Here is a 57,671-nt window from a genome sequence, read left to right as displayed (position 1 = left end):
ATCGGCTTTAACGTAGCCAAGGTAAAAGAAGTGCTGGGCGAAGATGCACCAGTGGATTCATGGGAATTGATTTTCAACCCAGCCAATGCTGAGAAGCTGGCCAAGTGCGGTATCGCCGTGCTGGATTCACCGGATGAAATCCTGCCGCCCGCGCTGAACTATCTGGGTCTGAACCCTAACAGCACTGACCCTGCCGACTATGAAAAAGCCGGTGAAGTGCTGCTGAAAATTCGTCCTTACCTCAAGTATTTCCACTCTTCACGTTACATCTCTGATCTCGCCAACGGCGAAATCTGCGCCGCCATCGGTTGGTCTGGCGACGTACTGCAGGCTCAGGCCCGCGCCGAAGAAGCCGGTAACGGCCAGCAAGTGGATTACCGCATCCCCAAAGAAGGTGCCCCTCTGTGGTTTGACATGATGGCTATCCCAGCCGATGCCGCCAACCCAGACAATGCACTGACCTTTATTAATTACCTGATGCGCCCAGAGGTCATTGCTTCCATCAGTAACTATGTGGCTTACGCCAACGCCAACGATGGTTCTAACCCTCTGTTGGACGAGGAAGTTGCCAAAAACCCCGCTGTGTACCCTTCTGAAGAAACACTCGCCAAGCTCTATCTGGGTGAAGTGCGTCCTATGAAGACTCAGCGCGCCATGACCCGTATCTGGACCAAGATCAAGTCTGGTCAGTGATCCTGTACTTGGGGCAGCGGATGGCTGCCCCACCTTTGACTCTTAGATTGCACAAGTAAACCGAATTCCAGCAGGCCGGAGGCTTGTTCTGGCGCAGTTTGGAATGGAGAAGTATTTATGGCTATGACCTCGGGCGTCACCAATAAACCAACGACAAAGACGCAAGACGAAGTACTGCTCAAAATTGAGCGGGTAAGCAAACTGTTTGATGATGTTCGCGCGGTGGACGATGTGTCCCTGACCATCAACAAAGGGGAAATCTTCGCATTGCTTGGGGGCTCTGGCTCCGGAAAATCTACCCTGCTACGGATGCTTGCGGGGTTTGAGAGGCCAACGGAAGGTCGTATTTATCTCGACGGTCAGGACATTACCGATCTGCCGCCCTACGAGCGTCCGATCAATATGATGTTCCAGTCATACGCGCTTTTCCCTCATATGACAGTGGAGCAAAACATCGCCTTTGGTCTGAAGCAGGATAAGATGTCAAAGGCTGAAATTTCCCAGCGGGTGCAGGAAATGCTCAAGCTAGTGCACATGGAGCAGTATGCCAAGCGTAAGCCCCATCAGCTTTCCGGTGGTCAGCGCCAGCGTGTGGCTTTGGCCCGCTCGCTTGCCAAGCGCCCCAAACTGCTGCTGCTCGATGAGCCCATGGGCGCACTGGATAAAAAACTACGTACCCAGATGCAGCTCGAAGTGGTGGAAATTCTTGAGCGTGTGGGCGTGACCTGTGTGATGGTGACCCACGATCAGGAAGAAGCCATGACCATGGCTGGTCGTATCGCCATCATGAGTGACGGCTGGATTGCCCAGGTGGGCAGCCCCATGGACATCTACGAGAGCCCCAACAGCCGCATGATTGCCGAGTTCATCGGTACAGTGAACCTGTTTGATTGTGAAATCGTTGAAGACGAGGCCGACCATGCCATTCTCAAGTCGCCAACCTTGCCGCAGCCGTTCCTGATTGGCCACGGTGTAACCACCAGTCTGGAAGACAAGCACGTATGGCTGGCAGTGCGCCCCGAAAAGACGCTGATCACCCGCGAGCAGCCCGAAGGTGAGTACAACTGGGCCAAGGGCAAGGTACACGATATCGCTTACCTCGGTGGCCTGTCGGTGTATTACATCAAACTGGAAGATGACAAAATCATCCAGTGCTCCATGACCAACACCGAGCGCCGCGCGGACCACCCAACCTGGGGCGATGACATTTACATCAGCTGGGAGGCCACCAGTGGCGTGGTATTGAGATCATGAGCAAACGAAAGAAAGGTTTTCGCTTTGCCATCCGTGGCAGGCACTTTACCCTGGGCTTTCCCTTCCTGTGGTTGACCCTGTTCTTTGCACTGCCCTTTGCGATTGTGCTCAAGATCAGTTTCTCCACCGCGGCGATTGCCATTCCGCCCTATGAGCCCACGTTCACCTATGCGGATCAGCTGCTGAATGTGGCGCTGAACCTCGGCAACTACCTGTTGCTTCTGGACGATGCGCTCTATTACACCGCGTATCTGGGGTCGCTTAAGATAGCTGTGGTGTCCACCCTCGGCTGTTTGCTGCTCGGTTATCCCATGGCGTATGCCATTGCCCGTGCACCGGTGAAGATGCAAACGGTGCTGCTGCTGCTGATTATGCTGCCGTCCTGGACCTCGTTCCTTATCCGTGTGTACGCCTGGATGGGACTGCTCGCCGACACCGGCCTTATCAACAATGTGCTGTTGTGGCTGGGTGCTATCGATGAGCCGCTGAAGATATTGAACACCAATATCGCCGTTTATATCGGTATTGTGTACGCCTATCTGCCCTTTATGGTGCTGCCACTCTACGCCAACCTGGTGAAGATGGACATGAGCCTGCTGGAGGCTGCGGCCGACCTGGGTTCACGCAGTATCAACACCTTCTGGAATATCACCTTGCCGCTGTCGAAGGGTGGTGTGATTGCCGGCTCCATGTTGGTGTTTATTCCGTCTGTGGGTGAGTTCGTTATCCCTGAGCTGCTGGGCGGCCCGGACTCGCTGATGATTGGTAAGGTATTGTGGCAGGAGTTCTTCAACAACCGTGACTGGCCGGTCGCCTCGGCGCTGGCGATAGTGATGCTGGGACTTTTGATTATCCCCATTACCCTGTTCCATCATTATCAGGCCCGTGATTTGGAGAAAGAGGCATGAAAAAGCTGAGTTTTTCTACCGTGATGTTGTGGTTGGGGCTCATCTTCCTCTATGCCCCCATGTTTATCCTGATTTTCTACTCCTTCAACGCGTCCAAGTTGGTGACCGTATGGGGCGGATTCTCGGCCAAATGGTATGTGGAGCTGTTCAAGGATCAGCAAATCCTCGATGCAGTCTGGACCAGTTTGGAAATTGCCTTCCTGTCGGCCTCCATGGCTGTCGTACTGGGCACCATGGCGGCGTTCGTGATGACACGTTTCCGTCGCAGCTGGGCCAAGCTGTCGTTGTCGAACATGATAACGGCACCGCTGGTAATGCCCGAGGTGATCACTGGTCTGTCGCTGCTGCTGCTGTTTGTTCACATGGCCGACCTGATTGGCTGGCCTGCCGAGCGCGGCAGACTCACCATTTGGCTGGCGCACTCTACCTTCTGTGCGGCCTACGTGGCCGTGGTGGTGTCGTCCCGTCTGCGTGAACTGGACATGTCGATTGAGGAAGCCGCTATGGACCTGGGGGCAACGCCACTCAAGACCTTCTTCCTGATCACTGTGCCCATGATTGCGCCGGCACTGACCGCAGGATGGCTGTTGTCATTCAGCCTGTCACTGGATGATTTGGTGATAGCGAGCTTTGCGTCGGGCCCGGGTGCTACGACGCTGCCGATGGTGGTGTTCTCCTCGGTGCGTTTGGGGGTATCTCCGAAGATTAACGCCCTGGCGACACTTATCATTCTCGCGGTGTCTCTGATTGCCTTCCTGTCCTGGTATTTCGCCCGCAGGGCTGAAAAGCGCGCAAAGGCTGCGATGGAACAGTGACGCATTGCCATTAATAAAACGGTCGCTCAGGCGGCCGTTTTTGTTTGTTTGATATTTTCAACAAAAATTCAAAATTATCCTTCACTGGCCCTAGAGTTTCCCTTGGTGAACGTGTAGGATGAACTGGTTGTTTAAAATAATGAACATAAGAAAGAAGGAAGCATCATGTCTGCTACACCTCATACCGAGTCCTACTATGCCGCTTCCGCCAATGACACCCGCATTCGTCCTCGTCTTGAGGAGCATCTTGAAACCGACGTGTGTGTTATAGGCGCAGGCTACACGGGTCTGTCCTCGGCATTGCATTTGCTTGAAAGTGGTTTCAAGGTCGTGGTTCTGGAGGCCGCCCGAATTGGTTGGGGCGCCTCGGGTCGCAATGGCGGCCAAATCGTTAACAGCTATAGCCGAGACATTGATGTCATTGAAAAAACTGTTGGCAAGGAAAAGGGCAAGCTGTTCGGTGAGATGGCATTTGAAGGCGGTCGCATCATTCGCGAGCGCATTGCAAAATACAATATTGACTGCGATCTGAAAAACGGTGGCGTGTTTGCCGCACTGAACCAAAAACAAATGGGTCACCTCAAGGCGCAAAAGGCGCTGTGGGAAGCTCACGGCCACACTGAGCAGCTGGAGATCCTCGACGAAGCCGGTATTCGTAATGTGGTAAATACTGAGCGCTATGTCGGCGGTATGCTGGACAAGAGCGGTGGTCACATTCATCCGCTGAACCTGGCCCTCGGCGAAGCCCGCGCGGTGGAAAGCCTCGGCGGGAAAATCTTTGAAGACTCGGCCGTATTGGATGTGGTGGAAGGTGAGCCTGCCATCGTTAAAACCGAGTTCGGTCAGGTGAAAGCCCGCTTTGTGGTGGTGGCCGGTAACGCTTATCTTGGCAAACTGATGCCTGAGCTGATGGCCAAATCCATGCCTTGCGGCACCCAGGTGATCACCACCGAACCCCTGAGCGATGAGATGGCAAAAAGCTTGCTGCCCCAGGATTACTGCGTTGAAGACTGTAACTACCTGCTGGACTATTTCCGTCTCTCCGGTGACAAGCGCCTGATTTACGGTGGCGGTGTGGTGTACGGCGCCCGCGACCCGGACAACATCAAGTCCATCATTCTGCCGAAGATGCTGCAAACCTTCCCGCAGCTGAAAGACGTGCGTATCGACTACACCTGGACAGGTAACTTCCTGCTGACGCTGTCGCGTCTGCCTCAGGTCGGCCGCATCGGCAAGAACATTTATTACTCCCAGGGCTGCAGTGGCCATGGTGTGACCTACACCCACTTGGCCGGCAAGCTGATTGCCGAAGTGCTGAACGGTCAGGCGACCCGTTTCGACGCCTTTGCCGCGCTGCCCCATTATCCGTTCCCCGGCGGCCACGCGCTGCGGGTACCTTTCAGCGCCCTGGGCGCCTGGTACTACACGGTTCGCGATAAGCTGGGTATCTAACAGCATTAACGGCGCAAGCGCCCAGTAACAAGTATCAAGGAGTCAGCTGTGCAGCTCAAACGTCCTTCACTTTTGAAAACCCAGTGTTATCTCAATGGCGAGTGGCGCGATGCCCTGTCGGGCGAGACGGTGACCATTGCCAATCCGGCTACCAACGAGGCCATTGCCTCTGTGCCCGTGATGGGCCGTGATGAAACCCGCGAGGCCATCGCTGCCGCCGAAGCTGCGTTGCCGGCCTGGCGCGCGCTCACTGCCAAAGAGCGCGGTGCCAAATTGCGCCGCTGGTATGAACTGATGCTGGAAAACGCCGACGATCTGGCGTTGATGATGACCACGGAGCAGGGCAAGCCGCTGGCCGAAGCCAAGGGCGAGGTGGTGTATGCCGCGTCCTTTATCGAGTGGTTTGCCGAAGAGGCCAAGCGCCTTTACGGCGACACCATCCCGGGTCATCAGGGCGACAAGCGCATCATGGTGATAAAGCAGGGCGTGGGTGTTACGGCAGCCATTACCCCCTGGAACTTCCCGGCAGCGATGATCACCCGTAAGGCTGGCCCTGCGCTGGCTGCGGGTTGCACCATGATAGTTAAACCTGCGCCGCAGACGCCGTTCACGGCATTGGCGCTGGCCGAGCTTGCGCAGGAAGCGGGTATTCCCCCAGGGGTATTCAGTGTGGTTACCGGCGATGCGGTGGCCATTGGTAACGAGCTTTGCGAAAACCCAGTGGTGCGCAAGCTGTCGTTCACCGGTTCAACCGGTGTCGGCATCAAGCTGATGCAGCAGTGCGCGCCAACCTTGAAGAAAGTCTCGTTGGAGCTTGGCGGCAACGCGCCCTTTATCGTGTTTAACGATGCGGATCTGGATGCAGCCGTTGAAGGCGCCATGATTTCCAAATACCGCAACGCCGGTCAAACCTGCGTTTGTGCCAACCGTCTCTATGTGCAGGACGGTGTGTACGATGCCTTTGCCGAGAAGCTCGCCGCTGCCGTGGCCAAGCTCAAAGTGGGCAATGGCGCCGAGCCCGGTGTGACCACAGGCCCGCTTATCAACGCAGCTGCACTTGAGAAAGTGCAGGGCCATTTGCAGGATGCGCTGGATAAGGGCGCGACCCTGATTGCCGGCGGCAAGCCGCTGGGTGGCAACTTTATGGAGCCTGCGATTGTGACTAACGTGAATGCCAGCATGAAGGTGGCCCGCGAGGAAACCTTCGGCCCACTGGCACCGCTGTTCCGTTTCAGTGATGTAGACGATGTGATTCGTCAGGCCAATGACACCGAGTTTGGACTTGCAGCCTACTTCTATGGCCGCGACATCTCCCTTATCTGGAAGGTGGCCGAGGCGCTGGAATACGGCATGGTGGGCGTGAACACCGGGCTTATTTCCACCGAAGTGGCCCCCTTTGGCGGCATGAAATCATCGGGTCTGGGCCGCGAAGGCTCCAAGTACGGCATCGATGAGTATGTAGAAATCAAATATATCTGTCTGTCGGTGTGACCGGCGAAACAGGAGTACCCTATGAGCTTGACCAATGATTCATTGATGGTTCGTCGCCGCGCTGCTGTAGCCGGTGGCGTTGGCCAAATCCACCCTGTGTTTACCGAGCGCGCCGAAAACGCCACCGTGTGGGACGTGGAAGGCCGTGAGTATATCGACTTCGCCGGCGGCATTGCAGTGCTGAACACAGGCCACCTGCATCCCAAAGTGAAGGCCGCCGTGGCCGAGCAGCTGGAGAAGTTTTCTCACACCTGTTTTATGGTGCTGGGCTATGAAAGCTACGTGTCCGTGTGTGAAAAGCTGAACCAGCTGGTGCCGGGTGACTTCGCCAAGAAGTCGGCCCTGTTCACCAGTGGCTCTGAAGCCGTGGAAAACGCCATTAAGGTGGCCCGCGCCTACACCAAGCGTGCCGGTGTGATTGCCTTTACCTCTGGCTACCATGGCCGCACCATGGCGGCGCTGGCGCTGACCGGCAAAGTGGCGCCCTACAGCAAGGGCATGGGCCTGATGCAGGCCAACGTATTTCGCGCCGAATATCCATGTGAACTGCACGGGGTGAGCGAAGATGACGCCATGGCGTCTATTGAGCGTATTTTCAAGAACGACGCCGAGCCAAGCGACATTGCCGCTATTATCCTCGAGCCAGTGCAGGGCGAGGGCGGTTTCTACGCCGCGACCCCATGCTTTATGAAGCGTCTGCGTGAGCTGTGCGATCGCGAAGGCATTATGCTGATTGCCGATGAAGTGCAAACCGGCGCTGGCCGTACCGGCACCTTTTTTGCCATGGAGCAAATGGGTGTTGCGGCGGACATCACCACCTTCGCCAAGTCGATTGCCGGTGGCTTCCCGCTCTCTGGTATTACCGGCCGTGCCGACGTGATGGATGCCATTGGCCCTGGTGGCCTTGGTGGCACCTATGGCGGTAGTCCGCTTGCCTGCGCCGCAGCGCTTGCCGTGATTGAAGTCTTTGAAGAGGAAAAACTGCTGGAGCGCTCCAATGCCATCGGCCAGACCATCAAGTCTGCCATCGGTGAGCTGGCCGGCCGTTATCCGCAAATCGCCGAGGTACGTGGTCTGGGTTCCATGATTGCCATTGAGCTGATGGAAAACGGCAAGCCTGCCCCTGAGTATTGCCCACAGGTGCTCACCGAGGCCCGTAACCGCGGCCTTATCCTGTTGTCATGCGGCACTTACGGCAACGTGCTCAGGATTTTGGTCCCCATCACGGCGCCGGATGAGCAAATCCAGCGAGGCCTGGAGATAATGGCCGAGTGTTTCGAGGCCGTACTCGGCAAATAACCCTTAAAAAAAGGCGGCCCATGAAGGGCCGCCTTTTTATTGAAAAATGCACGGACGCAGATAGAGACTATACTCAGTCATACGTTAGTCTACCTATGTGTTTTCAGGATCTTGCGGAGAGTGCATGAAACATCTTCCCCTGCGACAAAAGCTACTTTGGATGACCTCGGCGCTGTTTCTGGCCACTGTGGCCACCATGTCGATAACCCTTTGGATCACCCTCAACAACAAAACCGATGAACTCTTTGTCGAAGTCGATAAAGCACTCAATGATGAGATACGCACCAAACTGACCGCCAGCGCCGGCCGCTACGGTGAAAAGGTGGCGGCCTTTATCAATGAAGCCTACCGTATTCCTTATTCTTTCAGTGCCATGATGGAAAACGATGCGCTGGTCGGCCGGATGAATCGTGAAACGGTTCAGGATGCCGTCGGCGCGGTGCTGCAGAAAAATCGCCAGATTTCCTCTATGTATGCGCAGTTCGAACCCAATGGTTTCGATGGCCGTGACAGCGAATTTACGGCGTCAGGTTTGATGCACTCGGTTGAGGGGGTGGGGACGCTCGAAGTCTATTTTTATCGTAACGATGATGGCAGCCAGACCCAGCAGCAGGTGGATGATGCCGGTGAAAAATACGCGGACACCCTCAATGAGTTTGGTCTGCGGGAAGCCGAGTGGTATCTGTGCGCCAAAGACACCCAAAAGCCCTGCCTGATGGAGCCTTATCTCTACGAAATCTCCCCCGGTAACAACATGTTGATGACCTCCCTGACTGTGCCTATTGTTCGCTCTGGCGCTTTTCGTGGCGTGGTCGGGGTGGATTTGAACCTGCCCGTGTTTCAAAAGATGATTGAGGAACTGTCGGCAAGTCTCTATCAGGGGCAGGCCAAGGTAACCTTGCTGTCGACCAAGGGGCTGATAGTGGCCGCTAGCCACTATGATAAAAAAGCCAGGCCCCTCGGGGAGGTTATGGACAAATCCCTCGCCAACCAAATTCTGGGTCTGGGCAAAGGGGATGGTTATCTGCTCAACGACAACAGCATGATAGTGGCCTATCCCATTACTATTCCGCTCTCCGGCAGTCAGTGGCTGCTTGCCATCGAAGTGCCAAGACATATCGCCTTGGCCAGTGCCGATCAGGTCGAGGGCAGTATGGAGGCCATGGCCGCCAGCCTTGGCCGCTTTGTTTTGCTGCTGGGTATTGGTGTTGCTGCGGTGGCTGTGATTCTTATTGCTCTCTTTATCCGCAGCGTGGTGGCACCCATCCAGCAAATTCAGCAGCGGGTCAGTCAACTGGCCAGTGCCGAGGGGGATTTAACCCAAAGCCTGAAAGTGGATGAGCACGCAGAGCTGATTGCCCTGGGCAATGGTTTTAATGCCTTTATCGGTAAACTTCACGGGCTAATCAGTGAACTGAAAAAGGTCGCCACAGAATCCCGCACCGAAAGCCAGGCAACGGCCCGGATTGCGGAGGAAACCAAACAGAGTGTTAATCGGCAATACAGTGAAATTGAGAGTGTGGTAACCGCCGTTAATGAGATGAGTCATACCGCCCATGAAGTGGCCAAGGCATCTGAGCAAACGGCAACCGAGTCGGCAGCCATGGCCTCGCAGGTTAAGCTGAGTCAGGACAGTCTGACGCAGGCGGTTTCTCTTGTGAGCACCATGTCCAAGGAGTCGCTGCAAGCCAAGATTGCGGTGGGCAAGGTGGCAGAGAGCAGTACCAATATCAGCAAAATATTGGAAGTGATCAGTGCCATTGCCGCCCAGACCAACCTGCTGGCGCTCAACGCCGCCATCGAAGCGGCCCGCGCCGGTGAGCAGGGCCGGGGGTTTGCTGTGGTGGCCGATGAAGTGCGTTCACTTGCTTCCAAAACCCAGGCCTCCACCGACGATATCAGTCGGCTTATCGATGCGCTGGAGCAGGAGGTGAAGGGGGCATCCGGAATTATCGACAAAGGGGTAGGACTTGCTGAGCAGGCGGTGGCGCAAACCGAGCAGGCCTTTGAGGCACTGTCGGTGATGGTGGCGCGCATTAACGAAATCTCCAATCAGGTGACCCAAATTGCCACGGCTGCTGAAGAGCAAAGCGCAGTTACAGAAGAAGTAAGCCGCAACATCACGGGGATCTCAGACTCGGCGGCAGAGCTGATGGAGCTGGCCGGTAAGGCCCGGGAGAGCAGCGAGAGTCTTGCCAAGCTGGTTGGCAGGCAGGAGAGTCAGTTGGCTAAACTGCGCACCTGAGGATATTAAACCAAATAAAAAGGCTGCTCTTGGCAGCCTTTTTATTTGTTGGGGTTAAATACTGTCCAGTGGCACCAGGCTGACATCGGTCAGTGGGGTCGCGCAGCACGCCAGTATGACGCCCTGTGCACGCTCGGCATCAGAGAGGGCCTCAGCCTTGGGTTGGTGCACTTCGCCTGCGGTAAGCTTACATTTACAGCTGCCGCAAATACCCGCACGGCACGACCACAGCAGCTTGATGCCCTGAGCTTCTGCCTGGGTCAGCAGGCTTTGTTGGTTATCGCCCACAAAGTCTTTATCGCCAATCCGGATCTTGAGCTGCTCAGGTGGCCTGGCTTCGACGCTGGTCAATCCCCCGAAACTTTCACAGTGAATTTGCTCAGTCGGCATGCCGGCTTGTGTCAGCATTCCTTCCACTGTTTGCATGAAGCCGCTGGGACCACAGATAAAGGCATCGCGTTTGGTCAGTGAAGGCACTGCGGCCAACTGCGAGGCGCTGACACGGCCCGTATTGCCTTGCCAGTCGTCGCCCGGATTTGTCAGATAAAGCTCCAGGGTCATACCTGCGGCGACGAAATCCTCAAGGCTTTCCGGGCAGGGGATATCGTCTTTGCTGCGGCATTGATGAATAAAGTGAATATGGGTAAGTGGCAAAGCAACACCTTTGAGCTTGCCAAGCGCCAGTGCGGTTCTGACCATCGCCAGCATGGGGGTGACGCCTGAGCCTGCACTGATAAGCAGTAAGGGGTTGCCGGTTTTGGGGATAAATCGGCCTTCGGGGCGGCTGCAAAGCACAGTATCACCTATCGCCAACTTGTCGTGCAGCCAGTTGGAAATCAGGCCGCCCCCGGTGCGTTTGACGCCAATATGGTAGTTCCCCTCCGCCGGTGCATGGGTCAGGCTGTAACGGCGGATATGGCGGGTGCCGTCGATATCAAAGGCAAACACCAGATGCTGGCCTGGCAAGAAGGTCGGCAGCGGTTTGCCATCGGCAGCCTCAAAAGTGAAGCCCGTAAAGTCTTTGGCGATGGGCTCTTTGGCAGCCAGGCGCAGACTGCGTTTGGCCGGTGCCCGGTTGGGGTAGTGCTCACCCACCTGCTCCTCAAGAATCTCTACATTGTCGCCTTCGCGAATGATGCCTTCATTGAGGGCAATCAGGTTCTGGCCAAAATTGACATCACCTTGATGGGTTTTACGAAACCTGCTCAGGGTGGCGAGAGGCTCCCCCTGAGGGTGGAATTTATCGGTACCGGGAATAATGGTGGTCATCACACAACGACTGCAGGGTTTGGCCAGTAGAAACTCCACTTCACCGATACGAATACGCTTCCAGCCGTCCTCTGCAAAGGCAGCAGTGTCTGATACCTCCAGATTGGTGCGAAACTGACTCATCTGGCTGATTGTATCGGCGCGCAGATTCAGGTCGGTTAACGAGGCCTCGCTGATGAGTAGCAGCGGATAGCCATCGGCAAAGCTGACACGGGTGTCGAGTTTTTCACGGAAGCGATTGGAGGTTTCGCCAAGCCAGATAAGCCGGGCGGGTTCGCCCAGCAGGGTGGAAATCCAGGTATCGGCCAGCGCGTGGATTGACAGTGCTTCAAAACCGTCCTTCCAGACCTGGGTTTTCACCGGGGCTTTTTCAAACTCGCTGACATCAAGGGCCAGGTCTGGCTGGCCGGGATAGGAGAGCCGCAGGCGTCCGGCGTGAAACTCTTCGTCCTGGCCCAAAGGCGTTATCAGTTGCAGTACGGGATGTGTGCGGGCCGTAATGAAATCGCCGCTGGGTTTTATCACCATAAAGCGTCGGTCTCCCGCCAGTCCCTCCGGGCAAACCCTTGCCTGCTTGAGTGACTGCGCGCCCATGGATTTAACCGGATAGATATGAATTGCGCTGAGTCTCGCCATTTGCCGTCTCCCTGTCGCTGGCAAATAGCGACACTATAACCATGTGGTTACATCTGAAGCCAGTACCCAAGTGCTTTTCATGCTTCTCAATGTCCGGCGCTGTGGTAAAGTAATTGCGCTTGTCGATAGCAGGCTAATGAATCATAAGGACAAATTCGCACTCTGTGCGGTAATTTGGGTGTTGTCACCCGGCTTTAAGGAGAAACCATGGAATACTACATTGGCGCCTGGAAAAAATACGCAGACTTCACAGGTCGTGCCCGTCGCAAAGAGTTTTGGATGTTCTTTCTGTTCAACCTGATTGTCAGTATCGGGATGAACCTGGTGGACATGGCCCTTGGCAGCATGCTGGTAGGCACCCTCTACTCATTGGCCGTATTTTTGCCTTCACTTGCCATCGGTGCCCGTCGTTTGCACGATACCGGCCGCAGCGGCTGGTGGCAGCTTATCGCGCTCATCCCCATCATAGGTATCATCATTCTCATTGTGTTCTACTGTCAGGACAGTCAGGACGAGAATGACTACGGTGAAAACCCAAAGGCCTTTGCCTGATAGTCTGTGGGGAGGTTTTCCTCCCCATATCTCAAAGCCGTTTCAGGACGTTACGGCAGGATATTTCACGGAAGCTGATTATGACCCGCTATTTACTCCTTCTTATTGGGCTTGTGCCCGCCACGGGTGTGCTTGCGCAAACTCAGGAACTTTCACTCTTTGGTACGCCTTTCTCGTTTGAATTACCTTCGGGATGGAAATTGGCCGCCAGTGAAAACAGGGCGGATATGGTGAGTGCCGAATTTGTACCTGCCCAGGAAAATCTCAACCAATGGGGTGGGCTCATTTGTGTTCAAAGCTTTAAATTGAGTGATGATTCCCCCGCTGCCGAAGCCTTTCTCGATGGCCTCGCCAGACAATATCAGGGCAGCTGCGAGGGCGACGTCTCCTACGAAAAGTTGGGTGAAGTTGATACCGATGGCTATCCCGGCTTTCACGCCATCCTGGGGTGTAGCCGTATGCCCAATCAGCACGCATCGATGGAAGAGTCGCGCCCATTTTTTTCAAAGCCGGAAGCTGAGGTGGGGTATTACCGGGTTGTAAGCCGCCCCGGGCAACTGGTGCTCATGCATAAATCCACGCGCGGCGATGTGTATGCAGGGCAGAATATTCCGCTTACCCCTGCCAATCACGGTGAATTTATTGCCTCTGTTTTGCCGCTGCGCCTCGACTGACCGGCCACTTGTGCGAAACAAAGGCATTAGACTTTTATACGTTTAGACGTCTATAATGCGCGGCCGTCCATGAGTGACGGCCTCTTTATTGTCAGCCTTTTGGGTGCCCGCATCGGCGGGAGAATCGGGAAGTCGGTGTAAATCCGACACTGCCCCCGCAACGGTAATGATGCCTGGCATCTAAGTCCGGAGACCGGCCCAAATCAGGTATTGTCGTGGATTTCGGTGGGCAGATCCGCAACAGCGACAGCTTTTGGCATGTCGATGACCCATGCCCCGTTTCCCTTGATGGAGTGTAAGGAAAATGGGTACCAAACCTTCTTTGATTTCATTGGCGCTGGCCACAAGCCTGCTGTCATCTTTCGCCTCAGCGCAATCACCTGTGGATGAACATCTGGTGGTCATTGGCCGTCAGGCTGATACCCCCCTCAATATCGCCGCCAATGTGGCTGTGATTACTGCCGATGACATAGCGCTCAGCGGTGCCAAAGATCTTGCCGGATTGCTGCGTGGCCAGAGTGCCATCCAGATAAGCGACAGCGGCACCGGGCCCGTCTTCGCCATGCGCGGTTTTGGTGCTGGCCAGGCGGCCAATAACACCCTGGTGCTGGTGGATGGCCGCCGTCTCAACAACATTGATATTGCTGCGCCCAGCCTCAATGCTGTGTCACTGAGTCAGATAGAACGTATTGAAGTGCTCTCCGGCAGCGCCGGTGTGCTCTATGGCGATCAGGCCGTTGGCGGTGTCATCAATATCATTACCAAGCGCAGTCAGGAAAACACCGGCGGCGCCTCGCTGACTGGTGGGAGTTTCGGCTCCCTTGGCACTGCCATGGATTTCTCGGCTGCGCTGAATGAACGCTGGAGTCTCTTCGTCGGTGGCAACTTCGATAAAAGCGACAACTACCGTGACCATGCCGTGAGTGAGTCCGGCTCAGTGTTGGGCCGCATTGAATACCGCGGCGATGGGCAGCGCTTCTTTGCTGAAGCCTCCTATTACGATGATGACCGTGAACTCGCAGGCTCTCTCACCGCAGAGGAGCTTGCCGCCAATCCCCGCCAGGCCAATGCCGCCAACAGCAGCGACTATCAGCACAATCTGACCAAGGCTGGCCGGTTGGGATACGAGCACAGTCTGACCGACCATTGGACCCTGGCTGCCGATCTCGATGCCAGCGATACCCAGGTGAATTACATCAGTTGGGGCGGCGTGGGTGAAACCGAGCGTCAACTCATCAGCCTGACTCCCAAAGCCATTGGCCGCTACCAGACAGAGGCGGGCGAACTTAAGTTGGTAACTGGAGTGGACCTGTCCCGTGGCGAGTCAGAATTTACCTCGGCTTATATGGAGCGCGGCAACACCCAGGAGCTCTGGGCGGCTTTTGCCCAGGCATCAGTGCCTTTGACCAAGTCACTGAGTTACGTGGTGGGTGGTCGTTATGCCGAAGTTCAGGACGATATTCGCGATCAGAATACCTTTCCCCAGGGTGGCAAGCTGGATAATGACGCCCATGCGCTTGAGCTTGGATTAAATTATCGCCCCGTGCAGGGACACAGATTCTACCTGCGCGGCGAAGATAACTTCCGTTTTGCCAAGGTGGATGAGCAGGCCTACACCAGTCAGGACAGCCTGAGACCCCAAACCGGCCGCAGCTATGAAGCTGGCTGGGACTATCAGGGGGCTGAGCAGGCATTGCGCCTGAGCCTCTACCGTTTAACCCTGGAAGATGAAATTGTGTTTGACCCCAGCGCCGACACGCCGGTGGGGGGCTATTTCCCGGGTGCCAATATCAACGCTGATGAGTCGCGCCGTTATGGAGCCATGTTGGATTGGGACTGGCAGCTCAATGACACCATCAGCCTGGGCGTCGACTACCAGTACACGGATGCTGAATTTACCGCCGGGCTGAATGATGGCAAAGCGCTGTCCTGGGTCGCCAAGCACAGTGGCCGTATGTATGTGTCAGCTCAGTTTGCCGATTATTGGTCGGCCTACGTAGATGCTGCCTACACGGGTGAGCGTTTTGTTGAAGGTGACAATGCCAATGTGGGCGCGCAGATGGATGCCTTTTGGCTGACCAATGCCGCCGTGAGCTTCCGTAAGGACGCCCTGAGTGCGACCCTGAGACTGGATAACCTGTTCGATGAAGCGTATGCCGCCTCGGGCTTCTACAGTGACTGGGGCAATGGGTATTATCCCGGTGAAGGTCGCAAAGTGAGCCTGACGTTGGGGTTGAGATACTGATAAACCACTGAAATTGAAAAGCCGGACTTGTGTCCGGTTTTTTTTTGGGCGATAACATACGCATTAGTCCGGGGAGTACAAAGTGCGTATTCTGTCAGTGTTTTTTGTCCTGCTGTTTTTATCAGCCTGTGGCGGTCCGCGATTGCCTTTTCTGGGGGAAAACGCCCGTGTTTTGGCCTTCGGTGACAGTTTAACTTTTGGGGTTGGCGCCAGTGATGGCATGGATTATCCCGCCCACCTTTCCCGTCTGTGCGATTGCGAAGTGATTAACGCCGGGGTATCGGGTGAAACAACCACCGAAGGGCTGGCACGAATGGCTGATTTACTCGATGAAACCCAACCGGATCTGCTTATCCTGCTGGAAGGCGGCAATGATATCCTCAGAAATCAGGATAAAGCACAGCTTAAGCGCAATTTGGAAGCTATGATTAGGGAAGCTCAGGGAAGGCAGGTGCCTGTGCTTTTGATTGCTGTACCAGACCGGAAGGTGTTTTTATCCCCGTTACCTTTGTATCAGGAACTGGCTGAGCAATTTTCCCTGCCACTGCTTGAGGATACGCTACCGCAGCTCCTGTCACAAAGCGCCATGAAATCGGACACTGTTCATTTAAATGACGCCGGATATCAGCTTTTGGCGGAAGAAATTTACCAGCTTGCGAGCGAGAGCGGAGCCTTTTGAGGCGGCTTTCTGAAAATTGCTGAAACGGACGGAAATCAGCTTGACCATGGGCAGGATTTTATGGGTAAATTCCCCGATAATAACAGCCAGGGCGGGTTTATTGCTAAGGCCAAACTTGAGTCCCTTTTTGATTGCCCGGACAAAAATAGGTTAGTTTCATGACTGAGCTTGAGCATCAGGTTTTTTCTCAAATCAGGGCGATCATCGCCAATGAAGAGCAGGTATTAGGCCGCAGGGGAATTCTCATTCCACTGAAGAAGGCTATCCTTGCCGATGGTGATGTGCGTAATGTTGTTGATATTGTCTCCAGCGATCCGGCACTGGCGGCGCATCTATTGTGGCGAAGCACCACCGCACATGTGGGGGGCGCCCATAACAGTAAAAACCGCAGTCTCAAGGATGCGCTGATCCGTTTGGGGCAGGTGAACATTTACCGCTACGCCTTTAGCTTTTATTTGAAAGAACGCCTCGATGAGCTGCCGCAGCCCTATAAAAAGTTGGTCCTGGGGTACTGGCGCCTGACAGAAAGCATTGCCGCATCGGCGGTGGATAGTCTCAAAGATCTGGTGAGCAACAATATTGACCCGGACGAGGTTCAGACTCTGGCGCTCTTCAGTGTGTTCGGGCAGATGATCGCACTGACAGCCTTTGCGTATCTCAATGCCGAATCGGACGAGTCATTCCCTCTGGGCATCATCAAGCAAATTATCGATACCCAACAGCAAACCCTGACGCTGGAAGCCTTTGACTCACTCGGCCTCGATGAAGAGCTCAAAGAAGAGTTTATGATTGCTCACAACCTGCGCCAAACCCGCAACCCCAACTCGGCCGGTCTGGTACTGCGCCGGGTGTTGTCGATGCGTGGCTTGCTGCTCAATCCGCTGTAATTTACTGAACTCTATAAAAAACGCCTGCAATCGCAGGCGTTTTTTTATGCTTTCTAAATAACGGCTTGCAGCCGTCAAACTGGTGTTGCTATGGCATTACCGCGGCTGACGGGCCAGGCCTTCTGCTGCCACCAATTCAAGATAGCGCTGTATTTGGCGGGAATTGGCACTGCCACGGCGATAGGCGCCAAATAAAGGACGTTTCAACCCTTCGGCGCCGAGGCGCAAGCTGCTGAGGCTGAGGCCCTGGGCTTCACTGATGGACCAACTGGGCAGGGCAGCAATACCATCCTGACAGGCGATGCGTTGAAACAGTACCGAAGTCAGGTCACAGCTTTTTTGCACACCGGGCTCAATGCCGGCAGGCTCCAAAAATAAGCGGAACAGGTCGAGGCGTTCCAATGGTACCGGATAGCTGATGATGGGTAAGCCTGCCAGATCCTTTGGCAGTACCTGGTGCTTGCTCGCCAGCGGATGTTCTTTGGCCACCACCAGGCGCACTTCAAAGTCGAACAGGTGCTGATAAGCCAGCTGATGTCCGGGGACGGGATCGGATGTCAGTACTATGTCCAGCTCTCCGGACTCCAGTGCGTTCAGCGAGTCGAACAGGTGCCGGCTGGACAAGTCCAAATCCGCATCCGGATATTCAGCCCTGAAAGCCTCCATGACCGGCATCAGCCAGCGAAAGCAGCTGTGACACTCAATACCCACCTTCAACAGGTTGGCATCGGTTTCCAGACCTTTCTTCAATACAAACTCGGTTTCCATCACCCGAGGCAGAATTTCTTCGGCCAGATTCAGCAGTCGGGCGCCTTCCTGAGTAAAAGACAGGGGTTTGCTTTTTCTCACGAACACGGGGGAGTTGATGCGGGTTTCCAGCTCTTTGATCTGATGAGACAACGCAGACTGGGTGACAAAGCGCTTTTTGGCCGCAGCTGCCAGGCTGCCACTTTCTTTCAGTGCCATCAGGGTTCGAAGGTGTCTTAGCTCTATCATCTCTACTCCACATGAAGTTTGTTCATGTTGCCCGTGAACGCAATTCGTTTGCTTGCCAGAAGACTACCACAATAAACTTCTAGACGTCCAGACGCCTATTAAAAATTGTTTAACAGGTGTTCCTCTTTGAAATGTGCTCATATTAAACCAAGAAGGTATACAATATGCAATTAAATAGTCTTGGCTTTCCACGGATAGGACGTCGCCGTGAGTTGAAGTTCGCCCTCGAGCAATATTGGCGTGGAGAGTTGTCCCAGAATGAGCTGCGCGAGCAGGCCAAGGCACTGCGTCAGGCCCACTGGCAGTGGCAGGCCGATGCCGGCGTGGAACGATTGCCAGTGGGGGACTTTGCCTACTACGATCAGGTGCTGACCCTGGCGGCAACCCTGAATGCGATTCCTCAGCGCCACCGCGATAGCGACGAGGTCGACCTGGATACCCTGTTCCGTGTTGCCCGAGGCCGCGCACCAAGCGGCAAAGCCGCCGCAGCGGCGGAAATGACCAAGTATTTCAACACCAACTATCACTATATAGTGCCCGAGCTTCACGCCGACCAAACCTTCTCCATCGCCTGGACCCAGCTGTTTGATGAAGTCGAAGAAGTGAAAGCGCTGGGCTATGACCCCAAACCCTGCATTCTGGGCCCTGTGTCTTTCCTGTATTTGTCCAAAGCCTACGGCAGTGAGTTTGACAAATTAAGTCTGCTGCCTCAGCTGCTCGCCACCTATGCTGAGCTGCTGGCGCGTTTTGCCGCTCAGGGCGTGACCTGGATACAAATCGAAGAGCCTGTGCTGGCGCTGGATCTGGACGAGAGCTGGCAAGCAGCCTTTGCCAGCGCGTATCAGGCCTTTACCTGCGTGTCGGTTAAGCTGCTGCTGACCACTTACTACGGCACTGTGGCACACCATGCCGACATTATTCAGGCGCTGCCGGTGGCAGGTTTGCATCTGGACCTGGTGTCTGCCCCTGAGCAGCTGGAGGTCTTTCTGCCGAGACTTGCGCAGCAGCAGATACTGAGTCTCGGCCTTATCAATGGCCGAAATGTGTGGGCTGCGGATCTTGATTTGATTGCCGAGCGCATTGCGCCGGTTGCCAGAGATCTTGGCGAACGCCTGTGGCTCGCTACCTCCTGCTCGCTGCTGCACACACCGGTGGACCTCGATGTGGAAACCGCGCTTAAGCCTGAACTTAAACGCCAGCTCGCCTTTGCCAGACAGAAGCTGCTGGAGCTGAGAAGCCTCAATACCCTGCTGAGCTTACCCAATGGCGCAGATGCTGCTGCCATTGCCGCCGAGTGCGTAGCCCGCCGCGCTGAGCGTGCCCAGGCGGCCGATGCGGCAGTTGCCGCCAGGCTGGATGCACTCACCAATGCAGATTTTGAGCGTCAAAGCGCTTTCCCTGTGCGCCAGCAACAGCAGCAACAGCGGCTTAAATTGCCACTCTTGCCAACCACTACCATAGGCTCTTTCCCGCAGACTCCCGCCATTCGTGGCCTGCGTAACCGTTTCCGTAAAGGGGAAATCGGCGCCCTTGAGTACGATAACCAGCTCAAACAGGTGTGCCGCGATACCATCGACCGTCAGCTGAAACTCGGTATCGATGTGCTGGTACACGGTGAGGCCGAGCGTAACGACATGGTGGAATACTTTGGCGAGCAGCTCGACGGTGTCGGCTTTACCAAAAATGGCTGGGTGCAGAGTTATGGCAGCCGCTGCGTAAAACCGCCGTTGATTTACGGTGATGTGTCGCGTCCCAAACCTATGACACTCGACTGGGCCGAATACGCCCAGAGCCTCACCGACAAACCGGTGAAAGGCATGTTGACCGGGCCTGTGACCATTCTGCATTGGTCTTTTGCCAGGGAAGATATCAGCCGCGAAACCATCTGTAAGCAGATTGCGCTGGCCATACGCGATGAAGTGGCAGATCTGGAGCGCTCAGGCATCGCCATTATCCAGATTGACGAGCCGGCCTTCCGTGAGGGATTGCCACTGCGCCGTGGTGACTGGCAGGCCTATCTCGACTGGGCGGTGGGCTCCTTTAAGCTGAGCGCGGCTTGCGTGCAGGATAACACGCAAATCCACACTCACATGTGCTACAGCGAGTTTAACGACACCATTGCTGCCATTGCCGCCATGGATGCCGATGTTATCACCATCGAGACCAGTCGCTCGGCCATGGAGCTGCTGGGTGCCTTTGAAGACTTTGAGTATCCAGCTGAAATTGGCCCGGGTGTTTACGATATCCACTCGCCCAACACGCCGGATATTGAAGCCATGGCGGCGCTGATGGAAAGGGCTGCCAGGCGTATTCCGCTCCGGCAGCTGTGGGTAAATCCGGACTGCGGTCTCAAGACCCGTACCTGGGATGAGGTAGAGCCGGCCCTTCGTAACATGGTGGATGCCACCCGCGAGCTGCGTCGCCGCCTGGGCTGAGGCTTGCCGCTGAAATCAGCGACTATACTGAGGTAACAGTATCGGGGTAGCAGTTTAAGGCTGTTTCCCCGCCCCAAGGAGGCTTGCCATGAATCATGTCTACAAGATAATTGAAATCACAGGTTCCTCTACCCTCAGCAGCGACGATGCCATTCGTAATGCGGTGGCTGCGGCGGCGCAGTCACTGCATCATTTACGTTGGTTTGAAGTAGTTGAAACCCGCGGTCACCTCGAAGCGGGTGTGATAGCCCACTGGCAGGTGACGGTGAAAATCGGTTTCACTCTGGATACGCCTTAGGCGTCTCTGGGCATGCCTTTTTCGATGGAGCGTATCAGCCGTGACGTCTTGCGGCTGTCTTTTGAAAGGCCATTTTGCTGACGCTCGATGGCCCAGTGGATATGCTCTGCCACCATTTCATCGATTTCTTCATCTCTGAGCCTGGCGTTCAGGGCACTCAGAATATCACTGCTTGCTGGGGCATTGCCCAGCGCCACAGCAATGTTTCTCAGCCACCTTTTATGGCCAATGCGACGAATGGCGCTGCCTTCTGTCTGTCGTAAAAAGGTGGCTTCATCCCAGGCAAACAGGCTAAGCAATGCTGGCAACTTGAGTGGCTGGCGGATTTGAAAGTCGGCTTCATTGGAGAGCGGTGAGCCGCTGTTGACCGGGCAGGCAAGCTGGCAGTCATCACAGCCGTAGATGCGGTTACCCATTAACGGGCGGAATTCTTTCGGAATGGCGCCCTGCAGCTCGATGGTGAGATAAGAGATGCAGCGCCTGCCATCCACCACATAGGGCGCGACTATGGCGTCGGTTGGGCAACTTTTGATGCAGGCAACGCAGGTGTTGCAGTCTTCTGCGATGGGAATGTCGACGGGCAGCGGCAGGTTTACCAGCAGCTCACCCAAAAAGAACCAACTGCCCGCCTGATGATTTAGAATAAGTGAGTGCTTACCGGTCCAGCCAAGGCCTGCTTTTTCCGCCAGAGGTCGCTCTAAAATGGGCGCCGAGTCGACAAAGGGGCGAAAGTTGGAAGATGCAAAGCCACGCTCGGCAAGCCAGACATCGATTTGCTCGCCAAGCTTTTTCAGTCGGTTACGGATCAGTTTGTGATAATCACGGCCACCGGCGTAACGGGATATGTAGCCAAGGTTGGGATCGCGCAGGTTAGTGGCAAAACCTGCATTCTCTGGCAGGTAATCCATACGTGCGGCAATCACTCTGATGGTGCCGGGGTGCAGCTCCTGCGGACGGGCACGCATCAGCCCATGGGATTCCATGTAAGCCATCTCACCGTGGTAGCCCTTGGCGAGCCACTCGAGGAATTTGGGTTCTTCGGCCGAAAGGTCTGTATCCGTAATCCCAAGTTCAGCAAAGCCGAGCGCTTTGCCCCAGGCTTTGATTTGCCGGGCAAGGTCATTGAGTTGGGCATGGGATGGGGTTGAAGTCATTCGGGTAGGCCGCTGGTCAATTCCGGGCGGATAGTAGCAGTTTTTGCTTTGGGCGTCAGGCAAAGCTTTGCTGGTCTGTGGGCATTTTGGCCGCTATGCTGGGATTAAACAGAATGGTGTTAAGGATAAGGGATGCATCGATTGGGCTTTAAATGCATGTTGCTGTTTGCTGCTCTGCTGTCTGTTTCATTGGCAGCAGCGGGGGAAGTGACAGAGCCCTCGGCTCCGAGCCGGTTGCGACTGCTGACCGAGCCCTTGCCTCCCCTGAGTTATCTTGAAGGCGACAAGGCCTCGGGTTACGCAGTGGAGTTGGTAGAGCAGTTAAAGTCCCGTGTTGGCGAAGAGGCGGGCATAGAAGTACTGCCCTGGGCCAGAGCCTACAGCGTGGCGTCTCAGCTTCCCAATGTCTTGCTCTTTTCCACAGCTCTCAGAGACTCGAGACGCAGCCAATTTGATTTTGTCGGCCCCATAGCCACAGCAAGAATTATGGTTTACAAGCTGGCGACAGATACCGAAATCCCCTCCAGCCTGGATGCGGTGTCACAGCTTGGCAGTTTGGGCGTATATCGGGGGTCGCCTTCGCAGCGCATCCTCAATACACATGGGTTAAAAAACGTCGAGGTATCCAGTTATCCGTTGCAGTCTCTCAGGCAGTTGCTCGCAGGACGGGTACGCTATTGGTGCCAGGCCGATTTGGCTGTCAGTATGCTGCTGAGCCAGGCCGGTACTACTGACCTGGCTATTACTCCGTTATTCGAATTGGAGCGGGTAGAGCTGTATCTCGCGTTTTCACGGGGTACCCCAGCAGCGACTGTAGAGAAGTGGCATAAGGCGCTCAATGACTTTCAGGAAGAAGGGGACTTTGTGAGGCTTTATGAGAAGTGGTTTAACATGCCTGCGGAAAATACTTCCAGCCACATTCTCTGGCATTTGACGCCGGAAGATTAATCGTCTTTTTCTACCCGGTTACGACCATTGTGTTTGGCGCGATAAAGCGCGTGATCAGCCCGGTTAAGGAAGCTGGAAAAGTTTTTATCCCTGCTGCTGTCCAGAGTGGCGACACCGGCGCTGATGCTCATGCCAAGGCCGGAAGCGATATCTGACAAATCCGTCGTTTCTATGGTTAACCGCAGCCGTTCGGCAATTTCAACCGCCTGCTCCAACGTGGTGTGTGGCAGTAACGCCAGAAATTCCTCGCCCCCGATGCGGCCGACCAAATCGCCTTTACGCATTTGCCCAACGCTGCTTTGAGCCATGGCAATCAAGACTTTATCACCAACATCATGACCGAAGTGGTCATTGATTTTTTTGAAATGGTCGGCATCAAACAGGATAACAGACAAGGGACTGCCGGGCCTTGCGCTCCGGAACATGGCCTCGCCTTCATGGTAGGTGTGCCGGCGATTGGCAAGTTGCGTCAGGTGATCGGTAAGGGCTAGCCGTTCCATCAGTTTCGAGCGCTGTGCCTGCTTGTAGGCAAAAATAGACACAATGCTGAGGATGATGATGCCCATGACAATAATGATGAATTGCAGAAATTTATTTTCCTGCAGTATGACCATTTCTTTTTCCCGCAGACGCTGATAAGCAATCAGCTGGCGGTTTTCATTTTCAATTCTGTCGGTATCGAATCGGGTGCGCATCTCGGTGGTGCGCTGAGATTGTAGCTGACTGTCCAGTTGAGTATGGAGTGCGTTCTGTACCTCAAGGCTGTAAAACGCGTTGGCCCAGTCTTCCAGGGCTGCGTAGACCTGGCTTTTGGTGGCATAGAGCTCGGCTAGTCCACGGTTGTTTTGCACATTGCGGAAGCTTTCTTCGCCAATTTCCAGTAGTGGCAGGGCATCCTGCGGCTTACCTTCAGCGAGCAGGATTTGGGCCATAAACAGGTGCTTGAAGGCATAGAAGCCCACATGTTCAGGTTTTACATCCGGAAATGCCAACTCCAACTCGGCTTTTGCTTCTTTCAACCTGCCAAGCTTAATGAGGGTGCCGCTCATATTGACCCGGGTGGCGGCAGTATTGACAGGATCGTTTTGCGCACTCCAGCTCGCCAGTACCTCACGGTAGTAGATGAGTGCTTTATCAAAGTCTTCCAGGGTTTCGTATGCCATGGCCATTTCGGCCTTTACGCCCACGACGGCAAATTTGTCTTTGATCTCGGTGTACTTTTGCAAGAGATCTTCATAGTAACGGATGGCCGTTGCCGGGTCGCCGAAACGGCGATAACTGGTGGCGAGTTCAAGAAGATTGTATCTGGCCCAGTAGGTTAGATTGAGGCTCTCATACAGGTGTTGGGACGTAATGAGATCTTCCAGTGCGTCGGCAAAGTTGCCCTGATAAGAAAGCAGGGCTCCCCTGAGACTGCGGCTATCGGCGATGAGGCGGGGTTCTTCCGATTGATAGGCGAGGGCAACCGAGCGGTTATAGTCACTCATGGCATCGGCCATGACGCCTTTTTCCTGTAACAGCCAGCCACGGCAAAGTATTAAATCTGACTGGGTTGGAATATCGGCCTGCACCATGGGTAGCAGCAGTTGCTCGTTGGCATAATTCAGGCCCTGCTCCAGGGCGTTATCCTGGGTCAGGTCGGTAGCCCAACAAAGCGCCCGTTTCAGGCGCAGGGTGCGGGGGATGTCGTCGGTGGCAATATTCTGTTTGAGCAGTTCAATTTGATCAGAATAAGACTCAAACTGAGATGGATTGCTTTCCAGCTGGCTGAACAGCCTGTCTATCTCGTCCAGCGACAAATCCCCGGCATGCACGGGCTGCCAGAGGATAAGTAAAAAGCCGGCCCAAAGAATGGACTTTGGAAAATCAAATGTCATCTAAATCTGTTGCCAATTTGTTATTTTTTGTTCTGCGCAAATCATAACCGTATGTCATGGAGTTTCCCAGTTTTTCTTCATGCACAGCGGGAAAAACGCCAGAAAATCCAAAGCCTGCCACGGGTTTTTGCAATTGCTTTGCAGAATGTGTATAAGACGCCAACTTATGTCTCCATATTCATTTTCAGCACTGGTTCCTGAACCAGAACGTTGGCTTTGCTGAAGGTTTACAGAAATTCAAGGTGTTATCATGAGCGAGATTAACGCAAATTACCGTGCATTGGCTCAACAAGTCGCCGACAAGGTCGCAGGTCGTGTTGTCGCACTCGACCGGCTCCCCGAGTCGCTGCTGTCGGCCTATCACAGTCTGTGTGATGAATTACTGGCTGATAACGACGGACGATTTACCCGTGCCTGGGAAAAGCTGCCTGACAGTGCCACCTCGCTGTTCGAGCGCAGTGTCTTCCACGGGTTCTATTTGGCCAATGCGTGGATCCAACTCAGCATCGTTGCCCGGGACATTTCTGAGCTTCAGGACACTGATGAAGCCATCGCCGAACAGGAATACAGTGGACTCTACGTGCGGGTTGCCGAGGAAGCGCTGAAAGAAAGCGTGAAAAAACTGAAAAAAGCCCGCACCGACCGAAGCATGTATAACAGCATGCGCGAGGTGATGGGCGTTTGAGTCGATGGCTGAATAAGCCACGAAGCTTACCCCATAAAAAAGCCCGGCTATGCCGGGCTTTTTCGTTAGAACGAGGTACGTTTGTAACGGCGGTACTCGGGGTACCAGAAGTTGGCCTCGATGGACTGCAGCAGCAGCTCATCAGTGGTATCCAGTGCATGCCCCTGCTCGATAGCCACCTTGGCCACGGCAAAGGCGATGTGCTTGCTGACATCGTGGATTTCTTCCAGCGGAGGCAGCAGGGGGCCTGAGCCGTCTTTTGCCAATGGAGAACACTCTGCAAGCGCGCGGCTGGAGGCCATGAGCATTTCGTTTGATACCCGGTTGGCACCGCACGCGAGTACCCCAAGACCAATGCCGGGGAAAATGTAGCTGTTGTTACATTGGGCGATATCGTAGGTCACGTCGTCCACTACCACGGGCTCGAACGGGCTTCCGGTTGCCACCAGTGCCTGACCGCTGGTCCAGTGGAGGATATCTTTTGGCGTTGCTTCAACCCGGCTGGTGGGGTTGGACAGCGGGAATACAATTGGACGGGCACAGTGGCTGTGCATGGCGCGGATGATCTCTTCGGTAAAGAGACCAGGAGCACCTGACACGCCGATGAGTACCGTCGGCTTGGCATTGTTTACTACGTTCAGCAGTGAGACATTGTCGCTAAAGTCGTCCCAGTGGTTAATGTTATCAATTTTCTGTGCCAGTTTTTGTTGAAATGGCAGCAGGTTAGGCATGTTGTCCAGCAGCAGACCCCAGCGGTCAACCATAAACACGTGGCTGCGGGCCTGATCATCACTAATGCCCTCAGATACCATTTGCGCCACAATCGCTTCGGCAATACCGCAGCCTGCGCTGCCAGCACCCAGGAAGGTGATGCGCTGATCGCTGAGCTTGGTACCAGCGGCCTGACAGGCGGCCAGCAAGGAGCCCACGGTCACCGCAGCCGTGCCTTGAATATCGTCGTTAAAGCAGCAGTATCTGTCTTTATAACGCTCCAGAATTGGCATGGCATTTTTCTGGGCAAAGTCTTCAAACTGGATCAGCACATCCGGCCAGCGGCGGTGTACGGCTTCCATAAAGGCTTCGATAAACTCGCTGTATTCTTCGCCGCCGATGCGAGGATGGCGCCAGCCCATGTACATGGGGTCTTCCAACAGGTGCGGATTGTCAGTGCCCACATCCAGGGTGATAGGCAGGGTATAGGCCGGGCTGATACCACCGCAGCTGGTGTAGAGTGACAGCTTGCCAATGGGGATCCCCATGCCGCCGATCCCCTGATCGCCCAGACCCAGAATCCGTTCGCCGTCGGTTACAACGATAATTTTCACCTTGTGACGGGTGGAGTTATTGAGAATATCGTCAATCCTGTCCTTGTTGGGATAGGAGATAAAGAGTCCCCGGTTGCGGCGATAGTTTTTGGAGAAACGCTCACAGGCCAGGCCCACTGTTGGTGTGTAGATGATGGGCATCATCTCGGCAATGTTGTTTTGCACCAAGCGGTAAAACAGGGTTTCGTTGGTGTCCTGAATGTTGCGCAGGTAGATGTGCTTATCCAAATCGTTGTTGAAACTGCGGAACTGATCGTAGGCCCTGGATGCCTGCTCTTCGATGGTTTCAATCGCGTAAGGTAACAGGCCTTCAAGGTTGAAGAATATCCGCTCTTCTTCGGTAAAGGCGCTGCCTTTGTTGATTAGTGGAGCTTCAAGAATGGCTGGACCGGCGAACGGTAAATAGAGCGGGCGTTTGTTATCGTCCATGGGCTACCTTTTGTATGCGTTTTGGGTGTGTGCTTTCTGGGCATGAAATGTGCTGTCAATAGCAAGAAGATTATCACGAAATGTGATCTTTGTAGCTTTGAGTGCGGGGGAATTTTCGCATTTTTTCATGAATGCGTGTTTTAAACGCAGGTGTGAATGTATTGAAAAAGTTAAATTAATTCACTTTGGGGCTTTTGGATGTTTACCCGCTGTTTGACTCAAATAAAAAAGCCATCGATTGACGATGGCTTTTTTGGCCTCAGAAGCTGTGTTCTTTGAAGATCACAGCCTGCTATCCGGCAGTTCAGCGACCGCGGAGGCTGATGGAGAGTCCCTTCAAAAAGTTGCGCAATAACTGATTGCCACAGGGACGATAATGGCGGTGGTCCGGGTTTCTGAAAATGGCGCCCAGTTCCGACTTGGAGAGGGCAAATCCGGCCTTGGTCAGCAGGGCTAGGATATCCTCTTCCTTAAGCTCCAGCGCAATGCGGATCTTTTTGAAGATCAGATTGTTATCCAATGGGGTTGGTGCAGGCACGCCGTCACCGGGTCTCAGTCCGCGGCGCTCGATAACCAAACCATCAAGAAACTGACAGAGTTCCTTGTCGGTGCAGGGACGAAAACCGGGTTCATCGTCCTTTTTCAGCATGGCGAGCAGGGCCTCTTCGGTTATCGGCTGATGAACCAGGGCGAAGAGTGCAACAAGTTTGCTGTCACTGAGATTCAGGGCAAAGCGCAGGCGGCGCAGAATATCGTTGTTTGTCATGGGCATCCATTAAAAGGCTATTGCCGGGCTGGGGCGATTATACCTAAGGGGCCTGCTATGGGCTAATGCTGTCTGCCTTTGCGGACTTAGGCAGGCTGGCATAACGGCGCATCAGGGCGCGAACCTCATCCTGGAAGGCAAATACCGCCTCGGGATTATTGAGGTCACCGGAGACATTCTGCAGCAACACCAGCTGCAACTGAGTTTCAGGGTAATAGAGCATCAGACTCATAAATCCCGGCAGATAACCACTGTGGCTGTACTCCAGCGGCGACTGGGCGATTTGCAGTCCAAGACCATACTCAAGTGCTCCCCAGCGATGCTGTCTTGAAGCCACCGGGGTCACCATGGCCTGATAGGCGCTATCCGGCAGCAATTGGCCACTGTGGAGCTTTTGCTGAAAATCGGCAACGCCCCTGGCCGAGCCAATCAGTGTACCTGAGGCGGCGCTGGCGGCAGTCAGCGTTAACTCTATGGCCTCACGCTGATTTGCCTTTTCATCAAAGCCCTGAACCAGACGGGGAAAAGTCTGCCGAAGAGTCTTGGTCTCGCCCGTAGCGGCTTGGATATCCAATTTGTTACTTTGAAGGAACTGATTCAAGTCAGACACCCAGGCTGCACTGTCGCCGGGATATAGGCTATTTGCCAAAAATTGATAATTGCCGTTGCTGTATTCGAATTGCCCGGGGCCATTCGATGTCAAATCAGTAAAAGGTCGATTTATACCCGAGGTGTGGCTGAGCAGCATGGCCGGGGTAAGGCGGTGTTCAGCAGGGTAGAAGGAGGGCTTTATCGACGTGCTGAGCGGCGAAAATACGGCTTTATGATGTTGGCTCAGATAAAAGCTGCTGAAGACAGGCTTTGAAATAGAGCCCAATATGAACAGGCTATCTTCATAGATTCCGTCGCCCGCCGCTTTAACAAACAACGTTTTATTCTGATGTTGAACCCAGATGACGCCTTGAAAATTGGATGAAATCTTTGCGTTCAGTGCTGTCCTGAGCTCCGTCAGCTCCTTTGCCTCTACAGCCGAAAAAAGCATTAGGCTGGTAAGAGAAAAAGTTAATTTAAATAATCCCTTAGCAGTTTTCAAAGCGAGTGAATCCTTTAATTTTTGTGCCCAGCAAGGTACTGGCAGCGCAATGAGTTGTTGTTAATGTGTTGCGATATGGTTGACTTAGTTAACAAATTGGATAGCTTGGTGGATGATCTCACCATCGGTGGCAGTCTGCAGTCGCTATCGAAAAATAACAACTATCCAAACAGCTGGGGAATGATTATGAAAGCTCAAAAATGGATTCTGAGCAGTTGTGCTTTGGCGGTAGCGTTGGCGCTGCCTTCTGTTGCTGTCGCAGCAGAAGATGGTGCAAAAGTTGAGCGTCTGGAAGTCACAGGCTCCCGCATCAAGCGAACTGACATCGAAGGCCCATCACCAATTCAATCCATTGGCAAAGAAGATATTGCCAACATGGGGTTTGATAACCTGCAACAGTTACTCGAGAAAATGCCTGCCAACGGGGCCGGTGCTTTCTCTACCCGGGGTAACAGCCAGGACTCTACCGCCAATGGCTCTGCCTCTATCAGTCTCAGGGGCCTTGGCCCGGATGCGACCCTGGTACTCATTAACGGTCGCCGCGTAGCCATCAGCTCATTTGCTGAAGGCGTGAGCAACTCCTTCGTGGACATCAACAACATCCCGGTTTCGGCCATTGAGCGCATCGATATTCTGAAAGACGGCGCCTCTGCAATTTATGGCTCTGACGCCATTGCCGGCGTGGTCAACATTGTCCTGAAGAAGGACATCGAAGGCATCGAAGTCAATCTTGGCTATGGCAGCGCGACCGGTCCGAGCTATGAAGAGCAAACCGGCAGCCTGGTATGGGGTACCAAGGGTGAAAAAGGCAATGCCTCCATCATTCTCGACTACTTCAAGAACTCCACCCTCAGCGCCGATGAAATGGGCCGTTTCGGCACAGCTAACCAAGAACCTTATGGTGGTGACGACAACCGCTCATCACGCGGTTTCCCTGGTTATTTCTATGTCGATGGCGTAAAGACCATTGACCCGGATTGCCCACCTGAAAATGCCACTGGCAGCGGCAGCTGTTTGTTTGACTACGGTCCTTATAACCTGACTATCCCAGCCGCTGAGCGTGTGGGTGCCATCGGTCAATTCGAGTATTTCCTGAATGATGATCTCACCGCTTTCCTGGAGTTTGCGGTGCAACATAACACCTCTGAAGCCGGCGGTGCTGCAACGCCACTGGACGAATCTGCAGGCTTGACCGTACCAGGTACTCACCCCGATAACCCATGGGGTAAAGATATCCAAATTGGGCGTTTCCGCCCTGTGGACGCCGGTGCACGCCGTTGGGATATCGAGTCTGACACCATGAGACTGGTTGCCGGTCTGCGTGGCACAGTTAAAGATTGGGATTGGGAAGTTTCAGCCCAGAAAGGCCGTCAGGAACAAACCCAGACCGGCGACCGCAGTCAGGGTTGGGTCCGTGTGGACTACCTGCAGCGTGAAATCGACGCGGGTCGTTACAATCCTTTCGGTGGTACCTATAACTCTGCAGACGTGATTGACGACATCACCACCAGTCTGGTGCGTCAGGGCGTTTCTCACATGACGGCATATGATGCCAGCATTACCGGTCAGGCATTCACCCTGGCCGATCGCGATGTGATGATGGCCGCGGGCCTGGAATATCGTGAAGAAGACGTGAGCGACGTACCCGATGAACAGTTCCAGCGTGGGCTGATTTTCGGTACTGAGGCCGTATCTGCCTCTGCCAGTCGCGACCAGTGGGCGGCCTATGTCGAATTCTCTATTCCTCTGGCTGACAATTTTGAGCTGCAGCTGGCGGGTCGTTACGACAATTACAGCGATTTCGGCTCTACCACCAATCCAAAAGTGGCTTTCCAGTGGGGCATCACCGACGAAATCACTGCCCGAGGTTCCTGGGCGACCGGTTTCCGTGCGCCATCACTGGCACAGATTGGCCTGGGCCCATCTGAAGAAAGTCTGTTCCTGGACGATTACTACTTCTGTGATGCCAATGGCTTGGATCGCAGTGAGTGTGAAAACCTCGACTTTGGCTTTGTCTTCTCCGGTAACCCTGAATTGGAAGCTGAAGAGTCAGAAAGCTGGAACCTGGGTCTGATTTGGGCACCAAGCCAGTCATTTGACATCGGTATTGACGCCTTCAAGATCACCCAGGACAATAAGATCGACAAGCTGGAGCCTCAGTCCGTTTACGATGCCAATTGTGGCAGCCAAAGCAGCACCATCTGTCAGCGTCTGGCTCCCATTGGATCTGACACCATGGGTACAATCGATAAGGTACTGTCCAGCTTTGTTAACTTAAGCTCTCAGGAAGTACAGGGCCTGGATCTTTCCAGCCACTACACCCTGGGCATGGATAGCTACGGCGATGTGAAGTTTGGTCTGGAGTACAGCTACCTGCACAATTTTGAAAAGGGTGATGTTGATTGGACCGGTAAGTATCGTTACCCAGAGCACCGCTGGTTGGCGACCACCAACTGGGTCATGGATGACTTCGCCGCTAACCTCAACCTGACTTATATCGGCGAGTTTGACGATTACAACGAAACCCGTACCGTGGATGCGCAGTTGCTGGTGGACATGTCAGCTTCTTACCGCTTCAGCGAAACCTTTAAATGGACTGTGGGTGTAAACAACGTTCTGGATGAAGAGCCTCCATTTGCCATTGGTGATGGCGATGGTGACCTCTACGGTTACGTGATGGCCACACACAACCCTATGGGACGTTACCTGTACACCAAGGTGACACTGAACTTCTGATAAGCTGAAGTACAGCAACAAAAACGGCATCCAATGGATGCCGTTTTTTTATGGCTCATGATATCAGGCTCATCGTTTCCACATGCCCTTTGGCGGATGAGCTGATTAAAGCGTGTTATTTCAGCTGGGCAGCGGCCCATTTGGCACGGCTTTCGCGGCTCTCGCCCAGGCCGTTTTGCTCGCGGAAGGCTTTGTAGCTTTCTACATCCAAAGGCACCAGCGTCACTTCCACTTCCAGGACCAGCTGGCATTCCTTTTTGATTCGCCATGCCGACGTATTGTAGAGCTCCGTCAGTGGCAGAGAGCTTAAAAACTCGGGGTTGTACTGGGCGTAAACCGCTTGGGTGGGGTACACCACAAAGGCTAACCGACGCTTGGGCTCTTTTTTGAACATGGCCTCGATACCATCTGTGGTATTGAGTACCTGCATCTCAATCACTTCGTCGAAATCCAGCAACTTCTTTTGTGCCAGGCCCGGCGCGTCAGCGGTGCCCGCTTCCCACGCGATGACCTCTTCTTCGCTGTGACCTGTAACAGTGCCAACCTGAGCAGGATTGAGGCCCAGTGACAGCCTCAGGTACTGCATTTCGATGCCGTTGAGGCCAATCTCTTTTGCCATGAGTGTATCCGTAATTAACTGTTCATCCAGACGTCTTCGGCCCATTCCCAGAAGGAATCCCACTGGTCTTCGGTGAAGTCGCCAAAGGCCCAGTAGTGTACCTGACCTTCCTGATCGATACAGTAAAAGTTATCGCCATTCTGACAGATGGGGATCATCTCCCGTGGCAGCCCGATTGACCAGGCGTAGGCTGCGACTTCTGACAAATAGGTATGGCTGTGAGGGTCGGCCACAGTCACGGGCTCCAGGCTGCCAACAATCACATCGCTGGCGTTAAGCAGATATTCTTTCAAATCAGCCGGTAAGGGGATGAGTATCGCTTCTTCAACGTCCAGCAGTTGGTCAAATGAAGGAAGTTCCAGTGGAACCGGAACCTGTTCGCTCATTTCTTGTAGTTGTTCGATGAGTTCATGCATTTTATGTGCTCCTTGGCATACCCGAGCGAGTATAACCATGGGATAGCACAAAAAAAAGGGCACCCGAAGGTGACCTTGATTTATCGCATTTTTTCCAACATTTTGATGGCTGTCCTGCGATGGATATTGCCCGATTTTCACACGCTTTTCGGGAGCCAATAATAGCTGGCATCGCCTCGTGTATTGGTTTCAATGCGAAGAGGCACCAGATGCTGTGTTAAAGCTCTGGTGCCGACATCTATTACCAGATCTTCACACGCTTTTCAGGTGCCAGATACATGGCATCACCTTCCTTCACGCCATAAGTGCTGTAGAACTCAGGCATGTTGGACAGAGCACCCAGGGCACGGAACTTGGCGGGTGAGTGAGGGTCTGTGGCCACGCGGTTACGCAGTGCCTCTTCCTTCATCTTGGCGCGCCAGATTTGGGCAAAACCGATAAAGAAACGCTCATCACCGGTCAGGCCGTCAATTACAGGCGCCTCTTTACCATGCAATGACATCTTGTAAGCCTTGTAAGCGATGGTCACGCCGGACAGGTCACCGATGTTTTCGCCCAGGGTCAGCTCACCGTTTACGTGCAGGTCATCAAACACCTGATAGCCGTTATACTGCTCAATCAGTGCCTTACCGCGGGCGCTGAACTCTTTCAGATCCTGCTCGGTCCACCAGTCACGCAGATTGCCTTCACCGTCGAACTTGGCACCCTGATCGTCAAAGCCATGGCCCATTTCGTGGCCAATTACGGCGCCGATACCGCCATAGTTCACTGCATCGTCAGCTTCCATATTGAAGAAAGGAGGCTGCAGAATAGCGGCTGGGAACACGATTTCGTTCATGGTTGGGTTGTAGTAGGCGTTCACGGTTTGTGGGGTCATGTGCCACTCGTCGCGATCGATAGGGGCGCCCAGCTTGGCCAGATCTTTCTCATGCTGCACCGCAGCGGCACGTTTGGCGTTGCCCACCAGATCGTCGGCCTTGATGGTCAGCTTGCTGTAGTCTTCCCACTTGTTGGGGTAACCAATCTTGGGGTTGAACTTGGCCAGTTTGTCCTTGGCGGCCACCTTGGTGTCCGGGCTCATCCAGCTCAGTTCATCGATGCTCTTGCCATAGGCGCCACGCAGGTTCTCTACCAAATCCTGCATGCGAGCCTTGGCTTCAGGGGTAAAGTGATGTTTCACGTAGACTTTACCTACCACTTCACCCAGCATGCCGTTCACACTGGCCACGGCGCGTTTCCAGCGAGGCTGCTGCTCGGCCTGGCCGTTCAGGGTCTTGGAGAAAAACTCGAAGTTTTCCTGATCCAGAGCTTCGGTCAGCTGGCCGGCGGCATGGGTCAGAGTTTGCCATTGCAGGTAGGTTTTCCAGGTAGCCAGGTCTTCATTTTTCACCAGCGCATTCAGGCCTTCGATAAAGCTCGGCTGGTTGATGATGATATCGCCCTGCTTGTCTGCACCCAGTGTGGTGAGGTACAGCTGCCAGTTGATGTCCGGTGCCAGGGTAGCAAGCTCGCTTACCTGGAACTTGTTGTAAGTCTTGGTGCTGTCGCGAACATCAACCACATTCCAGTGGGCGTTGGCGATGGCAGTTTCCAGCTTGAGTATGGTTTCGGCCGCGGCTTTACCACCGGCGAGACCGGCCAGTTCGTACATCTTTTCGATATGGGCCTTGAATGCTTCACGGATGTTGACGAAGCGCTCTTCTTCGTTGAAGTAGTAGTCTTTTTCAGGCAGGCTCAGGCCATACTGCCACAGGTGGGTGGCGTAACGGCTGGAGTCCTTGGCATCCACATCGATGTAGAAGGCCATTGGGGTGCCACCGCCGATGATTTGGCTGTGGGCAAAGAATTTTACCAGGTCATCTCTGGTCTGGATGGCGGCAATGGCATCCAGCTCTGGTTGAATTGGCGTAATACCGAGTTTATTCAGGGTCTCTACGTCCATGAAGGCGCGATATTGGTCGGCCACTTTCTGCTCGTCAGTGCCTTCTTTCAGGTTTGGCGTCGCAGCAACCTCATCGATGATGGCTTTTACGTCATCACGGGATTTTTCACGCAGATCGTAAAAGGCGCCAGTGCTGGTGCGGTCACCGGGGATTTCGGTGTTTTTGTACCAGGTGCCGTTAACATAATCGAAGAAGTCGTCCTGTGGGCGTACACTCTTGTCGAAGTTGGCAAATTCAATCCCTGAGCCCAGAGCCTTGGCAACGGCTTCAGCGGCTGCGGTTTTGGCAACTTCAGGGGCCTTGGTTTCGGCAGCTTTTTCCTGATTACAGGCGGTCAAACCCATGATGAGCGAGGCACACAATCCCCCGATGAGTACTTTTCTCATTATATTTTCCTTGGTTGTTTCGCCTCCGGTGAATACAAAAAGGGTATTTTATCCGGTAAACAGGCGGTTACTGTGCTTGTGGTCGTGCGTTATGTTAAAGCTTTTGACTGAATGTAAACAAGCGAAAGGCGGGATAACTTTTGCACGGGTTGTAAGCAAATCTGTCAGCATTGCCTTTTGTGGTGCGCTGGGCATAATGACGGCGCATTGACAGGGTAGGACCGAATATTGTGAGACTGGATAAATACCTCGCCGAAACCACGGAACTCAGTCGTGGTCTCGCCAAAAAAGCCATCAATAGCGGCGATGTCAGCTGCGATGGCGTTGTCGTTAAAGACCCGGCATTCAAGGTGCCCAAGGGCGCACATGTGTGTTTTCAGGGGGAAGCGCTGGAGCTGACAGGCATTCGCTACCTCATGCTGCACAAGCCGGTTGATACCATCTGTTCTACGCAGGATGAATATTATCCATCGGTGATCTCGCTGCTGGACATTGCCCGCCCAGACAAGCTGCATATTGCCGGGCGGCTCGATGCTGATACCACTGGGCTTGTGCTTATAACAGATGATGGCCACTGGTCTCATAAGGTCACTTCGCCTAAGCGAGATTGCGCCAAGCGCTATCGGGTAATATTGGCAGAACCCCTCACCGCCGATCTGATTGATACCTTTGCACAGGGTCTGCAGCTTAATGGTGAAGATGGCCTGACCAAACCCGCCAAGCTGGAGATCCTTGGTGATACAGAGGCACTGCTCAGCATCACAGAGGGCAAGTATCATCAGGTTAAAAGGATGTTTGCCGCTGTGGGCAATAAGGTGGTTGGCCTGCACCGTGAGGCCGTGGGTGCCATCGAACTGGACCCAGAGCTTCTACCCGGCGAGTGGCGTTATTTGACCGAAGCAGAAATCGCCTCAGTAAAATAGTGGCAGGAAAATTGAGAACCTCGGTCAACGATAGCGACCGGAACAGCAAAGAAAAAGGGCCTTCAATGAAGGCCCTTTTCAGTTTTAACCGATACCCATCAGTACCTGCGACGACCCAGACCGAGTAGGCCCAGCAGCGCAAGACTCAGGAAGCCCAGGCTACCGCCACCGTCGTTGTTGGCTGGCGGTGTGGGTGTTTCAGGAGCCGGCGGCGTTGGTTCGACGCCATCTGAGTTAACCGTCAGCATAAAGCTGGTGCTGCTGGCGTCATCAGGGTAGGCCAGGTCGTACACGGTCACTGTCACTTCAGTCGTGCCGTGCCAGTCGGCATCCGGCGTGATACTGATAGTGGAACCGCTGTCGCCACCACTGGCGCTGCCGCTGATATGCTCACCGGTGACCTTGATACCGTTGCTGGTCCCATTGATATCGTGATAAGTCACCTCGATACCTTCCAGCGTCGTGTTTTCGTCCATCTCTTTATCGCCAATGGCAATCAGTGTGATGTTACCGGGGGCCTTGATATTTTGGCTCACGGTCACCGCCTCCGAGTCCTGATATTGGCTGGTTACCGTCACGGGGTTATCCTTGCCCACCGCGGCCGAAGACACACGTACCTGGAATTGCAGGGTCAGGGCCGTTTGCTGCGGACCGCGATAGTCGGCGCACACCACAGTACCGTCTTTCACCTTTTCATCCACGTCATTGTAGGCGAATCCATCGTTGAACCAGCCGGTAATGGGGCCAAAGGTGTCACGCTCGGTGTTGTAACCGTGCAGACCAATAGAGCCCAGACTGTCGTTATGGGTACGTATGGTCTTGTAGGCGAAAATCACCTCAGGAGCGCCTTGGGCGAAGTCCAGCTCGGTGGCAATAATGGTCTGGATATCGAAGAAGGCATCGGGATCCGGATTATTGTTACCGCTCAGGAACGCCATCCACTCCTTACCACCGCGCCACTGGAACAGATAGTGTTTGTCGGTGATGGCGGCCCAGACATCGTCTGTCCATTGACCCGTCATCCAGTCGAAGCTGGTTTCCGGCATCATCACGTCGCCGCGCCACAGTGGGGCTACCATGGTGTCGGGGAAGGTCTGGAAGTTGTCATCAAATGCGACAATCATGTTCCAGAATTCGGGCATGGGGTCGAATTTCACATAACCGAAGGGTGAAATTTCCAAGATGTCCTGACCGTATTCCGCTGGCATACCATACAGTGGCACTTCCGGCAGGCCATTGGCCGACAAGGGAATGCTGAGGTACTGGTTGGAGCGTCCCGAAATACCAAGCGGCATCATGAGATTGGCCATATTGTAATAAGTCGGGTCATCGCCATAGGGCACTTTACAGCTGGCATCGGTCTCATTGGTGGTAAACACATAATGAGGTGCGATATCCGCACTGGAGGCCTGGGTCGCGGCAATCGTCAGTGTCTGGCCATCAATGGTCAGCCCCTCGGCATAGTTTCCTATACCACCAATGCTGATGCTGTCTTCCAGCAATGTCAGACCCGGTGCCAGCTCAGTACTGATGGTAAAGGCGCGCTCGCCGCCCTGAAGATTGGGCGCCAGGTTCACGATGACATCCACCAGGTCGCCTGCTTTGGCCGCGTCCTGACTGGTGCTGATTTCAGTGTCTGTACCCTTGTGAGTCAGCTTGACACCAAACTGACCGAGGTTATCGCTGTTATAAGCATCGCTGCCGATACCCGCATAGCCATAAAACACATCACCCTCTTCGGCGCCATCGAGCTGATAGTTCAGCTTCATTTGAAATGGCTCAAGTCCATCACTGCTGGCAGGGCCTTCGATGGTCAGATTACCCTTGTCATCACTGCCTACCAATGCCAGCGCCAACTGGAAGCTGTCCTCGTTGTTCTGCAGATCCTCGTAGTCATATTTGAGGTTGGAGGCATAGGCCCAGTAGCGGCCCGGCACAGGATCGTTGATGGCACAGTAGTCGTGATAGTCGACCCGGGAGAAACACAGGGCTTCATCGGACCATTGGATGTCTCCATCGCCATTGATATCCATACCCATGTCGATGGAAGCAAAGGCATTGGTATCCGCTTTGATGACTTCGAATACCAGTCGTTTAGTGCCTTCGGGAACATCGAAGAAGCGAACAAACTGGCCGTCGGCCTCACGCTCGGCACGGCCAAAGAAGGTGTCCCTGGCTTCAGAACGCTTCATTTGCCAGTCGATGCGCTCAGCCTTGGTCAAACCAAAGACGCTGGAGTTAAATGACTGGATTTCACCTGGCTGTACCGGTGCCGACAGCACATGCCCCTCGTTACGATGGATGGTGGCTGATACTTGCTGTGGCAGCTTATCGTTGGCAAAGCGCATGCCCACGGGCAGATGTTGTACAGGCATCTCAGTGTTGCTTGGGGTCAGGATGACGTCGCCCGTTAGCTGAATCTGCGAACTGTCGGCGCCGGGCGCCTGAATCTCCAGTACCTTGGCCTTGAGAACTATGGCTTGAGACTCACCCTTTCTGAGGCTGAATTCCTTAGGGAACACATCCAGCTCCAGCATTTCGGCGCCTTCAATGTCGTGGACTATCGACTCGGCAGTCCAGCTGCCATCACGAGTTGCTGTGACAACCCGCATCAGGCTGCAGCTCCCGGCGCAGCTTTCATGGTAGAAGTAGGGCACGTTCAGGGTGTTCACTGTGCCGCCATTCCTGGGGTTGGCTGCACGGTAGTTGTCACCGGTTTCGTCCATCAGCAGCCCAGCCTTATCGGCGCGGGCGACATTGATAACGCCGCTTCCCGCATCGGCATTACCTGCCTGAGCAGTGGGCGCGAATGGTGCGAAGTCCTGCGAGCGGGTTACCCCTTTGGTGCTGGCAGTGGTCATAAGCGCAGACTGGATTTGAGCCGGTGTCCAGTCCGGATGGCTTTGCTTGAGCAGTGCCATAGCGCCCGCCACATGGGGCGATGCCATTGAGGTGCCGCTGATGGCTGCGTAATCGGCGGCACCCGGCGTGGTGCTGAATGGCATATCATCGGCCCAGGCGGCAAACACATTGACACCCGGTGCAGCCAGGTTGGGTGACATGACTTCGGGATTTTCAAGATTGGGGCCCCGAGAGGAAAAATCGGCTACGTAGTCTGCAGTGCCCTGTTTCGCCAACACCTCTGAGGCCGCGATAGTCAGCTGGTGGCCACTGCCGGAAGCCAGCCAGTCCTGCAAGCCAAAATAGCCGGTTTGATAAGTGCCTTCCCAGCTTTCGATATTGATGTGAATACCGGGAATGACATAGGGGTCGTTGACAATACTGTCACCCCAGTTGGTGTTGTAGAGGATAAAGCCACCCGCACCTCCAAGGGCTACATGTTCGGCTTTCAACACCCGGGCGATATCACCACGGGCACAGACTACGATGGGGGCTTTATCGAATGGGGTGCCGTTGGGGTCCATATCGAAGAAGCCCGCCGGGAAGGGGTCGTTACACTTGGCGTATTCGGCACCATAGGCCGCAGCCTCAACTACTGGGCCTGTGTAGGCTCCGGAGATCCCGGCACCGTTAATGTCTGCCAGAGGCTGATCGCCGCCCTGGGCATTGGTGGTCTTTTTACCTTCGATGACAATCTCACGACCATGGGTGGTAGCGGCAACAGACGTCAGCCACGGAGACAGGTGGTCGATGGCACCGCGGGCCTGACTCGCGTACATGGGGGAATAGGAGTTACCGGCTGATGCAGACACGGAAATGCCGGACTCGCGTGCAGCAAGAAAGGCCATTTCCATCGGGTCTTCCCAGGGGAAACGGCCGAAGGTGGCGCCAATGGAGTAGTTGATGACATCCACACCGTCTGCGATGGCATCCTCAATGCCCGACAGTAACGCAGAGCCCGGACAGCCGTAGAAGGCGTTGCCGTAGGAGCCATCACCGGGGAAGCACACCTGATACATTACCACGTTGGCATGGGGGGCAACGCCTGAAATCGAGGCGAACTTGAGCCCGGTACCTATACCATCGCCACTTTCGCCCAATCCAGGAACCACGTGCTCAACATTGTGTAAGGTATTGCCCGCTGCAGTAGATGCCGTGTGGGAGCCATGACCATTATAGTCCTCACCGTTGGCCGGACGTTTGGGGGTACTCACTTCCCACCAGGGAAGCTCGGGTTGGAAGCTTGGGTCCAGATAGCTGTCGGTGATAGCCGCATAGGAACGGACGCCGATAAGCTTGTCGTTACACATGCCGGCAAATTCTGGCTTTTCACAGTCGCCGACATAGTGGCCTTCACCCCAGGGGTTAGTGTGGCTATAACCATCATCACCGGTGGCGGCAAAGGCGCGATGATCGCTGTTGATACCGGTATCCAGCACCCCAACGATAATGCCTTCGCCCTTGAAGCGATCACTGGAGGTTTCACCGGTCCAGAGTTTGTCGGCTCCAATGTGCTTTGGGCCCACATCGGTGTGCAGCTCGTAGGTTTGCTCCCGGGTAACACTCAAGACCTGTGGCAGCTCGGCGATACGGGCTGCTTGCTCCTGCGTCATGCGCATTGCCATACCGTTAAAGGCTAACTGGAAGCTTCTCAGCAGCTTGGTATCGCCCGCAACCGAGCGCATGCTGCTCATAGCTTGTTGCTGCTTGTCTTCGAGATAATTGCGGTAGCTCTGTACAGGCTGGCTTTGCAGATCCAGCTTATCGTGTTTGAACAGGCTGAGACTGGCCGGGATCCGGTTTTGGCGCGGGGAGGTGGCTTGCAGGCCGGCGATCCCCCCTTGATATAGGCTTACCGGACTGTCACTCAGGCGGATGATGTAGTTTTGTTCGCCCGTCAGTCCCTGTTCGAAGGCAAAGGGAAGCTTGTCAGTGCCAGGCAGGGTAATGGCACGGTGAACATTTCGGCCATTGCTGGTGCGGTTGGCCTGAATAGCGTTTCCACTGAGTCTGTCTTTGTTTTTATTGGCATTGAACTGTTTGATTTGCTCCGTCATTTCCAGGGGGCGGGGCGTTTGCGTCAGGGGACTGGCGGCACTCACGGCTGCCGAGCCTGCATACATGGCCGCAAGGGTCATCATGCTAATCTTGCTGAGTTTCATCGACTATTCCTTCTTATTGTTATGAAGAACGTGCGCAGCGTTGTTTTCTGCCGTTGAAATACTTGCTGGCTCGATGAAGTGGCGTCCAATGCGTAATAGGGTATGGCGCAATGCATAAAAGCTATTGCTGAAATACCGCCCTGCAAAATGTTAATCAAATGTTCTTTCTCATCATGGTCTTAATCGATGCTTGTTCGATTTGCTACATTTTGGCTCGTTATAAATCAGTTACCTATTGATACATTGCTACATTTGTTAAGCATTGGTGATACAAAGTGTAAATCTCATTTGCTTGTGGCCGATGATGGGATTGCATAGATTGGGGGCGCTATTCCAATAAAAATAACAGCCGCTACAGGCTGAATTCATCCCAATCGGGGACTGTATGGAACTACGACATTTACGGCATTTTTTGGTATTGGCTCAGATCAAAAACTTCAATCAGGCGGCAAATAAGTTAAATCTGGCTCAGCCTTCTTTGAGCCGTTCTATTCAGCGAATGGAAGAGTTATTGGGGGTTCAATTACTTGAACGCCATGCAAGAGGAGTGGAGTTGACCCGTTTTGGCGAGTTGGTGCAAAGCCGTGGCAGTCAAATCGTGGTGGAGCTCGAGTGTCTAAACCGCGAAATACGCTCGTTGAAGGGAGTTAATCGGGGAGAATTGGTGATTGGCGCCAGCCCCATACCATCGGCACATATGTTGGGGCCTGTCGTTGGGCGCTTTATCAGCCAATACCCGAACGTTAATGTCGAACTGAAAATCGATGGATGGAGAAAGCTCAGGGAGCGTTTGCATCTGGGGGGCTTGTCCTTCTTCATCGCAGAAACCCAAATCACCGGATTGGATCAGGACCCGGATCTTGGCATCATCCCACTACCGCCTTTCCAAGTGGTGTTTTGTGCCAGGCCCCAGCATCCGCTTTTGGCGAGAATGGGATTGGGAAGTGCAGATTTGGGACGGGGTGGACTGTCCCTGTCCCTGTCCAGTCTCGCAGACTACCCCTTGGCTGTGCCTCGGGAACTGCCCGAACATGTGGCCGGTTTATTTGGCAATCTGTTCAGCCAGGAGCTGCGCGAACAAGCAGGGCTGCTGCGTTTCGACCAGTTTGGCAGTATCAAGTCGTCATTGGCGGCATGCGATTTGATTGCGTTGACGCCTGAACTGGGGATCACCGAAGAGCTGAAAAGTGGCTCGCTGCAGATATTGCCTGTGATAGATATGCCCGTCATCAAAGCCAATTTCAGCGTGGTTTATTGCCGCAGAAGAGGGCTGGATGAGCTGGCCGCTGCCTTTGTGCACTCTCTTGAGGCCTCGCTCATCCACGAACGTCACTGATTTATTCCACTGTTAACTTGCCGCTGAGGGTTGAGAGCTCAATCACGCCCTTGCCGCTGCCGAGCACCATATTCAGACTGCTGCCGGGGCCGTATTTTGGCTTTTCAGGGGCTTGGTTGGTCAGGCCGTTATGAATTTTGCCGCTTGGGCCTCCGTTGATGGCCACCCGGGCATCGGCATCGCCAAGCAGTTTGACCGACACATCACCGCTGACCGATTCACCCGACACTTTTACATCGCCTTTAAGCGTGAGTTCGGCATCACCACTCACGGCGTTATATTGCACGCCATGGGCGTTTGGCAGCGTCGCTTCGGTATCACCGGATACCTGCTCGATACGCACTTTTTTTGTCTGGTTATTGAGCCGAATATCACCGCTGACAGATTTGTAGCTGGCGTCATCGCTGGTGGAGTTATTGTCCTTGACGGTGCCCGATACAGTTTCAATTTTCACCGTGCCACTGAGATCCGCGGTTTCCACTTCCCCTGAAACAGTATTGACGCTGACCTTGCCTCCCAGGCGGTTTGCTTTGATGTCGCCTGAGACTGTGCCCAATCCCAAATCGCCTTCCAGCCCCTGGACCCGATAATCCGCAGAAACCCCCTCGGCGTTTAAGGTCAGTTTGGCTGGCACCTTGATAACCAGTATTGAGCCCTGATTTTTCTTGCCCTGGTAGCTTTTTGGCAGCTTGTCTTCCAGCAGAATACGACCACCCTGATTTTCAAAAACCAGGCCTTCGCTGAGCTCATCGAGCGTACCTTGTACCTGAATTTTATTTTGGTCCCAGGGGCTTATTTCCACTTCGCCGCGCTGAACCCTGATATCCAACACCACCTGCTCGCCAACATCCAGGCTTTTATCAATTTTTTCTGCGGCAAACAGTGGGCTTGCGAGCAGGCACAGCAGCGACAGTGAGTACAGTGTTTTCATAGGGTGTCTCCTTGTGTGGCGCCGGCTGGCAGCCTTTGACCCTGGGTTAAAAGTTCAATTTCGCGGCGCTGGACCCAGAGCCAGAGCTGCCAAAGTTGCTTATCCTGTGGGTTAGCCTTGAGCGAGCTCAAAATAAGCCGCGCGGCTTCCCGCAGCTCTTTCAAGCCCGCTTCCACCGGCTCTTGATATCCCACCCGCAGCCAGGCGTTGCTGGATGATTCAGCAAGTGAGGCCACTTCCTGACGGTGGGCGAGCTCGATACTTTCTATTAGCGGCAACAGGCTGTTATCCGCCTCGGGCGGATTGTCAGTGGGTAGCTGCGGTACCAAAGCCAGCAGCAGTGCCGCAGCCACGGCAGTTGGTACGTACCAGGGCAGTCTTCGCGGCCGATTTTCGTTTCGGTCTTCCCCTGCCGTTGTTGGCTGTGGGCGGTCGAGCCTTGCGGCAATGGTGGCCCAGTTGGCGTCGGGCGGCGTCAGCTCTTTGGGGGCATTGGCAATGAGTTTATCGAGGCGTTCGTCGGCTGTACTGGTCATGACAGCATCTCCTTCATCAGTTCCCGCGCCCTGTGGTAATGAGCCTTGCTGGTGCCGGTGGATATACCGAGCAGACTGGCCACTTCCTCGTGGGAAAAACCTTCCACGGCAAATAGCACAAACACCAGCCGGGCACGCTCCGGCAGCCTGACTATCAGGCGGTCGAGCAGCAGACCATCGTCATGTTGGCAGTGCTCTGGTGCATCCTGTATTTGCCAGTCGGGCACTATTCGGGCCCAAAAGCTGCGATGTTGCTTGAGGGTGCTTAGTGCCTGATTAAGGGCCAACGAGTAAAACCAGGTGCCAAATTGGCTCTCACCACGAAACTGCGGCAGCTTGTGCCACAGGCGAACAAAACTTTCCTGCAATATTTCATCGGCAAGACTCGGTTCGCCGCCAAGACGCAGCGCCAGCGCATAGATCCGTTTATGGTGGCGCTGGTACAGGGCTTCAAAGGCGCTTTTATCGCCCTGTGCCGCTTGTTGCGCCAGGCTGACATCATTCACGTCTTGTGATTGCAACTTGGCCTGCTGTGGTATTGGGAGCACCTTGGGTTCCATCGGTCCTTGTATGCTTAATAAGACAGATGTCCAAGATAGAAAGGTTTAGTGGGGATGCAAGATTTTTTGCATCCCTTGTAACTCATTGTTCCTGAAGCACCTTGAAAACCAGTCTTGCACCGGCCAGGTCGGCCAATGCAGAGCCCACACTCTTGAACAGCGTGATGTCGGTGTCGCTCAAGCGTCCCTGCACTGAGCCCTGACAGAGTTCTGACAGCTCAGCTTTCACCTCATCCAGCGAAAAGCGTCCCTCTGACACAGGTATCAAGAGCTCACCGGCTTCATTAAAGACGTTGAGCCGTGAATCGACATAGACGTGGGCGTTGGCGATGAGGTGGGTATCGCATTCGCGACAGTCTTTGTGGTGATTGCCGACAAAGTCAGTGTGGGTGCCGGGCGTGACCCATTCTCCGGGAAAGAGTGGGGTCGGGGATCCGGTGGCGCAGCTGATGATGTCGGCCCAGGGCACATCTACTTGCAGCGCATCTGCGGCCGTTACCTCAATATCGGCGCGCTGCGCCCTGATAGCGGCAATGGTCGTGGCGACCTTTTGCGGGTTTCTCCCCCATACGCGGATTTCCGTGATGGGACGTACGCTGGCGTGGGCCAGTGCCATATAGGTAGCCAGATTGCCTGTGGCGCACAGCAACAGTTTTCTACTGTCTTCGCGGGCGAGGAAGCTTGCTGCCAGCGCGGAGATGGCAGCAGTGCGCCAATAGGTGACACTGGTGCCGTCAATCAAGGCCTGTGGTACGCCTGTTGCTCTGTCGAATAGCAATATTTGCGAGTACAGGCTCTCACACCCAGGGTTTTTAACTGGATTGTCAGGTAAGTAGGTAAAGGCTTTTACCGCAATGCTTTCTTCATCCCAGGCTGGCAACAGGGCAAAGGCGTGCTGATTGTCGGCAGTGTCCGACAGCGCGTACACCTGGCGCTGGGGCATGGTGAATGGGCGGCACAGTTGTTGCTTTAGCGCTGCGACAAGGGTTGGAAACGTCAACTTTTGTTGCACTTGGTTGCCATCGATGATTTTCATACTGATCCAGATAAAGTTAAATAATGGGATATTGTATGCAGTTTTATGGGGGCAAGTAAACTCATTGAGACTGATCCGGATTCTGGTGAGGGCTGTTAAAAAGTGATTAAAACTCATGGAGTTTTTAGCATTTGCAGCCAATACTCATAAGGATGTCTTCAATCAGAAGAATAATCGACGTGTGACTCTTTTGTGACCCTTAAGGTGCAGTTACCAAATAGACGCCAAGGGGGCTACAGTTATTAAAGATCGCTACATGGGGAAAGTAACATGCTCATTCGTCAAAAATTAATGCTGAGCGCAGCGTTGTCGATCGGTGCCCTGGTGGCGATGTTCGGTTTGCAGCTGTATTCCGGCAAAACTCAGGTTGAGTTGGCGTTGGCCGCTCAAACGGTTGTTGAGCTGGAAAGGGATATGCTTGAGCTTCGCAAGGATGAGAAAGATTTTTTAACCCGCAGTGATATGGCGTATGTACAGGGACACGCCCAGCACGCAGCAGAGCTGAAAAACAAGCTGAGCACTATCAGTCAAGTCTTTGAAGAATATGATATGCCTCTGGCGCCTTTAAATCGGTTTGAGAGTTTGTTGGGTCAATACCTGACACTGTTTTCCGAGGTGGTAACGCTTCAGCAGCAGATTGGCTTGACCCCCAAGTCGGGCTTGTATGGCCAGCTCAGAGAGGCGGTACACAATGTGGAAACCTTACTGAAAGAACACAATAAGCCAGAGCTGGCAGTACAGATGCTGCAACTGCGGCGCAATGAAAAAGATTTTATGTTGCGCCGTGACGCCAGTTATCTGGAGAAGTTTCAGCAAACGCTGCGCAGCTTTGACAGCACCCTTGATGGTTCCGATTTAAGTCCGGATGTTGCCGATGAAATCCGTCGTCTGATGACGGATTACCAGGTTAATTTCGAAGCCTTGTTTAACAAGGAAAAGGAATTTGGTCTGGGTAAAGAGGACGGCAAGATGGGCGCACTCAGAACCGTGATAGACCAGGCTGAGCAGGCGACCGAGGAAATCGCCGGTATCATCCAAACCCTGCAAAGCCGCACCCGCTCCATTGTGCAATTGATGGAGGCCAGTCAGCGCCAGGGCGGAGAAAGCGCTGAGCAGGCAGCCAGTGCCGGTACCATGTTGGCGCAGATAAACCAGGATGTGACCAACATTATGGACATGAGTACCCAGATAGCCGCGGCTATCGAAGAGCAAAGTTCGGTGGCGGCAGAGGTGAATAAAAACGTAGTAGTTATCAGGGACATCGCCGAAGAGTCCTCCCATGCGGCTATGGCGAACGCCAAAGCGTCTGACGATGTGCGGGAGCGGGCCGAGTATTTACAGAGTGCAGTTAGCCAGTTCCGTGTGAGTTGAGTAATAACGCTGTGAGAAAGCCGCCGAAAGGCGGTTTTTTTTCGGACAAATGCCAGGTGCGGGGCTAAGCTTAAATGAAGCTTCATCCGGGGATATTTGTATGCGGCTCAATCATTTCAATATGTTGCTCGGCACCTTGGTTACATTGGCCGCCTTTGTAACATCGTTTCTGATCCACGGCCTTTTTATTCGCCCGGGATTGATGAGTGAGGTGCGGGATCAGCAGTTGATGGAGGTAAAAGCCCTTAAAGCGGGCATGAATTTTTTCAGCCAGCCTCTGTCCACCTTTAGCCATGATTACGGTGTTTGGGATGAGATGGTGGCCTTTCTCCAATCTCCCGAACCTGAGTTTATCGAATCCAATCTTTATGATGATGCCTTCGTTGCCGCTGGTATGGATGGCGCCTTTTTATTTGATACCAGCGGAAAACTGGTATGGGGATATCAGGGGGTGCCGGGGCTGCTGCCGGATAGCCTTGAGTCGCAGGCGACCTGGATTGGTCCTGTATTGCCCGATACTAAAGCTGTGAGTGCTGAGGTCGCCAGTACTCGTCGGGGGCTAATCCGTTACGGAAGTAAGGTGATGTTTTTCAGTAACAGCAATGTGTTGCCAAGCAATGGCCATGGTGAAGTAATTGGCAGTTTTATGGTTGTTCGCCTGATAGATGTCTCACTCACGGATATGCTCAAGCAATTGACTCTGGTTGAGTCCAGTCTGTCTCTTGCTAATCCCAGGCTTCATGGACGCTTGCCCATTCTGGAAGATCCCATACACCTCGATGAGGTAGCTCAAAGTCATCAATGGCTGGTGAAGGATGTGTTTGGCGCGCCTGCGCTGGTGATGACAGTTCAGCATCACAAGAGTGAAATCCCCTCGTTTATTTCCCGTGAATCCATGTTGATTTTTGCCACTTTTATGGTGGTAGTGCTGCTGGGCTCAGTGCCTCTCTCGCTGTTTGTATTGACTCCCCTTGGTAATATCAATCGGGTGCTGGTGAAAATGACGACCCGGGGTCGACTCACCAAAATTAACCAATCCTTTTTTATCGATGAGCTGCACAGGCTGACTGGCTCATTTAACCAGTTGGCAGAAATGCTGGAGCGGCATCAAAACTATCTGGAATCGCTATCCTTCAAAGACCCGCTGACCGGCATTGCCAATCGTCGGGGTTTGGAGGCGTTTGCCGCCAGGGCCCATCAGGAGTGGTTGGATGGTAAGGGGGCTCTTGGATTTCTGATGGTTGATGTGGACGAGTTTAAACAATATAACGATACACAGGGCCACACAGCGGGTGATAAAGCCTTGCTCTCGGTCGCCCAGACACTACTGATTGAATGTCGGCGCAGGGGAGAGCTGGTCACCCGCTTTGGTGGTGAAGAGTTTTGTGTCGTGGTTCATGGCGACGATACCCTGCAAATGGAACGTTTGGCAGAGCGGATGCTGCACAGGGTGAGAGAGCTTGCCATTACCCATCCATCCGGCCAATTTGGTTACATTACTATCAGTGTTGGTGGTGTTCTCTTTGAGCACTACGATCCCCAGTTTGCCAATACATCCTGGCAGGATATGTTGGTCATGGCGGACAAGCAGCTGTACCTGGCCAAATCAGAGGGTCGCAACCGAGTGTGTGTCCGCTTTATGCAGGCAGCCAGATTGATGAAAACGGTAGGGTAAAACAAATCTACAAGGGGGAGGCGTTGTGAGACGCCTCAGTAACGGCAACCGGGTTGCGGTTTGGTTATGATATAAGACGGTGTATTTCAGCTACACACCGTCTACTTCGGCCGCAGGTCCCTTTTACTTTTTTCTTGCCCGGACCTTTTTCACATGCCTTGACAAGAGGCCTCAAGCACAAAAGTCACCTAAAGCACAAAAGTCCCCACCTGGGCTCGCATGTGTCCTGCCAGCTGTGCCAGTTGATTAACTGCCTCGCTTAAATCGTTTGCGGCCTGAGTCGATTCCTGGGCTATATCACTGATGGCGATGATGCTCTGATTGATGCTTTCAGCGACGCAACTTTGTTCGTCGGCGGCGGTGGCTATATGGGTGTTGAGTTGGGTTATGCTGTCAACACTCGTCACTATGTCCTGCAGTGCGCTGCCAGCGGCGTTGGTGCTTTGGTTGGCATTGTCTACCTGGGCAATGCCTTGTTCCATGGAGGATACTGCGCTTTTGACCCCTTGCTGTAAGGATTCAATCATGGACTCAATTTCCCGGGTCGATTCGCTTGTGCGCTGAGCCAGGGTTCTAACTTCATCGGCCACCACGGCAAATCCGCGTCCTTGCTCACCCGCTCTTGCTGCTTCGATAGCGGCGTTCAAGGCCAGCAGGTTGGTCTGTTCGGCAATGCTCTTAATCACATCCAGCACTCGTCCTATGTTTTGGCTCTCGGTGGCAAGTTCGCCTATCACGGCAGCCGTTCCCTGAATTTGTGACGCGAGCACCGACATGCTGCTGATGGACTGCTGCACTATGCTGTTGCCCTTGGCGGCACTTTCATCGGCATTTCTGGCGGATTCTGCGGCTGAATTGCTGCTTTGCGCAACTTCCGCCACTGCGGCTGTCATTTCATTCATGGCGGTGGCGGTTTGCTCAGTCTCCGATTGCTGCTTGAACATGCGATCATTGGCTTGGCGGGTAAACTCATTCAATTCATCAGCAGAGTCCCCGAGCGTCGATGCGGCCTCGGCAATACTCTTCAAAATACCCCTGAGGTGGTTTACCACGCCGTTCAAGTCTTTGGATATTTGGCCCAGTTCATCATCACGGAAAACGGTAAAGCTGACCGTCATATCGGATTTATCCCTCATTATCATGAGTTTTTGGCGTATTTCGGTTACGGGGGCCATGACTCCCCGATTAACCCAAAAACCGAAAAAGCTGGTGATGACGATGGCAAAGGCGGCAAGACTGATAAACCATTTCAGCGAGCTGGAGTGCAGCGTCTCTACCTGCTCACGCTCCATGTCGGCAATGTGAATTTGCAGCGCGACAAGCTCGGCAATTTTACCGCTGATGGGATCGATGACTTCGTAAAGGGGCATGATGTCGCCACTGAATTGACCAATGACGCTGCCTGATTTGCCCGCGAGTTTGTCCAGGAGAAGTTGAATTTGCCGATTGGCTGGAGCAAACAGTTGCTGTGCCTGTTGGGCCAGCTTTTGTTAGTCAGAAGTCAGCTCTGTCGCCATGTACTTGTCCCAGCGGTTGGCAATGTTCTTGTTGGCTTCGATTAAACCGTGTCTGGCTTCTTCAGCGGAAAAGCCACCGGCATTGGCTTTGTTGATGGCATCAATGACAAATACGGCATAGTCATCGCCAATCAGTTTGAGATCTTCAAGAGGAACGACTCTGTCATGGTAGATGCGAAGCACGCCGTCTTCTATTTTGGACATGATGTTCATGGAGACGCCGCAAACGATGATTAGCAGCAGCACAGGAATAAAAAATCCCAGCAGCATCTTGTGTTTGATCTGCAATTGATTCATCGGAGACCCCCGACAGGGTAAATGGACTCTCCTTCGCCTGACTCTGTCATGCCTTTGGTTGAGCCATAGCTATAGGTATAGCAAACGGAGGTATTTTCGGGAGGGATATTACAGATACAAAAAAACCTCGCATTGCGAGGTTTATTTGTTTGGTACAGGTGAGAAGACTTGAACTTCCACGCTCGTAAGAGCACCAGCACCTGAAGCTGGCGTGTCTACCAATTCCACCACACCTGCACTGTATTGTTAAAGACTCTTTGTGTTAATTGGTACAGGTGAGAAGACTTGAACTTCCACGCCCGTAAGGGCACCAGCACCTGAAGCTGGCGTGTCTACCAATTCCACCACACCTGCACAATGAGTCTTTGTACAGCTAACTATAATTGCAAAGTGGTACAGGTGAGAAGACTTGAACTTCCACGCCCGTAAGGGCACCAGCACCTGAAGCTGGCGTGTCTACCAATTCCACCACACCTGCACTGTACTGCCTTGCAATTTTTCTCAGTCGCCTGAGCACCTTAAGTTGAAGGTGGTGCCCGAACCCGGAATCGAACCAGGGACACGCGGATTTTCAATCCGCTGCTCTACCAACTGAGCTATTCGGGCGACGGGGTGCATTAAATAGCTTTTGGGGTTTTGAGTCAACTCTTTTCTCAGGAATATTTCAAAAATATGTGTGTTTGGATAAGTTTTGCCCGAATCGGTCTGAAAGCGGTGTTTTTGTGTATTTTTATTGTGCAATACAGGAAATCCCCATGGAACTAGGGTGGGTTTTAGAAAGGGGTATATAGCGAGTAAAGGGAGAGGATATAAGGGGTTGTGGTAGGGGGAAGGTTGAAAAAATCGGGTTAAAGGCCAAAAAAACAACGCCCGGCCTATAGCCGGGCGTTATTACAGGTGGCGATACCTTAGTTTTCCAGCATCTCATTGGCAGGGAAATTTTCCTGCATCACCATCAGGACATGCTTTTTAAGCTGTTCCTGGCCAAGCTCATCATAGGACTGGGCCATAATTTCCAGCGCACGTTCTGTAGATGGAGTGCCCGGGAAGGACTCCATCACAGTTTGAGCTCGAACGGCTGCGGCACTCCATGCATTCATCTTGACGTAGTATTCAGCCACCTGAATGGAGTAGCGGGCCAGGCGGTTTTTCAAAAACTGCATCCGTTGATGGGCATCGGCCGCATATTTGCTGTTTGGATAGATCTTGATAAGACGCTCAAAGTCCTTAAAGGCATCCATGGCATTTTTTGGATCACGATCGGTACGATCTATGTTCATCATGTCATGGAACAGATAGCTGTCAGCCTGCATGTTTACCAGGCCCCGCATATACTGCACATAGTCCACATCGGGGTGAGTGGGGTTGAGGCGCAGGAAGCGGTCAATGTTGGCAATCGCCTGGGGGGTATCGTCCAGCTTATAGTAGGCATAGATCATGTCCAGCTGAACCTGAGTCTTGTGCGCACCGAAGGGGAATCGGGAATCGAGGGCTTCCAGGCTTTTAACGGCTTTGGAGAAATTCCCCAGTTCCATGGAGGTTCTGGCCTGGGCATAAAGTGCCTCAGGTGACTTCTGGCTCAGTACGAGATCTTCCTGACTTCCTGAGCTGCTACAAGCGCCCAGCGCCAGCGCGAGCAAGGCAACGGCCGAGCCTTTGGCAAATTTATACATACTTGAATTCAATTCTTTTGAAGTTGTAGTTAAGAATTCTTCCATTTCACGATAAAATGGAAAACATCCGATTGTAACAGATAGCATACCACTTTGGACCCCGATACCGGGGTACGGTTCCCATGACCCAAGAGATTAATCTAAAAAGCGAGATTTCAGCAACACAAACGGGGCTGAGACTGGATCAAGCCATTGCGGAGTTGTTTCCCGACTATTCGCGCACCCGGCTGAAAGAATGGATCCTCGGTGGCAACGTCTATGTAGATGGTGTCGTTGTGACTAAACCCAGAGAAAAGGTACTCGAATCTCAAGTCATTGAGATTGAGGCCACCCTGGAAGAAGAAGTCGCGGCAGAGGCCCAGGCCATCGATCTCGATATTGTCTACGAAGACGACCATATTCTGGTGATCAATAAGCAGGCCGGCCTGGTCGTGCATCCCGGTGCCGGAAATGCCGATGGCACCCTGATGAACGCACTTTTGCACCACTGCCCTGAAATTGAACATGTGCCCAGAGCCGGTATCATCCATCGTCTGGATAAAGACACCACTGGTTTGATGGTGGTGGCAAAAACGGTAGAGGCCCAGACTCATTTGGTTGCTGCGCTGCAGGCCCGTGATATCACCCGTGAATACGAAGCCATAGTGCTTGGTACCATGACAGCCGGCGGTACTGTGGATGCTCCTATTGGTCGTCATCCAACCAAGCGCACCCACATGGCGGTGCACCACAGTGGCCGTCCTTCGGTGACCCATTACCGGGTAGCCGAAAAGTTCCGTGCCCATACCCGTTTGCGTCTGCGTCTGGAAACCGGCCGTACTCACCAAATTCGTGTGCATATGGCGCACATTGGTCATGTGCTGGTCGGGGACCCAGTATATGGTGGTCGTCCAAAGCCGCCTAAAAATGCCAGCCCGGAGTTTTTTGAGATCCTGAAAGGCTTCACCCGTCAGGCGCTGCACGCAGTCAGGCTCGAGCTGGCGCACCCGGTCACCATGGAAATCATGTCCTTCAACGCGCCAATCCCTGAAGACATGGTGCTGCTGACCAAGGCCCTTCGTAAAGATACTGAGGCCAATCCTCAGGACCATATCTGATACCAAGGGGATAGCTGAGATGTTGCGCCCGCATTGGCCACTACCTCCAGGTGTGAAGCTTGCCTTTACCGATCGTAAGGGTGGCATAAGTGAGCCGCCCTACGACAGCCTGAACCTTGGGCTGCATGTGGGGGATAATGCGGGGCGGGTTGAATGCAATCGCCGCGAGCTTGTGGCAGCCCTGGCGTTGCCCGCCGAGCCACTTTGGCTCGATCAGGTGCACGGGACAGAAGTGTACCGGGTTGATGACAAACAACAGGGTTACGGCAATATTTCAGCTGCAGCTCCCGGTGGCGCAAAGCCGCCCGTTGCCGATGCCAGTTACACCAATAGTGCCGGTATAGTGTGCGCCGTAATGACGGCCGACTGCTTACCTGTGCTTTTTGCCTCTGCCGATGGTCAGGAGATTGCGGCTGCCCACGCGGGGTGGCGTGGTTTGTGTGATGGTGTGCTTGAGCAAACCCTGGCGTGTTTCGTTACGCCTACCGAGCAAATTTATGCTTATCTGGGCCCCGCCATTGGCCCGCAAGCGTTTGAGGTGGGGGCGGAAGTGCGCGACGCGTTTATGGCGCAGGATCCTGGCTCCGACGTGTGTTTCACGGCATCTGGCCAGAATAAGTTTCTGGCCAACCTCTTTTCACTGGCGATGCGACGACTGATGCATGCTGGTGTGGTGCAGTGTTTCTCGACAGACATCTGCACCTATTCTCACCCCAATGATTACTTTTCCTACCGGCGCGACGGCGTGACCGGCCGTATGGCCTCCCTCATCTGGCGGGATTAACCTTCATTTTCGTGTGTGATTATTATTTGCGCACTTGAAAATCCCGTTTGCAGCCCCATCTTTTAGGTAACTACTCTCAGGTGACCACCTTTAGGTAACCATTCTTGGGTAACTAAAATTCAATGCGGTCCTAGTTACAGGAGGCTGTATGCGACTCGATCGTATGACCAACAAATTCCAGATTGCCATATCTGATGCTCAGTCTCTGGCCCTTGGCAGAGATCACCAATTTATCGAACCCGTACACCTGATGATGGCGCTGCTGAATCAGGACGGCGGCTCCATTCACCCTTTATTAACCCAGTCCGGCATTCGGGTGAGCAACCTGCGCTCACTGTTGTCCCAGGAGTTGGAACGTCAGCCACAGGTAGAAGGTACCGGCGGTGATGTGCAGTTGTCGCAAGCACTAATTCGTTTGCTGAACCTGTGCGACAAGCTATCGCAAAAGCGTAAAGACAAATACATCTCCAGCGAGCTGTTTGTGCTGGCGGCGCTGGAAGGCAACGACACCCTGGCGCAAATTCTCAAACAGGCGGGCGCCACCAAAGAGCGGCTGGAGCAAACCATTGAAGATATCCGCGCCGGCCAGAAGGTGGATGACCCCAACGCCGAAGACAATCGTCAGGCGCTGAAAAAGTACACTGTTGACCTGACCGAACGCGCCGAGCAGGGCAAGCTTGACCCTGTAATTGGCCGTGACGATGAAATTCGCCGCACCATTCAAGTCTTGCAGCGCCGCAGTAAAAATAACCCCGTGCTCATCGGTGAGCCCGGTGTGGGTAAAACCGCCATCGTAGAGGGGCTCGCCCAGCGGATTGTTAATGGCGAGGTGCCGGAAGGCATAAAAAACAAGCGGGTGTTGTCCCTGGATATGGGCGCGCTGGTGGCTGGTGCCAAATACCGAGGTGAGTTTGAGGAGCGCTTGAAAGCTGTCCTCAATGAGCTGGCTCAGGAAGAAGGTCAGGTGATCCTCTTTATCGATGAGCTGCACACCATGGTGGGTGCTGGTAAGAGTGACGGCGCCATGGACGCGGGTAACATGCTCAAGCCTGCACTTGCCCGCGGTGAGCTGCACTGCGTTGGTGCCACTACTTTGGATGAATATCGCCAGTATGTAGAGAAAGATGCCGCCCTCGAGCGCCGCTTCCAGAAAGTGCTGGTGGACGAGCCCTCGGTGGAAGACACCATTGCCATTTTACGCGGTCTCAAGGAGCGCTACGAGCTGCACCACCATGTGGAAATTACCGATCCGGCCATTGTGGCAGCGGCGAGCATGTCGCACCGCTATGTGTCAGACCGCAAACTGCCTGATAAGGCCATCGACCTGATTGATGAAGCAGCGTCCAGCATTCGGATGCAGATTGACTCCAAGCCGGAATCGCTTGACCGCCTGGAGCGCCGTGCCATTCAGCTTAAGCTGGAGGAGCAGGCGTTGGCGAAAGAAAACGACGAAGCCAGCCGTAAACGTTTGGAGCATTTGCGCCATGAGCTGAAAGACGTGGAAGCCAAGGCCAATGAGCTCAACGAAATCTGGCGTACCGAGAAAGCCGCGCTCGCGGGAACCCAGCATATTAAAGCAGACCTCGAGCAGGCGCGTATGGATCTGGAAGTGGCCCGCCGGGCGAGCGACCTGACCCGCATGTCTGAGCTGCAATATGGCCGTATCCCCGAGCTTGAGAAGCAGCTCGACCTGGCGGCACAAGCCGAAATGCAGGACATGAAGCTGCTGCGCAACAAGGTGACCGATGTGGAAATCGCCGAGGTGCTGTCCAAGGCAACCGGTATTCCTGTGGCCAAGATGCTCGAAGGCGAGCGTGAAAAGCTGCTGCAAATGGAGCATGTGCTGCATGAGCGGGTGATTGGTCAGAACGAGGCCGTGGATGCCGTGGCCAATGCTATTCGCAGAAGCCGCGCCGGGCTTGCCGATCCGAATCGTCCCATAGGTTCATTCCTGTTCCTCGGCCCGACCGGGGTGGGTAAAACCGAGTTATGTAAATCATTGGCGAAGTTTTTGTTCGACACTGAATCGGCGCTGGTGCGTATCGATATGTCGGAATTTATGGAGAAGCATTCGGTCTCCCGTTTGGTTGGGGCGCCTCCCGGCTATGTGGGTTACGAAGAAGGCGGTTACCTTACCGAGGCTGTGCGCCGCAAACCTTATTCGGTCATTCTGCTCGATGAGGTGGAAAAAGCGCATCCGGATGTGTTCAACATTCTGTTGCAGGTGCTGGACGATGGTCGCCTGACCGACGGCCAGGGCCGCACCGTGGATTTCCGCAATACCGTGGTGATCATGACCTCAAACCTCGGCTCAGACATTATTCAGGAGCGCTTCGGTACCCTGGATTATGCCCAGATGAAGCAAGAAGTGATGAATGTGGTGGTGCACAGCTTCCGGCCCGAGTTTTTGAACCGGATTGATGAAACGGTTGTGTTCCATCCGCTGGATGCAGAGCACATCAAGAACATTGCCTCCATCCAAATCGAATCGCTGCGCAGGCGGTTGGCTGAGAGAGAGTTTGAACTCGACCTCAGTGACGAAGCGCTGGCCTTTATTGCCAGAGCGGGCTTTGATCCTGTTTATGGTGCGCGGCCGCTGAAACGGGCGCTGCAACAAGAGGTTGAAAATCCGCTGGCGCAGAAACTGCTGCGGGGTGAGTTTATCCCCGGCAAACCCATTCGGGTTGACTGCCTGGATGCTGAGTTGGTGTTTGCCCAATAACCAGACAAAACACAGTCATTGGGTACTGAGTCGCAAATGTTGTGGTTTATTGGTGATGTGTAATTCAGATCATGAAAGAAGAGGGAGCCAGTTGGCTCCCTCTTTTATTACCTGTAGTCACGAACATTAGAGTATACGGCGTGGGCTACTTTTTCCGGTCTTTACAGAAAAGCGAAATCCGCTTTTTGGCGTCTGAGAGAGCAGTCTCACGCTCTTCGTCGGACATCATCACGGGCTCGCCGGTAGAGTCATCTTTACGGGTTACACGGCTAAAGTTGGACAGTACGTCCAGATTCTGCTTCGCTTGCTCACAAATGGCGTCAGCCTGGTCGGCATTTTGCTGACGAACCAAATCGGCATTTTTTTGTTCATCCGATACTGTCTCGTCGTTCTTGGGAATGGGCTTGGGTGAATCAAAGCCAATGGGCTTGGGCTCAAGTTCTGCGGCATTCAGGGTTTGCGTCTGCGTCTCATCCGGTGGTGGCTGCTCGCTGAAATGCGTCACGCCATTCTTATCCACCCATTTATAAATGGTCGCGGCCTGACTTATACCGCAAACCAAGAGTAAAGGGATGAGTATTGCCTGGTACCTGAATTCCATAAGGCCCTGCCTCCATAAAGCACTCGCCTGTGATTGGCGAAAATGTGGTATCTTGATTCGGTGTAACTTAATGATAACCAGTGTATGCAAAATATTGACAAGCCAACAGTAAAAAATCGCGGTATCTATTTGCTGCCTAACCTTTTTACCACTGCCGGATTGTTTTCTGGCTTCTACGCCGTAATCGCGTCCATGAATGGCCAATTTGAATCTGCAGCCATTGCGGTGTTTGTTGCCATGCTGTGCGATGGACTCGATGGCAGGGTAGCAAGGTTAACCAATACCCAGAGTGAATTTGGCGCCGAGTACGACAGCATGGCCGATATGGTGTCATTTGGGATGGC

At 53.8% G+C, this 57,671-nt stretch carries 44 protein-coding genes, 4 tRNA genes, 1 pseudogene and 1 riboswitch (2 of these 50 cut by a window edge); of the genes and pseudogenes, 26 read left to right on the top strand and 23 right to left on the bottom strand.

Features of this window, described 5'->3' with window-relative positions; genetic code table 11:
* The 8 genes from K0H63_RS14685 to K0H63_RS14650 form a co-directional block, all read left to right on the top strand.
* Nucleotides 1-693, top strand: partial view of a polyamine ABC transporter substrate-binding protein gene (locus K0H63_RS14685; RefSeq protein ID WP_220065314.1) — the 3' portion only. The gene continues 408 nt to the left of window position 1, outside the view; 693 of the gene's 1,101 nt are visible here — the last part of the coding sequence; the start codon falls outside the window, past its left edge; its stop codon occupies nucleotides 691-693.
* 117 nt (nucleotides 694-810) lie between these two features.
* Nucleotides 811-1,947 (top strand): polyamine ABC transporter ATP-binding protein, encoded by a 1,137-nt coding sequence (gene potA, locus K0H63_RS14680; protein ID WP_220065313.1) that lies wholly within the window; start codon nucleotides 811-813, stop codon nucleotides 1,945-1,947.
* Nucleotides 1,944-2,855, top strand: a complete 912-nt coding sequence (locus tag K0H63_RS14675; RefSeq protein ID WP_011760748.1) for an ABC transporter permease subunit — start codon at nucleotides 1,944-1,946, stop codon at nucleotides 2,853-2,855. Before potA ends, K0H63_RS14675 begins: the two co-directional genes overlap by 4 nt.
* Nucleotides 2,852-3,670 (top strand): ABC transporter permease subunit, encoded by an 819-nt coding sequence (locus K0H63_RS14670; RefSeq protein ID WP_220065312.1) that lies wholly within the window; start codon nucleotides 2,852-2,854, stop codon nucleotides 3,668-3,670. The genes K0H63_RS14675 and K0H63_RS14670 overlap by 4 nt, the downstream gene beginning before the upstream one ends.
* A gap of 165 nt (nucleotides 3,671-3,835) precedes the next feature.
* The gene (locus tag K0H63_RS14665; protein WP_220065311.1) at nucleotides 3,836-5,122 is read left to right on the top strand and encodes an NAD(P)/FAD-dependent oxidoreductase; all 1,287 of its coding nucleotides are present in this window, start codon (nucleotides 3,836-3,838) and stop codon (nucleotides 5,120-5,122) included.
* A gap of 48 nt (nucleotides 5,123-5,170) precedes the next feature.
* On the top strand, nucleotides 5,171-6,613 hold the full coding sequence (gene gabD / locus K0H63_RS14660; RefSeq protein ID WP_220065310.1) for an NADP-dependent succinate-semialdehyde dehydrogenase: 1,443 nt from the start codon (nucleotides 5,171-5,173) through the stop codon (nucleotides 6,611-6,613).
* Between the two features lie 21 nt (nucleotides 6,614-6,634).
* Nucleotides 6,635-7,912, top strand: a complete 1,278-nt coding sequence (gene gabT, locus K0H63_RS14655; protein WP_220065309.1) for a 4-aminobutyrate--2-oxoglutarate transaminase — start codon at nucleotides 6,635-6,637, stop codon at nucleotides 7,910-7,912.
* 124 nt (nucleotides 7,913-8,036) lie between these two features.
* A complete protein-coding gene (locus K0H63_RS14650; RefSeq protein ID WP_220065308.1) occupies nucleotides 8,037-10,157 on the top strand; it encodes a methyl-accepting chemotaxis protein in 2,121 nt (706 codons plus the stop codon).
* Nucleotides 10,158-10,211: 54 nt separating this feature from the next.
* Here the strand turns inward: K0H63_RS14650 and K0H63_RS14645 are convergent, their stop codons facing one another.
* Nucleotides 10,212-12,062, bottom strand: a complete 1,851-nt coding sequence (locus tag K0H63_RS14645) for a hybrid-cluster NAD(P)-dependent oxidoreductase (protein WP_220065307.1) — start codon at nucleotides 12,060-12,062, stop codon at nucleotides 10,212-10,214.
* Nucleotides 12,063-12,269: 207 nt separating this feature from the next.
* Between K0H63_RS14645 and K0H63_RS14640 the strand changes: the two genes are divergently transcribed.
* The 5 genes from K0H63_RS14640 to K0H63_RS14620 all read left to right on the top strand — a co-directional run bounded on the left by K0H63_RS14640 (nucleotide 12,270) and on the right by K0H63_RS14620 (nucleotide 17,099).
* On the top strand, nucleotides 12,270-12,614 hold the full coding sequence (locus K0H63_RS14640) for a DUF805 domain-containing protein (protein ID WP_220065306.1): 345 nt from the start codon (nucleotides 12,270-12,272) through the stop codon (nucleotides 12,612-12,614).
* Between the two features lie 80 nt (nucleotides 12,615-12,694).
* Nucleotides 12,695-13,288, top strand: a complete 594-nt coding sequence (locus tag K0H63_RS14635) for a hypothetical protein (protein ID WP_220065305.1) — start codon at nucleotides 12,695-12,697, stop codon at nucleotides 13,286-13,288.
* Nucleotides 13,289-13,374: 86 nt separating this feature from the next.
* Nucleotides 13,375-13,504: riboswitch (cobalamin riboswitch) on the top strand.
* 88 nt (nucleotides 13,505-13,592) lie between these two features.
* Nucleotides 13,593-15,533, top strand: coding sequence for a TonB-dependent receptor (locus K0H63_RS14630; protein WP_220065304.1), 1,941 nt, complete (start codon nucleotides 13,593-13,595; stop codon nucleotides 15,531-15,533).
* 82 nt (nucleotides 15,534-15,615) lie between these two features.
* Nucleotides 15,616-16,212: a GDSL-type esterase/lipase family protein gene (locus K0H63_RS14625; RefSeq protein ID WP_220065303.1), complete on the top strand. Its 597-nt coding sequence runs from the start codon at nucleotides 15,616-15,618 to the stop codon at nucleotides 16,210-16,212.
* Between the two features lie 158 nt (nucleotides 16,213-16,370).
* Complete coding sequence (locus tag K0H63_RS14620; RefSeq protein ID WP_011760737.1) at nucleotides 16,371-17,099, top strand: HDOD domain-containing protein; 729 nt, start codon at nucleotides 16,371-16,373, stop codon at nucleotides 17,097-17,099.
* 96 nt (nucleotides 17,100-17,195) lie between these two features.
* On the opposite strand, the gene K0H63_RS14615 is transcribed toward K0H63_RS14620, so the two are convergent.
* Complete coding sequence (locus tag K0H63_RS14615) at nucleotides 17,196-18,095, bottom strand: LysR family transcriptional regulator (RefSeq protein ID WP_220065302.1); 900 nt, start codon at nucleotides 18,093-18,095, stop codon at nucleotides 17,196-17,198.
* 164 nt (nucleotides 18,096-18,259) lie between these two features.
* Between K0H63_RS14615 and metE the strand changes: the two genes are divergently transcribed.
* Both metE and K0H63_RS14605 read left to right on the top strand, forming a co-directional pair.
* Complete coding sequence (gene metE / locus K0H63_RS14610) at nucleotides 18,260-20,530, top strand: 5-methyltetrahydropteroyltriglutamate--homocysteine S-methyltransferase (protein WP_220065301.1); 2,271 nt, start codon at nucleotides 18,260-18,262, stop codon at nucleotides 20,528-20,530.
* 88 nt (nucleotides 20,531-20,618) lie between these two features.
* Nucleotides 20,619-20,828 carry a dodecin gene (locus tag K0H63_RS14605; RefSeq protein WP_220065300.1) on the top strand — a complete coding sequence of 70 codons (210 nt, stop codon included), beginning with the start codon at nucleotides 20,619-20,621 and terminating at the stop codon, nucleotides 20,826-20,828.
* Here K0H63_RS14605 and queG read toward each other — a convergent pair.
* On the bottom strand, nucleotides 20,825-21,982 hold the full coding sequence (gene queG, locus K0H63_RS14600; protein WP_220065299.1) for a tRNA epoxyqueuosine(34) reductase QueG: 1,158 nt from the start codon (nucleotides 21,980-21,982) through the stop codon (nucleotides 20,825-20,827). The two genes, K0H63_RS14605 and queG, sit on opposite strands and share 4 nt — an antisense overlap.
* Before the next feature lie 132 nt (nucleotides 21,983-22,114).
* Between queG and K0H63_RS14595 the strand changes: the two genes are divergently transcribed.
* The gene (locus tag K0H63_RS14595; RefSeq protein ID WP_220065298.1) at nucleotides 22,115-22,930 is read left to right on the top strand and encodes a substrate-binding periplasmic protein; all 816 of its coding nucleotides are present in this window, start codon (nucleotides 22,115-22,117) and stop codon (nucleotides 22,928-22,930) included.
* On the opposite strand, the gene K0H63_RS14590 is transcribed toward K0H63_RS14595, so the two are convergent.
* Nucleotides 22,927-24,807: a tetratricopeptide repeat-containing diguanylate cyclase gene (locus K0H63_RS14590; RefSeq protein ID WP_220065297.1), complete on the bottom strand. Its 1,881-nt coding sequence runs from the start codon at nucleotides 24,805-24,807 to the stop codon at nucleotides 22,927-22,929. The genes K0H63_RS14595 and K0H63_RS14590 overlap by 4 nt on opposite strands.
* Nucleotides 24,797-24,970, bottom strand: a complete 174-nt coding sequence (locus K0H63_RS14585; RefSeq protein ID WP_220065296.1) for a hypothetical protein — start codon at nucleotides 24,968-24,970, stop codon at nucleotides 24,797-24,799. The genes K0H63_RS14590 and K0H63_RS14585 overlap by 11 nt, the downstream gene beginning before the upstream one ends.
* 87 nt (nucleotides 24,971-25,057) lie before the next feature.
* Between K0H63_RS14585 and K0H63_RS14580 the strand changes: the two genes are divergently transcribed.
* Nucleotides 25,058-25,492, top strand: a complete 435-nt coding sequence (locus tag K0H63_RS14580; RefSeq protein ID WP_220065295.1) for a DUF3069 domain-containing protein — start codon at nucleotides 25,058-25,060, stop codon at nucleotides 25,490-25,492.
* Nucleotides 25,493-25,557: 65 nt separating this feature from the next.
* Here the strand turns inward: K0H63_RS14580 and K0H63_RS14575 are convergent, their stop codons facing one another.
* From K0H63_RS14575 to K0H63_RS14565, 3 genes are all read right to left on the bottom strand, one after another.
* Nucleotides 25,558-27,246, bottom strand: coding sequence for an NAD-dependent malic enzyme (locus K0H63_RS14575; protein ID WP_220065294.1), 1,689 nt, complete (start codon nucleotides 27,244-27,246; stop codon nucleotides 25,558-25,560).
* A gap of 304 nt (nucleotides 27,247-27,550) precedes the next feature.
* Entirely contained in the window at nucleotides 27,551-28,018 is a 468-nt protein-coding gene (locus K0H63_RS14570; RefSeq protein WP_220065293.1) for a YehS family protein, read from the bottom strand.
* Nucleotides 28,019-28,067: 49 nt separating this feature from the next.
* A complete protein-coding gene (locus K0H63_RS14565; protein WP_258405587.1) occupies nucleotides 28,068-29,054 on the bottom strand; it encodes a serine hydrolase domain-containing protein in 987 nt (328 codons plus the stop codon).
* Between the two features lie 237 nt (nucleotides 29,055-29,291).
* On the opposite strand from K0H63_RS14565, the gene K0H63_RS14560 reads away from it, so the two are divergent.
* Nucleotides 29,292-31,841, top strand: a complete 2,550-nt coding sequence (locus tag K0H63_RS14560; RefSeq protein WP_220065291.1) for a TonB-dependent receptor plug domain-containing protein — start codon at nucleotides 29,292-29,294, stop codon at nucleotides 31,839-31,841.
* Between the two features lie 115 nt (nucleotides 31,842-31,956).
* On the opposite strand, the gene K0H63_RS14555 is transcribed toward K0H63_RS14560, so the two are convergent.
* The 3 genes from K0H63_RS14555 to K0H63_RS14545 all read right to left on the bottom strand — a co-directional run bounded on the left by K0H63_RS14555 (nucleotide 31,957) and on the right by K0H63_RS14545 (nucleotide 35,205).
* Nucleotides 31,957-32,460 (bottom strand): DUF4447 family protein, encoded by a 504-nt coding sequence (locus tag K0H63_RS14555; RefSeq protein WP_220065290.1) that lies wholly within the window; start codon nucleotides 32,458-32,460, stop codon nucleotides 31,957-31,959.
* A 14-nt stretch (nucleotides 32,461-32,474) separates the two neighbouring features.
* Complete coding sequence (locus K0H63_RS14550; RefSeq protein WP_220065289.1) at nucleotides 32,475-32,876, bottom strand: SMI1/KNR4 family protein; 402 nt, start codon at nucleotides 32,874-32,876, stop codon at nucleotides 32,475-32,477.
* Between the two features lie 241 nt (nucleotides 32,877-33,117).
* Nucleotides 33,118-35,205 carry a M13 family metallopeptidase gene (locus K0H63_RS14545; protein ID WP_220065288.1) on the bottom strand — a complete coding sequence of 696 codons (2,088 nt, stop codon included), beginning with the start codon at nucleotides 35,203-35,205 and terminating at the stop codon, nucleotides 33,118-33,120.
* A 230-nt stretch (nucleotides 35,206-35,435) separates the two neighbouring features.
* Between K0H63_RS14545 and rsuA the strand changes: the two genes are divergently transcribed.
* Nucleotides 35,436-36,128 (top strand): 16S rRNA pseudouridine(516) synthase RsuA, encoded by a 693-nt coding sequence (rsuA, locus tag K0H63_RS14540; RefSeq protein WP_220065287.1) that lies wholly within the window; start codon nucleotides 35,436-35,438, stop codon nucleotides 36,126-36,128.
* 98 nt (nucleotides 36,129-36,226) lie between these two features.
* On the opposite strand, the gene K0H63_RS14535 is transcribed toward rsuA, so the two are convergent.
* Nucleotides 36,227-41,191 carry a S8 family peptidase gene (locus K0H63_RS14535; RefSeq protein WP_220065286.1) on the bottom strand — a complete coding sequence of 1,655 codons (4,965 nt, stop codon included), beginning with the start codon at nucleotides 41,189-41,191 and terminating at the stop codon, nucleotides 36,227-36,229.
* Nucleotides 41,192-41,576: 385 nt separating this feature from the next.
* Here K0H63_RS14535 and K0H63_RS14530 point away from each other — a divergent pair, with 385 nt between their 5' ends.
* On the top strand, nucleotides 41,577-42,527 hold the full coding sequence (locus K0H63_RS14530; RefSeq protein WP_220065285.1) for a LysR family transcriptional regulator: 951 nt from the start codon (nucleotides 41,577-41,579) through the stop codon (nucleotides 42,525-42,527).
* Between the two features lies 1 nt (nucleotide 42,528).
* Here the strand turns inward: K0H63_RS14530 and K0H63_RS14525 are convergent, their stop codons facing one another.
* The 4 genes from K0H63_RS14525 to lhpI all read right to left on the bottom strand — a co-directional run bounded on the left by K0H63_RS14525 (nucleotide 42,529) and on the right by lhpI (nucleotide 45,590).
* Nucleotides 42,529-43,458 (bottom strand): DUF4097 family beta strand repeat-containing protein, encoded by a 930-nt coding sequence (locus K0H63_RS14525; RefSeq protein ID WP_220065284.1) that lies wholly within the window; start codon nucleotides 43,456-43,458, stop codon nucleotides 42,529-42,531.
* On the bottom strand, nucleotides 43,455-43,994 hold the full coding sequence (locus K0H63_RS14520; RefSeq protein ID WP_220065283.1) for a hypothetical protein: 540 nt from the start codon (nucleotides 43,992-43,994) through the stop codon (nucleotides 43,455-43,457). The genes K0H63_RS14525 and K0H63_RS14520 overlap by 4 nt, the downstream gene beginning before the upstream one ends.
* Nucleotides 43,991-44,554 (bottom strand): RNA polymerase sigma factor, encoded by a 564-nt coding sequence (locus K0H63_RS14515; protein WP_220065282.1) that lies wholly within the window; start codon nucleotides 44,552-44,554, stop codon nucleotides 43,991-43,993. The genes K0H63_RS14520 and K0H63_RS14515 overlap by 4 nt, the downstream gene beginning before the upstream one ends.
* Before the next feature lie 82 nt (nucleotides 44,555-44,636).
* Complete coding sequence (gene lhpI, locus K0H63_RS14510; protein WP_220065281.1) at nucleotides 44,637-45,590, bottom strand: bifunctional Delta(1)-pyrroline-2-carboxylate/Delta(1)-piperideine-2-carboxylate reductase; 954 nt, start codon at nucleotides 45,588-45,590, stop codon at nucleotides 44,637-44,639.
* Nucleotides 45,591-45,860: 270 nt separating this feature from the next.
* On the opposite strand from lhpI, the gene K0H63_RS14505 reads away from it, so the two are divergent.
* Entirely contained in the window at nucleotides 45,861-46,961 is a 1,101-nt protein-coding gene (locus K0H63_RS14505; protein WP_220065280.1) for a methyl-accepting chemotaxis protein, read from the top strand.
* A 100-nt stretch (nucleotides 46,962-47,061) separates the two neighbouring features.
* Entirely contained in the window at nucleotides 47,062-48,636 is a 1,575-nt protein-coding gene (locus K0H63_RS14500) for a sensor domain-containing diguanylate cyclase (protein ID WP_220065279.1), read from the top strand.
* 188 nt (nucleotides 48,637-48,824) lie between these two features.
* Here K0H63_RS14500 and K0H63_RS14495 read toward each other — a convergent pair.
* The 6 genes and pseudogenes from K0H63_RS14495 to K0H63_RS14470 all read right to left on the bottom strand — a co-directional run bounded on the left by K0H63_RS14495 (nucleotide 48,825) and on the right by K0H63_RS14470 (nucleotide 52,123).
* Nucleotides 48,825-50,450 (bottom strand): annotated as a pseudogene (locus K0H63_RS14495) (methyl-accepting chemotaxis protein).
* A 150-nt stretch (nucleotides 50,451-50,600) separates the two neighbouring features.
* Nucleotides 50,601-50,687 (bottom strand) — tRNA-Leu (locus tag K0H63_RS14490).
* A gap of 30 nt (nucleotides 50,688-50,717) precedes the next feature.
* Nucleotides 50,718-50,804 (bottom strand) — tRNA-Leu (locus tag K0H63_RS14485).
* A 37-nt stretch (nucleotides 50,805-50,841) separates the two neighbouring features.
* Nucleotides 50,842-50,928 (bottom strand) — tRNA-Leu (locus K0H63_RS14480).
* Between the two features lie 52 nt (nucleotides 50,929-50,980).
* Nucleotides 50,981-51,056, bottom strand: a tRNA-Phe gene (locus K0H63_RS14475).
* A 302-nt stretch (nucleotides 51,057-51,358) separates the two neighbouring features.
* On the bottom strand, nucleotides 51,359-52,123 hold the full coding sequence (locus tag K0H63_RS14470; RefSeq protein ID WP_220065278.1) for an outer membrane protein assembly factor BamD: 765 nt from the start codon (nucleotides 52,121-52,123) through the stop codon (nucleotides 51,359-51,361).
* Between the two features lie 122 nt (nucleotides 52,124-52,245).
* Between K0H63_RS14470 and rluD the strand changes: the two genes are divergently transcribed.
* From rluD to clpB, 3 genes are all read left to right on the top strand, one after another.
* The gene (rluD, locus tag K0H63_RS14465; RefSeq protein ID WP_220065277.1) at nucleotides 52,246-53,220 is read left to right on the top strand and encodes a 23S rRNA pseudouridine(1911/1915/1917) synthase RluD; all 975 of its coding nucleotides are present in this window, start codon (nucleotides 52,246-52,248) and stop codon (nucleotides 53,218-53,220) included.
* 19 nt (nucleotides 53,221-53,239) lie between these two features.
* Nucleotides 53,240-54,004, top strand: coding sequence for a peptidoglycan editing factor PgeF (pgeF, locus tag K0H63_RS14460; RefSeq protein ID WP_220065276.1), 765 nt, complete (start codon nucleotides 53,240-53,242; stop codon nucleotides 54,002-54,004).
* Nucleotides 54,005-54,152: 148 nt separating this feature from the next.
* Entirely contained in the window at nucleotides 54,153-56,726 is a 2,574-nt protein-coding gene (gene clpB, locus K0H63_RS14455; protein ID WP_220065275.1) for an ATP-dependent chaperone ClpB, read from the top strand.
* A gap of 145 nt (nucleotides 56,727-56,871) precedes the next feature.
* Here clpB and K0H63_RS14450 read toward each other — a convergent pair whose 3' ends face one another.
* Nucleotides 56,872-57,327 carry a DUF4124 domain-containing protein gene (locus tag K0H63_RS14450; RefSeq protein ID WP_220065274.1) on the bottom strand — a complete coding sequence of 152 codons (456 nt, stop codon included), beginning with the start codon at nucleotides 57,325-57,327 and terminating at the stop codon, nucleotides 56,872-56,874.
* A gap of 84 nt (nucleotides 57,328-57,411) precedes the next feature.
* Between K0H63_RS14450 and pssA the strand changes: the two genes are divergently transcribed.
* Nucleotides 57,412-57,671 carry the 5' end (the start) of a CDP-diacylglycerol--serine O-phosphatidyltransferase gene (gene pssA / locus K0H63_RS14445; protein WP_220065273.1) on the top strand. The gene runs 592 nt beyond the window's last position, so only the first 260 of its 852 coding nucleotides appear in the window; its start codon is at nucleotides 57,412-57,414; its stop codon lies beyond the right edge, outside the window.

The organism is Shewanella zhangzhouensis (assembly GCF_019457615.1).
Taxonomy (GTDB): Bacteria; Pseudomonadota; Gammaproteobacteria; order Enterobacterales; family Shewanellaceae; genus Shewanella; species Shewanella zhangzhouensis.
This window is presented reverse-complemented; position numbering and strand designations above follow the sequence as displayed.

What these genes read in the sequence shown, in the direction of transcription:
- K0H63_RS14560 (WP_220065291.1), top strand. Translation starts at nt 29,292, where the DNA reads ATGAAAGCTCAAAAATGGATTCTGAGCAGTTGTGCTTTGGCGGTAGCG.
- K0H63_RS14520 (WP_220065283.1), bottom strand. Translation starts at nt 43,994, where the DNA reads ATGACCAGTACAGCCGACGAACGCCTCGATAAACTCATTGCCAATGCC.
- K0H63_RS14450 (WP_220065274.1), bottom strand. Translation starts at nt 57,327, where the DNA reads ATGGAATTCAGGTACCAGGCAATACTCATCCCTTTACTCTTGGTTTGC.
- K0H63_RS14670 (WP_220065312.1), top strand. Translation starts at nt 2,852, where the DNA reads ATGAAAAAGCTGAGTTTTTCTACCGTGATGTTGTGGTTGGGGCTCATC.
- K0H63_RS14515 (WP_220065282.1), bottom strand. Translation starts at nt 44,554, where the DNA reads ATGGAACCCAAGGTGCTCCCAATACCACAGCAGGCCAAGTTGCAATCA.
- K0H63_RS14505 (WP_220065280.1), top strand. Translation starts at nt 45,861, where the DNA reads ATGCTCATTCGTCAAAAATTAATGCTGAGCGCAGCGTTGTCGATCGGT.
- lhpI (WP_220065281.1), bottom strand. Translation starts at nt 45,590, where the DNA reads ATGAAAATCATCGATGGCAACCAAGTGCAACAAAAGTTGACGTTTCCA.
- K0H63_RS14530 (WP_220065285.1), top strand. Translation starts at nt 41,577, where the DNA reads ATGGAACTACGACATTTACGGCATTTTTTGGTATTGGCTCAGATCAAA.
- pgeF (WP_220065276.1), top strand. Translation starts at nt 53,240, where the DNA reads ATGTTGCGCCCGCATTGGCCACTACCTCCAGGTGTGAAGCTTGCCTTT.
- queG (WP_220065299.1), bottom strand. Translation starts at nt 21,982, where the DNA reads ATGACTTCAACCCCATCCCATGCCCAACTCAATGACCTTGCCCGGCAA.
- potA (WP_220065313.1), top strand. Translation starts at nt 811, where the DNA reads ATGGCTATGACCTCGGGCGTCACCAATAAACCAACGACAAAGACGCAA.
- K0H63_RS14570 (WP_220065293.1), bottom strand. Translation starts at nt 28,018, where the DNA reads ATGCCCATGACAAACAACGATATTCTGCGCCGCCTGCGCTTTGCCCTG.
- K0H63_RS14665 (WP_220065311.1), top strand. Translation starts at nt 3,836, where the DNA reads ATGTCTGCTACACCTCATACCGAGTCCTACTATGCCGCTTCCGCCAAT.
- K0H63_RS14550 (WP_220065289.1), bottom strand. Translation starts at nt 32,876, where the DNA reads ATGCATGAACTCATCGAACAACTACAAGAAATGAGCGAACAGGTTCCG.
- K0H63_RS14645 (WP_220065307.1), bottom strand. Translation starts at nt 12,062, where the DNA reads ATGGCGAGACTCAGCGCAATTCATATCTATCCGGTTAAATCCATGGGC.
- gabT (WP_220065309.1), top strand. Translation starts at nt 6,635, where the DNA reads ATGAGCTTGACCAATGATTCATTGATGGTTCGTCGCCGCGCTGCTGTA.
- K0H63_RS14545 (WP_220065288.1), bottom strand. Translation starts at nt 35,205, where the DNA reads ATGAGAAAAGTACTCATCGGGGGATTGTGTGCCTCGCTCATCATGGGT.
- K0H63_RS14650 (WP_220065308.1), top strand. Translation starts at nt 8,037, where the DNA reads ATGAAACATCTTCCCCTGCGACAAAAGCTACTTTGGATGACCTCGGCG.
- clpB (WP_220065275.1), top strand. Translation starts at nt 54,153, where the DNA reads ATGCGACTCGATCGTATGACCAACAAATTCCAGATTGCCATATCTGAT.
- K0H63_RS14640 (WP_220065306.1), top strand. Translation starts at nt 12,270, where the DNA reads ATGGAATACTACATTGGCGCCTGGAAAAAATACGCAGACTTCACAGGT.
- K0H63_RS14470 (WP_220065278.1), bottom strand. Translation starts at nt 52,123, where the DNA reads ATGTATAAATTTGCCAAAGGCTCGGCCGTTGCCTTGCTCGCGCTGGCG.
- K0H63_RS14535 (WP_220065286.1), bottom strand. Translation starts at nt 41,191, where the DNA reads ATGAAACTCAGCAAGATTAGCATGATGACCCTTGCGGCCATGTATGCA.
- K0H63_RS14580 (WP_220065295.1), top strand. Translation starts at nt 25,058, where the DNA reads ATGAGCGAGATTAACGCAAATTACCGTGCATTGGCTCAACAAGTCGCC.
- K0H63_RS14615 (WP_220065302.1), bottom strand. Translation starts at nt 18,095, where the DNA reads ATGATAGAGCTAAGACACCTTCGAACCCTGATGGCACTGAAAGAAAGT.
- K0H63_RS14620 (WP_011760737.1), top strand. Translation starts at nt 16,371, where the DNA reads ATGACTGAGCTTGAGCATCAGGTTTTTTCTCAAATCAGGGCGATCATC.
- K0H63_RS14675 (WP_011760748.1), top strand. Translation starts at nt 1,944, where the DNA reads ATGAGCAAACGAAAGAAAGGTTTTCGCTTTGCCATCCGTGGCAGGCAC.
- rluD (WP_220065277.1), top strand. Translation starts at nt 52,246, where the DNA reads ATGACCCAAGAGATTAATCTAAAAAGCGAGATTTCAGCAACACAAACG.
- K0H63_RS14525 (WP_220065284.1), bottom strand. Translation starts at nt 43,458, where the DNA reads ATGAAAACACTGTACTCACTGTCGCTGCTGTGCCTGCTCGCAAGCCCA.
- K0H63_RS14555 (WP_220065290.1), bottom strand. Translation starts at nt 32,460, where the DNA reads ATGGCAAAAGAGATTGGCCTCAACGGCATCGAAATGCAGTACCTGAGG.
- K0H63_RS14565 (WP_258405587.1), bottom strand. Translation starts at nt 29,054, where the DNA reads ATGCTTTTTTCGGCTGTAGAGGCAAAGGAGCTGACGGAGCTCAGGACA.
- K0H63_RS14590 (WP_220065297.1), bottom strand. Translation starts at nt 24,807, where the DNA reads ATGACATTTGATTTTCCAAAGTCCATTCTTTGGGCCGGCTTTTTACTT.
- K0H63_RS14605 (WP_220065300.1), top strand. Translation starts at nt 20,619, where the DNA reads ATGAATCATGTCTACAAGATAATTGAAATCACAGGTTCCTCTACCCTC.
- K0H63_RS14630 (WP_220065304.1), top strand. Translation starts at nt 13,593, where the DNA reads ATGGGTACCAAACCTTCTTTGATTTCATTGGCGCTGGCCACAAGCCTG.
- metE (WP_220065301.1), top strand. Translation starts at nt 18,260, where the DNA reads ATGCAATTAAATAGTCTTGGCTTTCCACGGATAGGACGTCGCCGTGAG.
- K0H63_RS14595 (WP_220065298.1), top strand. Translation starts at nt 22,115, where the DNA reads ATGCATCGATTGGGCTTTAAATGCATGTTGCTGTTTGCTGCTCTGCTG.
- K0H63_RS14500 (WP_220065279.1), top strand. Translation starts at nt 47,062, where the DNA reads ATGCGGCTCAATCATTTCAATATGTTGCTCGGCACCTTGGTTACATTG.
- K0H63_RS14575 (WP_220065294.1), bottom strand. Translation starts at nt 27,246, where the DNA reads ATGGACGATAACAAACGCCCGCTCTATTTACCGTTCGCCGGTCCAGCC.
- K0H63_RS14635 (WP_220065305.1), top strand. Translation starts at nt 12,695, where the DNA reads ATGACCCGCTATTTACTCCTTCTTATTGGGCTTGTGCCCGCCACGGGT.